35 protein-coding genes and 1 pseudogene (1 of these 36 cut by a window edge) are annotated in these 40,973 nt (G+C 61.0%); 7 read left to right on the forward strand and 29 right to left on the reverse strand.

The genetic code is table 11. The features are described 5' to 3' along the window. The 4 genes in view from lpdA to TU84_RS05295 are tightly spaced (at most 11 nt apart) and all read right to left on the reverse strand, a layout consistent with a single transcriptional unit that may run on beyond the window. Window positions 1–762, reverse strand: the 5' portion of a protein-coding gene (gene lpdA, locus TU84_RS05280; protein ID WP_048367728.1) for a dihydrolipoyl dehydrogenase. Its footprint begins 636 nt before the window's first position; 762 of the gene's 1,398 nt are visible here — the first part of the coding sequence; its start codon is at window positions 760–762; its stop codon lies off the left edge, out of view. Between the two features lie 8 nt (window positions 763–770). Further along, window positions 771–2,282: a 2-oxo acid dehydrogenase subunit E2 gene (locus TU84_RS05285; protein WP_048367730.1), complete on the reverse strand. Its 1,512-nt coding sequence runs from the start codon at window positions 2,280–2,282 to the stop codon at window positions 771–773. Window positions 2,283–2,284: 2 nt separating this feature from the next. Next, the gene (locus TU84_RS05290; RefSeq protein ID WP_048367731.1) at window positions 2,285–3,304 is read right to left on the reverse strand and encodes an alpha-ketoacid dehydrogenase subunit beta; all 1,020 of its coding nucleotides are present in this window, start codon (window positions 3,302–3,304) and stop codon (window positions 2,285–2,287) included. Between the two features lie 11 nt (window positions 3,305–3,315). Further along, on the reverse strand, window positions 3,316–4,278 hold the full coding sequence (locus tag TU84_RS05295) for a thiamine pyrophosphate-dependent dehydrogenase E1 component subunit alpha (protein ID WP_048367732.1): 963 nt from the start codon (window positions 4,276–4,278) through the stop codon (window positions 3,316–3,318). A 201-nt stretch (window positions 4,279–4,479) separates the two neighbouring features. Between TU84_RS05295 and TU84_RS05300 the strand changes: the two genes are divergently transcribed. After that, window positions 4,480–7,188 carry a LuxR C-terminal-related transcriptional regulator gene (locus TU84_RS05300; protein WP_048367734.1) on the forward strand — a complete coding sequence of 903 codons (2,709 nt, stop codon included), beginning with the start codon at window positions 4,480–4,482 and terminating at the stop codon, window positions 7,186–7,188. A 601-nt stretch (window positions 7,189–7,789) separates the two neighbouring features. Here the strand turns inward: TU84_RS05300 and TU84_RS05305 are convergent. The 16 genes and pseudogenes from TU84_RS05305 to tssA form a co-directional block, all read right to left on the reverse strand. Continuing rightward, entirely contained in the window at window positions 7,790–8,635 is an 846-nt protein-coding gene (locus tag TU84_RS05305) for a serine/threonine-protein kinase (protein WP_082148624.1), read from the reverse strand. Then, a complete protein-coding gene (locus TU84_RS05310; protein ID WP_048367735.1) occupies window positions 8,632–9,360 on the reverse strand; it encodes a PP2C family protein-serine/threonine phosphatase in 729 nt (242 codons plus the stop codon). The genes TU84_RS05305 and TU84_RS05310 overlap by 4 nt, the downstream gene beginning before the upstream one ends. After that, window positions 9,360–12,842 carry a type VI secretion system membrane subunit TssM gene (gene tssM, locus TU84_RS05315; protein ID WP_048367737.1) on the reverse strand — a complete coding sequence of 1,161 codons (3,483 nt, stop codon included), beginning with the start codon at window positions 12,840–12,842 and terminating at the stop codon, window positions 9,360–9,362. Before tssM ends, TU84_RS05310 begins: the two co-directional genes overlap by 1 nt. Window positions 12,843–12,855: 13 nt before the next feature. Then, complete coding sequence (gene icmH / locus TU84_RS05320; protein WP_048367738.1) at window positions 12,856–13,725, reverse strand: type IVB secretion system protein IcmH/DotU; 870 nt, start codon at window positions 13,723–13,725, stop codon at window positions 12,856–12,858. Between the two features lie 5 nt (window positions 13,726–13,730). After that, window positions 13,731–15,062: pseudogene (gene tssK / locus TU84_RS05325) on the reverse strand (type VI secretion system baseplate subunit TssK). A 2-nt stretch (window positions 15,063–15,064) separates the two neighbouring features. Next, the gene (tssJ, locus tag TU84_RS05330) at window positions 15,065–15,562 is read right to left on the reverse strand and encodes a type VI secretion system lipoprotein TssJ (RefSeq protein ID WP_048367838.1); all 498 of its coding nucleotides are present in this window, start codon (window positions 15,560–15,562) and stop codon (window positions 15,065–15,067) included. Window positions 15,563–15,567: 5 nt separating this feature from the next. Continuing rightward, the gene (gene tagH / locus TU84_RS05335) at window positions 15,568–16,767 is read right to left on the reverse strand and encodes a type VI secretion system-associated FHA domain protein TagH (protein WP_048367739.1); all 1,200 of its coding nucleotides are present in this window, start codon (window positions 16,765–16,767) and stop codon (window positions 15,568–15,570) included. 17 nt (window positions 16,768–16,784) lie between these two features. After that, a complete protein-coding gene (locus tag TU84_RS05340; RefSeq protein ID WP_048367741.1) occupies window positions 16,785–16,925 on the reverse strand; it encodes a hypothetical protein in 141 nt (46 codons plus the stop codon). 37 nt (window positions 16,926–16,962) lie between these two features. Then, complete coding sequence (locus TU84_RS05345; protein ID WP_048367743.1) at window positions 16,963–18,471, reverse strand: sigma-54-dependent Fis family transcriptional regulator; 1,509 nt, start codon at window positions 18,469–18,471, stop codon at window positions 16,963–16,965. 10 nt (window positions 18,472–18,481) lie between these two features. After that, window positions 18,482–21,088, reverse strand: coding sequence for a type VI secretion system ATPase TssH (tssH, locus tag TU84_RS05350; protein ID WP_162207675.1), 2,607 nt, complete (start codon window positions 21,086–21,088; stop codon window positions 18,482–18,484). 6 nt (window positions 21,089–21,094) lie between these two features. Continuing rightward, window positions 21,095–22,099, reverse strand: coding sequence for a type VI secretion system baseplate subunit TssG (tssG, locus tag TU84_RS05355; protein WP_048367746.1), 1,005 nt, complete (start codon window positions 22,097–22,099; stop codon window positions 21,095–21,097). Then, complete coding sequence (tssF, locus tag TU84_RS05360) at window positions 22,063–23,844, reverse strand: type VI secretion system baseplate subunit TssF (protein WP_048367748.1); 1,782 nt, start codon at window positions 23,842–23,844, stop codon at window positions 22,063–22,065. The genes tssG and tssF overlap by 37 nt, the downstream gene beginning before the upstream one ends. Before the next feature lie 74 nt (window positions 23,845–23,918). Next, a complete protein-coding gene (gene tssE, locus TU84_RS05365) occupies window positions 23,919–24,329 on the reverse strand; it encodes a type VI secretion system baseplate subunit TssE (protein ID WP_048367749.1) in 411 nt (136 codons plus the stop codon). 12 nt (window positions 24,330–24,341) lie between these two features. Beyond that, window positions 24,342–25,817 carry a type VI secretion system contractile sheath large subunit gene (gene tssC, locus TU84_RS05370; RefSeq protein WP_048367750.1) on the reverse strand — a complete coding sequence of 492 codons (1,476 nt, stop codon included), beginning with the start codon at window positions 25,815–25,817 and terminating at the stop codon, window positions 24,342–24,344. A gap of 28 nt (window positions 25,818–25,845) precedes the next feature. Beyond that, the gene (gene tssB / locus TU84_RS05375) at window positions 25,846–26,352 is read right to left on the reverse strand and encodes a type VI secretion system contractile sheath small subunit (protein WP_048367751.1); all 507 of its coding nucleotides are present in this window, start codon (window positions 26,350–26,352) and stop codon (window positions 25,846–25,848) included. 34 nt (window positions 26,353–26,386) lie between these two features. Further along, a complete protein-coding gene (gene tssA / locus TU84_RS05380; RefSeq protein WP_048367752.1) occupies window positions 26,387–27,937 on the reverse strand; it encodes a type VI secretion system protein TssA in 1,551 nt (516 codons plus the stop codon). Window positions 27,938–28,346: 409 nt separating this feature from the next. Here tssA and TU84_RS05385 point away from each other — a divergent pair, with 409 nt between their 5' ends. The 3 genes from TU84_RS05385 (at window position 28,347) to dxs (ending at window position 31,504) form a co-directional block, all read left to right on the forward strand. Next, window positions 28,347–28,589: an exodeoxyribonuclease VII small subunit gene (locus TU84_RS05385; protein ID WP_048367754.1), complete on the forward strand. Its 243-nt coding sequence runs from the start codon at window positions 28,347–28,349 to the stop codon at window positions 28,587–28,589. Then, window positions 28,586–29,473, forward strand: a complete 888-nt coding sequence (gene ispA / locus TU84_RS05390) for a (2E,6E)-farnesyl diphosphate synthase (RefSeq protein ID WP_048367756.1) — start codon at window positions 28,586–28,588, stop codon at window positions 29,471–29,473. The genes TU84_RS05385 and ispA overlap by 4 nt, the downstream gene beginning before the upstream one ends. Before the next feature lie 132 nt (window positions 29,474–29,605). Further along, window positions 29,606–31,504, forward strand: a complete 1,899-nt coding sequence (dxs, locus tag TU84_RS05395) for a 1-deoxy-D-xylulose-5-phosphate synthase (protein ID WP_048367758.1) — start codon at window positions 29,606–29,608, stop codon at window positions 31,502–31,504. Between the two features lie 87 nt (window positions 31,505–31,591). Here the strand turns inward: dxs and TU84_RS05400 are convergent, their stop codons facing one another. The 9 genes from TU84_RS05400 to nrdR form a co-directional block, all read right to left on the reverse strand. Further along, window positions 31,592–32,383 (reverse strand): cobalamin-binding protein, encoded by a 792-nt coding sequence (locus tag TU84_RS05400; RefSeq protein WP_048367760.1) that lies wholly within the window; start codon window positions 32,381–32,383, stop codon window positions 31,592–31,594. Then, window positions 32,383–33,000 (reverse strand): GTP cyclohydrolase II, encoded by a 618-nt coding sequence (ribA, locus tag TU84_RS05405; RefSeq protein ID WP_048367839.1) that lies wholly within the window; start codon window positions 32,998–33,000, stop codon window positions 32,383–32,385. Before ribA ends, TU84_RS05400 begins: the two co-directional genes overlap by 1 nt. A 138-nt stretch (window positions 33,001–33,138) precedes the next feature. Continuing rightward, entirely contained in the window at window positions 33,139–34,098 is a 960-nt protein-coding gene (gene thiL, locus TU84_RS05410; protein ID WP_048367763.1) for a thiamine-phosphate kinase, read from the reverse strand. 15 nt (window positions 34,099–34,113) lie between these two features. Continuing rightward, window positions 34,114–34,614 carry a transcription antitermination factor NusB gene (nusB, locus tag TU84_RS05415; RefSeq protein ID WP_048367764.1) on the reverse strand — a complete coding sequence of 167 codons (501 nt, stop codon included), beginning with the start codon at window positions 34,612–34,614 and terminating at the stop codon, window positions 34,114–34,116. After that, window positions 34,611–35,087 (reverse strand): 6,7-dimethyl-8-ribityllumazine synthase, encoded by a 477-nt coding sequence (gene ribH, locus TU84_RS05420; protein WP_048367766.1) that lies wholly within the window; start codon window positions 35,085–35,087, stop codon window positions 34,611–34,613. Before ribH ends, nusB begins: the two co-directional genes overlap by 4 nt. A 91-nt stretch (window positions 35,088–35,178) precedes the next feature. After that, window positions 35,179–36,270 carry a bifunctional 3,4-dihydroxy-2-butanone-4-phosphate synthase/GTP cyclohydrolase II gene (gene ribBA / locus TU84_RS05425; protein WP_048367768.1) on the reverse strand — a complete coding sequence of 364 codons (1,092 nt, stop codon included), beginning with the start codon at window positions 36,268–36,270 and terminating at the stop codon, window positions 35,179–35,181. A 16-nt stretch (window positions 36,271–36,286) separates the two neighbouring features. Continuing rightward, on the reverse strand, window positions 36,287–36,949 hold the full coding sequence (locus tag TU84_RS05430) for a riboflavin synthase (protein WP_048367769.1): 663 nt from the start codon (window positions 36,947–36,949) through the stop codon (window positions 36,287–36,289). Window positions 36,950–36,996: 47 nt separating this feature from the next. Then, window positions 36,997–38,130 (reverse strand): bifunctional diaminohydroxyphosphoribosylaminopyrimidine deaminase/5-amino-6-(5-phosphoribosylamino)uracil reductase RibD, encoded by a 1,134-nt coding sequence (ribD, locus tag TU84_RS05435; protein ID WP_173430600.1) that lies wholly within the window; start codon window positions 38,128–38,130, stop codon window positions 36,997–36,999. Next, the gene (gene nrdR / locus TU84_RS05440; protein ID WP_048367842.1) at window positions 38,127–38,591 is read right to left on the reverse strand and encodes a transcriptional regulator NrdR; all 465 of its coding nucleotides are present in this window, start codon (window positions 38,589–38,591) and stop codon (window positions 38,127–38,129) included. The genes ribD and nrdR overlap by 4 nt, the downstream gene beginning before the upstream one ends. Window positions 38,592–38,785: 194 nt before the next feature. Between nrdR and TU84_RS05445 the strand changes: the two genes are divergently transcribed. Genes TU84_RS05445 through TU84_RS05455 form a run of 3 tightly spaced genes read left to right on the forward strand, consistent with a single transcriptional unit; the run spans window position 38,786 to window position 40,828 of the window. Further along, window positions 38,786–39,235 carry a YbaY family lipoprotein gene (locus TU84_RS05445; protein ID WP_048367771.1) on the forward strand — a complete coding sequence of 150 codons (450 nt, stop codon included), beginning with the start codon at window positions 38,786–38,788 and terminating at the stop codon, window positions 39,233–39,235. Next, entirely contained in the window at window positions 39,232–39,921 is a 690-nt protein-coding gene (locus TU84_RS05450) for a class I SAM-dependent methyltransferase (RefSeq protein WP_048367773.1), read from the forward strand. The genes TU84_RS05445 and TU84_RS05450 overlap by 4 nt, the downstream gene beginning before the upstream one ends. A 31-nt stretch (window positions 39,922–39,952) precedes the next feature. Beyond that, window positions 39,953–40,828, forward strand: a complete 876-nt coding sequence (locus TU84_RS05455) for a thioredoxin family protein (RefSeq protein WP_048367774.1) — start codon at window positions 39,953–39,955, stop codon at window positions 40,826–40,828. Window positions 40,829–40,973 lie beyond the last annotated feature (145 nt).

The following is a 40,973-nucleotide window of genomic DNA, read 5'->3' on the forward strand; positions in this document are numbered from 1 at the left end:
ATCGCTGAGGGTGAGGCGGCAGTGCAGCGCGCCGACTTCACCTTGTACCGCGCTGACTTTGGTTTGGGTCAGCACGCGAATGCCGCGTTGTTCGAACTCGCGCTGCACCAGGCTGGCAACGTCTTGGTCTTCGACCGGCATGATCTGCTTGGCCACTTCGACCAGCGTCACCTGGCTGCCGAGGTCGCTGTACAGGCTGGCGAACTCGACGCCGATGGCGCCCGAGCCGATCACCAGCAGCGACTCGGGCACGGTCTTGGGCACAAGGGCGTCGAAGTAGCTCCAGACTTTTTGCCCGTCGGCCACCAGCCCCGGCAACGGCCTTGGCCGTGCGCCAGTGGCGAGGATGATGTGCCGCGCCTGATACTGCGCCTCGCCGGTGTCGCTGGTGACGGTGACCACACCCTTGGCGCTGACGCGGCCACGCCCGTCGATGACCTTGACGGCGTTTTTCTTCAGCAGGTAGGCAATGCCCCCGGTCAATTTGCGCGACACCCCACGGCTGTGGGCGACCAGTTGGGCAATGTCGAACTGAATGTTGTCAGCGCTAAAACCAAAGGTATCGAGGTGCTTTAAGGTGTGCCCGACTTCGGCACCTTTGAGCATGGCTTTGGTGGGGATGCAGCCCCAGTTCAGGCAGATGCCGCCCAAGTGCTGCTGCTCGATCAAGGCCGTGCTCAGGCCCAGTTGGGCGGCGCGAATGGCCGCCACGTAACCGCCGGGGCCACCGCCGATGACGAGTACATCGTATTTATCGGTCATGGTGGCTCCTAGAGCATCATCAGGCTGGGGGTCTGCACCAGACGCTTGAGTTCCTTGAGGAACAGGGCCCCCAGCGCACCGTCAATCACCCGGTGATCACACGACAAAGTCACGGTCATTTGCGTGCGCACGGCGGGTTGGCCGTTGTGCGCGACCACCCGCTGCTCGCCTGCGCCAATGGCCAGAATCGCGCCTTGGGGCGGGTTGATGATGGCGTCGAACTGGCTGACTCCGAGCATGCCCAAATTGGAGATGCTGAACGTGCCGCCCTGGAACTCTTCGGGCTTGAGCGTGCCCGCCTTGGCCTTGGTCACCAGGTCGAGCATTTCTTGCGAGATGCTCGACAGGCTTTTGCGATTGGCCTGACGCACGATCGGCGTGATCAAACCACCGGGCAGCGCCACTGCCACCGACACATCGGCGTCTTTGAAGCGCAGCACGGTCTGGCGCGCTTCGTCGAACTGCACGTTAACGTCGGGCACTTTGACCAGCGCCAGGCCAACCGCTTTGATCAACAGGTCGTTGACCGACAGTTTGACCGCCGGGGCCGAGGCATTGATTTCACTGCGCAGCGCCAGCAGCGCTTCAAGGTCCAGATCGGCCTGCAAGCGAAAGTGCGGCGCCGTGCGTTTGGACTCTTGCAGGCGCGCGGCAATGGCTTTGCGCATGCCGTTCATGGGCAGCACTTCGGCTTCCGGGGCCTGCGCGGCCGCTTGTGCGGGTGCCGCCACCACCGGGTTTTGCGCAGCGTGGGCTTCCAGCACGTCGACCTTGCTGACCCGGCCACGGCTGCCCGTCACACGGCAGTCGTTGAGGTTAACCCCCAGCTTGGCCGCTAGACGCCGCGCCAACGGGGTGGCCACGATCTGGCTGTCATCGGCCCGTGAACGCGCCGGGCTGTCTGCCCGCTGCGCCGGTTGCAGCGTGGCGACCTTGCCGCCGTGGTCCTTCACGGCCTGCTCGATGTCGGCCACGCTGATGCGCCCGGTGGGGCCGGTGCCGGTGACACGGCTCAGGTCGATGCCCAGCTCTTTGGCCAAACGGGTGGCGTGCGGGGTGGCGAACACCGACTCGGCGCTGGCACCGAGCAAGGCTTGCGGTACTTGCCAGCCGTTGCTGGCTTTGGCCGCCGGTGCAGGTGCAGGCGCTTTAGCCGCAACGGCGGGGGCAGCAGGCGCGGCAGGCGCTGTGGCGGCCACGGCTGGTTGCTCTGGCGCAGCGGCTGGAGCTACGCTCCGCTGGGCGATAAAGGCGTCAATCTCGGCATCGCTCACCGACGCATCGGCCACCACGCCCAGCAACCCGCCCACCGGCAAGGTTTGACCCGGCTGCGCCACTTTGCGCCGCAGCACACCGTCGAATGGCGCTTCCAGCACGTTGGAGATTTTGCTGGTCTCGATGTCGCACAGTTCCTGATGCTGTTTGAAGCTGTCACCCTCTTCAATCAGCCAGTTGTTCAGGGTGCCCTCTTCCATCGACAGGCCCCATTTAGGCACCTCGATGATTTTGATCTCGCTCATGGTCAGGCCTCCATCACTTTACGTACGGCGGCCTCGATGCGGTCGACACTCGGGATCCACGCCTGTTCCAGCACCGGCGAAAACGGTACGGGCGTGTGGGGCGGCGTGACCATGATGATCGGCGCCTTGAGCTGGTAGAACGCTTTGGTGGCGATCAGGGCGGCCAGGTCGTGGGCAAAGCCCAGGCGCGCCGCCGATTCATCGACAATGACCACGCGGCCAGTGGAGGTCACGGATTCCAGAATCCCGTCTTCATCGAGCGGCGACACGGTGCGCGGGTCGACCACCTCAACCGAGATGCCTTCGGCGGCCAGTTTGTCGGCCACCTGGTTGGCTTTGTGGACCATGGCAGCCAGCGCGATGATGGTCACGTCGGTGCCTTCACGTGTGTAATTGGCCACGCCGAACGGGATGGTGTAGGGCTCTTCGGGCACTTCGCCCTTGATGTCGTAAAGCGCTTTGTGCTCACAGAACACCACCGGGTCGTCGTCGCGGATCGCCTGGATCAACAAGCCTTTGACGTCGTAAGGCGTCGACGGCACCACTACCTTGAGGCCCGGCGTGGTGGCAAAAATATGGTACGGCGACTGCGAGTGTTGCGCCGCTGCCGAGAAGCCCGCACCGATCATGCCGCGCACCACCATCGGCGCTTTGGCCTTGCCGCCGAACATGTAGCGAAACTTGGCCGCCTGGTTGTAGAGCATGTCGTGGCACACGCCGAAAAAGTCCATGAACATCAGCTCGGCCACTGGCCGCAGCCCGGTCATTGCCGCGCCCGCCGCCATGCCGATAATCGCTGACTCGGTAATCGGGGTGTCGATCACCCGCGACGAACCGAACTCGGTCCACAGGCCTTTGGTCACGCCCAGCACGCCGCCGAACGCTTCGCCCTTGCTGCCCACTTCGGCAGTACCGGCCTGACCGCCGCACACGTCTTCGCCGATCAGCACCACACGATCATCGAGCGCCATTTCTTGAGCCAGGGCTTCTTTGACCGCTTCACGATAAGTACGAATTGCCATGGTTCAACTCCTCAGTAAGACACGTAAACGTCGGTCATCAGGTTTTCTACCGCAGGGAACTCAGCTGCGCGGGCCTTGGCCACGGCGTCATCGACCAAGGCCGTGACCTCGTCGTCGATGGCTTGCAGTTCTTCTGGGGAGATTTGACCGGCAACGTGTTGACTGAAGATTTTTAAAGGGTCGCTTTCCAGGCGCAGACGCTCGACTTCGCCGTCTGCGCGATACAGCATCGGGTCACCTTCAAAGTGCCCGTACCAGCGATGAGCAATGGCTTCGATGGCGGTCGGGCCGCCACCGTTGCGCGCCCGCTCGACGGCCTCGCTCACCGCCTCGTACACCGCAAAGAAGTCAGTGCCATCCACCTTGACCGCCGGCATGCCGAAACCTGCTGCGCGCTGGGTAATGTTGCGCCCACCCACCGCATAGTCGTGGCCGGTGGCTTCGCCGAAACCGTTGTTTTCAAACATGAAGATGACCGGCAGTTGCAGCACCACGGCCATGTTCATGGCTTCGAACACCAGGCCCTGGTTAGAACCGCCATCACCGGTGAACGACACGGCCACGCCGCCGTTACCCAAGGTTTTTGCCGTCAGAGCCGCGCCGATGGCCAGGGGTGGCGCGCCACCGACAATGGCGTTGGCGCCGAGCATGCCTTTGCTCAAATCGGCGATGTGCATCGAGCCGCCCTTGCCTCGGCACAGACCAGAATCCTTGCCAAAAATTTCTGCCATCATCCCGTGAATGTCGCAACCTTTTGCAATGCAATGGCCGTGACCACGGTGAGTGGAGCCGATGTAATCGGTGTCTTTGAGGTTCTCGCACACCCCCACCGCAATGGCCTCTTCACCGCAGTAAAGGTGAATAAAACCGGGGATATCACCCGACGTATTCTCTTGATGGAGGCGCTCTTCGAACACGCGAATTTCGCGCATTTTGCGGTAGGCCTTGAGCAGTTCTGACTTGCTAAGCGACATGGGTTCGCCCTCTTGTCTTGGCTTTTTTATTGGGTTTATCGAACACCTTGTAGTGATCGACGATGGCGTTCCCTTACGGTAAGAGTCTAAAGTCGCAGCCATAACTACCCGGATGGGGGGGCGCCACTCACTCCCCCGGGGGGTACTCTTGAGCCCCCCAGGGACGGCGTCATCCAAACGCTAGAGGGATGTATAACAACAATGACCCAGGCCAATTTTTCCAACCCGATCGAGCGCCACACGGCCTTTGGTCTTGACCACGGCTTACCGCTGATCGGCACCAAATTGGTACCGCCGCGCTCGGCGCGTACGGTGCTGGCACGGACACGCCTGTTGGAAAAAGTCAGCCTGATGCAAGAGCGCTGCATGGCGCTGGTGTGCGGGCCCGCCGGGTTTGGTAAAACCACGTTGCTGGGGCAGTGGCGCCAGCATTTGCTGGAGCAGGGCCACAGCGTGGCGTGGCTCAGCCTGGATCAGCAGGACAACACCCCGCAGACCTTTCGCCGCTATGTGCTGGCCGCCCTGAGCCAGGCCAGTGGCGAACCGCTGGAGCCGGTGGCGGCCCTGACCGAGAGCCTCGCGCTGGCCGACAGCCGGTTTATCCGCGAGCTGATCAACCTGATGCAACCCCGGCAAAACGCCTTGTACCTGGTGCTCGATGACCTGCACCTGCTAAACCACCCCGGCATCGTCAGCGACCTTGAGCAGTTGCTGCAGCATGCCCCTGACTGTTTCCACTTGCTGGTGGGCAGCCGCAGTGTTCCGGCGCTGCCACTGAGCCGTTTGCAGGCGCACAACCAGTTGCTTGAAATCGACACCAACGCCCTGCGTTTCAACGTCGAAGAAACCCAAAGCTATCTGGCCAGCGCCAACCCCCAGCGCTTCCCCGCGACCGAATTGCAGCGGGTCCTGAGCCTGACGGAAGGCTGGATCACCGGGATTCAAATGGCCGCATTGGCGCCCAGCGATCCGTTGCGCAACCTCAACCGCATGCACCTGGGCAGCCGGCAGATCGGCCGGTATTTATACGACGTGGTGCTGGCGCCGCTGCCGGTGCGCTTACAAGAATTTTTGTTAAAGACCTCGATACTCGGACGCCTCACGCCGTCGCTGTGCAATGCCGTGACAGAGCATGACGACGCGGATGACATGCTGGCCGAGATTGAACGGCACAATCTGTTTTTGTTTTCGCTGGACAGCCAGGGCCACTGGTTTCGTTACCACGCCCTGTTTGTCGAGACCCTGAGCGAGCGCTTGCAACACAGCGATATTGACGTGGTGCACCTGCATGAGCGCGCCAGTAACTGGCTGGCCAAACACCAGTATTGGGCCGAGGCGATTCGCCATGCGCTCGCCGCTGGCCAACTGGGCAGCCGCAGCGATTGCGCCCATCAAGGCGCGCAGTCGCTGGCCGAAGAAGGCGATGTCGAGACGCTGGTGCGCTGGTTGCAGCAGATGCCCGAGATCGCCAGCCTGCCCTTGGACCAGCAGCGCATCGACCTGCAACTGAACCTCGCGTGGGCGTTGGGCCATCACTTTCATTTCGCTGCTTCCAGGGGTTTGCTCGACAGCTTGCGGCCACTGTTCAGCACGCCGCAGCCTTGCTCGCGGCTGACCATCAAATACCAGGTGATCGGCGCCATTACCGAGGCCTTCGCTGAAAATATCAGCCAAAGCATCGAGCGCGTTGAGCCGTTGCTGGCGCAGGTGCCGTGCGGCGATACCTGGGTTGACGGGCTGATCTGCAACATCCTCAGTTATGGCTACATGACCCAAGGCCATTTCCCTCAGGCACAAGCGGTGCAGCGCCATATGCCGTGCCCGACCACACCCTCGCACAACCTCTTTGTGACGGTTTACCGTGCTTTTGTGCTGGGCCTGAGCCACTTTCGCCAAGCCGATTTACACAGTGCCGAGCAGTATTACCGCTTGGCGCTGACCCCGACTGAAGACCTCACCGGCCCTCAATCGAGTGGCAGCGCGACGCTGGCGGCACTCTTGGGCGAGGTGCTGTACGAGCGCGGTGAGTGGCAAGCGCTGCAAACGCTGGTGACGCCGCGCTTGAGCCAGATCGACGCCAACGCCCCACTGGACGCGCTGTTTGGCGCCTACGCCAGCCTCGCCCGCCGGGCACTGCTGATGGGCGAGCCGACCCAGGCGCGCTACCTGCTGGAGCATGCGCAGCAACTGGCAACCCTGCGCCGCTGGCCCCGCTTACAAGCCTGGCTGCTGGTGGAGGAAATACGCATTCACCTGGCGAGTGAGCAACTGCCGCAGGCGTTGGAGTTACAGGCGCAGTTCGAGGCGCTGGACCCGCAGCGGGCACATGCCGAGATCACCCGTGCCCGCACTGAAGCGCACTGCCATATCGCTGCGGCGCAAAAAAACTGGAGCTTGGCGGCTACCCTGTGGCAAGCCCTGCTGCAAGACGACGAGCGTCAGGGCCAACTGTTGCGCGCCGTCCGCAGCCGCGCTGCGCTGGCGTGTGCGTTATGGCCAAGCGATCAGGCGGGCGCCGTCAACACCTTGCAACCGCTGCTTAACCTGGCGTGTCGGCAATATTTGCGACGCAGTGTGCTGGATGCCGGTGACGCCATGCCGGTGTTGCTTGAAGCCACGATGAAAACGGCGCGGGGTGAGGTTGCGCAATACCTGCGCGGCCTGCAGGAAAACCTCGACCCACGGATTGGCAACGAAGACCTCGACAGCCGCGAGCCGAGTTTGAGTGAGCGCGAGTTGCAGATTTTGCGTTTGATTGCCCAAGGCCAGGCCAACAAAGAAATCGCCCGCAGCCTCGACATCTCGGCAGAGACCGTGAAATGGCACCTGAAAAACCTGTTCAGCAAATTGCACGTCACCAGCCGCATACAAGCGATCACCCGGGCGCAGAAGTTGTGTTTGTTGGGGTAAAAGGGTCGCCGATAATCCCGTAGCAGTTGCCGAGCCTGCGAGGCTACGTCCGATTGCGCAGCGATCGTCAATGCAGAAAACTCCGTTTGCCTGACACACCGCATTAGCTGGTTTTACGACGACTCCGTCGCCGGACGCAGCCTCGCAGGCTCGGCAGCGACTACAAAAGCCGGTTGAGCCCTGTAGTCGCTGCCGAAGCATGAGGCTGCGATGGGGTGCGCAGCGATCGTCAACGCAAAAAACTCCGTCTACCTGACACACCGCATTAGCTGGTTTTACGACGACTTCGTCGCCGGACGCAGCCTCGCAGGCTCGGCAGCGACTACAAAAGCCGGTTGAGCCCTGTAGTCGCTGCCGAAGCATGAGGCTGCGATGGGGTGCGCAGCGATCGTCAATGCAGAAAACTCCGTTTGCCTAACACACCGCGTTAGCTGGTTTTACGACGACTCCGTCGCCGGACGCAGCCTCGCAGGCTCGGCAGCTGCTACAAAAGCCGGTTGAGCCCTGTAGTCGCTGCCGAAGCATGAGGCTGCGATGGGGTGCGCAGCGGCCCCAAGCGGCTGTCCGGGCCCGCATCGCAGCCTTCGTACCTCGGCAGCGACTACAAGAGATTTGCGAAAAAACCGGGTTGGGTTGCCAGGGCTGTTCGCAGTTGGGCGGCGCTGATGGTGCGTTTGGTTGGGTCTAATGCCAGGGCTTTGCGCACGGCGCGCCAGGCGTGGCGGGGCAGGTTTTTTGGGCGTTTGAGACGCGTGCGGCTTGCGGGCTGTCGGTTGAACGGGTGTTTGCCGCTGGCCAGTTCATACAGCAAACACCCCAGCGCATACACGTCGGCAACGCAGGTCAACGCCGCACCATCAAGGATTTCAGGCGCGGCATACCCCGGTGTCCAGGCGTTGACGCGGCTTCGGCTGACCGGCGCCAAGCCGTCCAGCGTTCCGGCCTGCGCCTGGCCAAGGCCAAAGTCGAACAAGCGCACGCCGTCTTCGCTCAGCAATACATTGCTCGGCTTGAGGTCGCCGTGCAGCACGCCGCGCTCATGGGCGTGCGCCACAGCATCGAGCAGCGGCAAGGCGATCTCCTGTAACGCAGACCACCCCAACCCCAACGGGCGCTCGCACAACAAACGGTCCAGGGTCGGGCCGCGCAATAACTCCATCACCATAAACACCCGCTGGTGCGTCGTATCGACGTCAAAGCTGTAGATACGCAGCACGTTGGGATGGTGCAAATGGCGCATCAGCGCGTACTCGTTGAAGAGCAAGGCGCTGGCATCCGGTGACTGTTCATAGGCTTCGCTGAGCACTTTCAGGGCGACGTAAGGCTGCGGGTCACCGAACTGTTCCTGAAGCAGGTCACGCGCCCGATACACCGTGCCCATGCCACCCGCGCCCAACAAGCGCTCGATGCAGTAACGCCCGCCGAGCACGGTTGGCAGTGCGCTCATTGGCGGATCACCACGGCGCTGATGTTGTCGCGCGCATCACCGCGCAGCACGCCGTCAAACAACCGCGCCAGCGCCACCTGCGGCGAGATCAGGCTCAGCGCGTTGCCCATCTCGCTGTGGCTGAGGTTCTGGTACAAGCCATCGCTGCACAGCAAAAACACATCGTCGGGCAGCACTTCAAGCTCGACCACGCTCAAGTTCAAATGCTCGCTGGCACCAATGGCGCGGGTCAGCGCACGGGCGCCGGGTTGGGCGAGCGCCTGCTCGCTGCTCATGGCGTGCTCATCCATCAGTTGTTGCTGCAACGAATGGTCCCGCGACAGTTGGTACAACTGCCGCCCACGCCACAGGTAGCAACGGCTGTCGCCCGCCCAGACACAGGCGCCCCGCTGGCCCTCCAGCAGCAACGCGACCACGGTGCTGCCCATCAGGTTGTCAGCATGTTGATCGCTGACGGTGAGTTCCTGGCCCATGCGCCGGTTGAGCCAATGCAGGCACTGGCGCACGGCGTCCAGGCGCTGATCGAAGGTCTGCGCCTGGGTCAGCTCCCCCAGGCTGGTGACGATCATCTGGCTGGCGATGTCGCCCGCCCGATGGCCGCCCATGCCATCGGCCACGGCCCACAGCCCTTGCTGTGGGCAATCGAGAATGGCGTCTTCATTGCGCTCACGGACCTTGCCCTGATCGGTGCACGCCGCGCTGCGCCATGGCAGTGCTGGCGCCATCACAGTTGCTCGGTCAGACGGAAGCTGCGCAGCACGTCCATATCAAACGGGTTGGGCGTGCGTTGGCTCATCAACAGGTAATTGGCGCGTAACCCGCCCACATCGGCCTTGAGCACCATCACATCGCGCCCGCTCAGGTAGTCGGTTTGCATCAGATCCAGCAAACGGAACAACGACCAGGGCCCGGTGCTTTTTTCGAAGCCGACCGGGCGCCCGACGGTTTTTTCCATGACCAGGCTGGTGCGGCCGTTTTCGGCTTCGGTGGGCCACTGCAAGGTCACCGGAACGATCGGGCCATGCCGGTATTCGATGGACTGGTTGCCAAAGCGGAACTCGGAGCGGCTAACGCTGGAGTCCAGGTTGTAGGGTTCGAGGGTAAACTGCACCTGCGGCTCTGCCGGGTTTTGCGCAAAGAAGCTTTGACGAATGACGTGCACCGCGGCCATTTGATCCAGGTAGGTTCTGGCCATCGGCAAGCCTTGCCCATCCATGCTGCGCAGACGGTAATTACCCGCTTCACCGCTAACAAAAGGCCGCATGTAGGTGTCGAAAAAGCGATCACTGATGCCTTGCCCACGGAAGAACTCGCGGAAATCATTCAGGGCCACGTCGCTGTGGCTATGGGCGTTAAACGGATAACGCTGTTTGATCGCCCGCACGTAAAAGCCGTACAACTCGCGCTGATAGCGCTGGTTGATAAATTGATACGTGTCGCTGAGCACCAGACGCCAGGTGTGCTCAGTCACCCCGTTGAACCACCCGTTGAGCGGGCTCGGCAAGCGTTGCGACGCCTGACGCAGTTGGCTCAGGGCATCACGCTGGCCGGTCATGCGCGACGCGGCCATGTCGAAGGCGGCCTGGTCCGGTGTGCTGGCACGGGCCAGGCCGGCCAGTTGCAGTTGCACGTCGTTGAGCCCCTGCAAGGCAGGAATAAGGTCTGCGGCCGGGCCGTCGTTTTCATCCAGAAAACGGTGCAAAGGCTCGAAGCGGCGCTGCAAAGCTTTTTTGGCGGTATCCGGTACGTTTGCCGCTACAGCATCCAGGGCTTGAGTGGCTTTTTCGGCTGCCTCGGGCAGGGTTTCAAGGGCCTCGGCCACGCTTGGGAAGCGCGTGTTTTCTCGCACTTGGAGCAGCAAATGCAGCACCGCAGAGTTGGCCGAGGTCAGCCCGGCAAACTGCTCGGCGCCTTCACGGGCGGTGTTGAAAGGCTGTAGCGCCAACTGCCCGACCGCTTCGCTCCAGTGCGTGGCGTAATCACGAAAGTACAGTTGCTCAAGTTCAACCATCAGCTTGCGCAGGTCCATGGCGCTGAGGGTGTTGCCCTCACCCAGTACCCAGTTGTCACGCAGGATGTCACTGACCAGCGTCGCGCCCTGCACCGAAAAATACTGCTTGTAGCCTTGTTGGGTGTAGAACCCCGGGATCACATAACCCGCGCCGCTGAACACGCCACCTTGCGGCCCCAGATGCTGATCAAAGCTGTACGGTGCCAAGGTGTGCGCCTGCTCGCGCAACATGCGATACACCACTGAGGCCAGCGACTCACTGCGCAAGGCCTGACGTGCCTGGGCGATCAAAGTGTCGTTGAGCGGGTAGTTGAGCGTGAGGCCGAGCAACCGACCAAAGTGCTGGTTGAGCCCATTCTGCACGGCGCTATTACCGGGGTAGCGCGCTGACCAGTCGGTGGCCACCCACGCTTTGAGCCAGGCATTGTCGCGGCGCTCGGGCATGCCGAGCATCAGGTACGCGCGCACGCTGTTGAGCAGGCGGTCGCGGTTGTTGAGGTTAGCGCGGATCTGGCTTTCAAGTTGCTGAGCCACACGGGGCAGCAACTGCGCCTGAAGCTCGCGCTCGTAGGCCTGGGTCACCACCGGGTGGCTGACGCCGCCCTGATACAAACCCGTGCGTTCATGCAGCGACACGTCAATCAGCGACGGGAACACCCGTGTCGCGGCGTACTGCGTGTCGAGCGTGCCAATAATGGCCCGGGCATCATCACGCGGGCTCAACAGTGAGCGCTGCCGGTTTGATTGCTGGGCCAGTTCGCGCAGTGTGTCCAGCCGCTCATGGTTGGCCGAAAAGCTTGCTGTCCACAGCAGACCTACGCCACCGAGTACCGCCAGCGCGCCCACGTACATGCCGCGCTGACCCCAGTGCAGGCGCCGACGCTCGCGTTTATCCAGCCCCGCCAGTTCTGCCTCGGGGAAAATAACCCGGCTTAACAGGTGATGAACAAAGTGCGAGCGGCCACTGTGCAAGGTCGGCAGCACCTGGGCTTTCATGTCCAGCCGTGCACCGACATCGGCAGTGGTCGGGTTCAGTTTTTGTTTAACGTGAGGCGAGCTGGTCAGGTAAAAGCCGCGCAGCGGGCTGGCACGCTGGTAACGATTGCCGGTGAATGCCATGTCGACAAACAGGCACAACCGCTCGCCAATGCTGCCCAGTTGATGCGGAAAATCGAGAATGCGCCCGCGTCGCAGACTGTCGCGCTCTTGGTGCATGCGCGTGATGACCTGGCTGTTGAGTCGCCCCAACAACGCTTCGAACTCGGCGCGCAGCAAGGCCACATCGGCACCGCTCTGCCCTTCACCAAAGCTGGCACCAAACACCTGGTCGCTCTCTTCGCGGCTCAGTTGTTCAAAGAACTCGGTGAAGCCCATCAGTTTGTCGGCCTGGCTCAGCACCAGATACACCGGCACCTCGATGTGCAAGGTTTGATGCAGTTCTTGCAGACGCAGGCGAACCTGTTCGGCCAGGTCAGACAAACGGGTTTCATCGGTGGAAAACAGCGCATCAACCGGCAAGGTCACCAGCACACCATTGAGCGGGCGCTCGCGTCGGCGCTTGCGCAACAGGTCGAGCAAGGTGCGCCAGCCGTTGGCATCGGCGTGGGTGGCGTCTTGGGTGAGGAAGCGCCCGGCGGTGTCGATCAACACGCCGTTTTCAGCAAAATACCAATCGCAATCACGGGTGCCGCTGGTGTCACGGGTGAGCTTGCGATCAATTTTGTTGAGCGGAAAATCCAGCCCCGAAAAATCCAGCAAGCTGGTTTTGCCGCTGCCCTTGGGGCCGATCAGCACGTACCAAGGCAGTTCATCGCGCCAGCGCTCGCTGCGACCTCGGTACACGCTGGAGGTTTTGAGTGTACGCAACGCGTCTTTGAAGCGTGCGCGCAGTTCTTTATGGCTGGCATTGATCAGCGCTTCACGGCGCTCGCGCTCTTGGCCGACGTCGTTGTCTTCGGCCTCTTTTTTACGCACCCCGGCCCGCCAACTGACAAAGACCATGGTCAGGCCCCAGATCAGGCACAGCGCACTGATGGTCAACAGCCGCGCCGTGGCGTCCGCCCAGAATTTATGCTCATTGACCGCCAACAGCGGCCCCACCCACCACACCAGCAGGGCAATCGACAGCAGCAGTAACAGCGTCCACACCCAGGTCTGGCACACAAAGGCACCGACCTTTTTAAACACGTTTTTCATGACCTATCCCTAATTACAACTGCGCTCGTACAACCGGAGTGTCGAGCTGTTGATACGGCTGCAAAACGACGTCGCGCTGCTCGCCCAAAACCCAGGCAAAGCCCGAAAACATGACCACCAGGCATCCCGCCGTGAAGGTCGCGAGCAACCACCCCGGCACGATGCGGGTCAGGCGGTGGCGGTGTGACTTGAGCCCTTGCCAGTGCGGTGAAAGCTCACGCGGGACGTCCCCGCGCAAGTGCCGGATCTGCCGGTACAGCGCATCACGAATGCCGTCGAGTTCATGAATGCCGCGCTCAATGACGCGAAACTTGCCTTCAAAGCCCAAGGCCAGGCACAGGTAAATCAGCTCCAGCAGCGAGAGGTTGTACACCGGGTCTTTGCACAGCTGGTCGAGCACCTGAAAGACCTTCTCACCGCCAAAGGTTTCGTTGTGGAAACTGCTCAGCAGGCTCTGCTGCGACCACTCGCTTTCCTTGCCCCAGCGGGTGGTCACCACGGCCTCGTCGACCACCGTGCACAGCACGTAACGGGCTTTCATCATGTGCTGGCTGTCAACGCCCCGGCACAGGGCATTGGCCTCAAACGCCTTGATGGCAGCGGTGAGCTGTCCGTGCAGGCCCACCAGCGTGTCTGGCGAGGTGCTGTGTTTGATGTGCACCACAAACGACAGCACTTCACTGGCCGCAGCCACCAGCGGGTTAACACTGACGCTGAACGCGTCGGCAGGTTTTACCCGCGCCGAATAGATCATGCGTTCGGCAAGTTGCTCGATTTTTGGCGGGGCCTGCACGTCGGTCAGGGCTGCCGTCGCAGGCGTGTGGCCATCGCGAAAAACCATCACCGTGCTGTCATCTGTTGGGTGTTGTGAATCCGTACGCATGGCGGTCAGTTCCTGATGGCCCAAAATTGCAGTTCAAGCGCTGAAAACTCGCCCGAGACATGAAAGGCAAAGCCACCGGAACGCTCCAGTTGCGCGAGCTCTTCGCTGCCCAGTTCGAGGATGAAATAGGTCTTGTTAGAGTGAAACGGGATCTGCCGGGGCGCCACCGGCAAGGGTTTGACCTTGAAGCCCGGCAGGTGCAGGTTGACCAGTTGGCGGATGTTTTCGACGGCCCCGACCTTGAGGTGCGCGGGTAAGCGATGGCGCAGTTCCTCGCTGTCGCAATGAGCCTGAGCGGCCAGCACAAACGAGGTGGTGGCGAGCAATGCGTGGTCAGTCAATGGCGACACCAGCACGCCGTACTGACGGCTTTCCAGCACCAGCTCCATAGCGTGTTGCTCCAGCACCATAGACAGCACCTGGCGAATCGAGTCCATCAAGCTGCGAAAACTTTCGCCCTGATTGCTGTGCTGGTAGGCGCTGCGCACCTGCGGGCGTTTGCTCTCGCTGCCAAAGGTCGCGAGGTCGCCGAGCATCGCCAGCAACGCGCAATACAGCTCTTCGGGGTGCAGGTGCTCAAGGCTCAAATAGTGGCGCAACACCAGTTCGGTGCGGTTGATCAGCTGGAGCATCATAAAGTCACCGACCTCTGCCCCGCCGACCTTGCCGTTGGAGCTGATGCGCTACGCCAGCGCTTCGCCGCGATTGGCGATCATGCTGATGACTTCTTTGAGGCACGACAGCACATAGCCCGACGCGTGGGCGTGGATAAAAGTCGGCACAAATTGCTCATCCAGCCGGATCACGCCGTCTGAGGTGGTGTCGAGGATCTGGCACACCTGCAACTTGATGCAGGCTTGTTCGTTCTGTTGCTCACCCAGTACCAGACGAAAATCCGGGCGGGCGCAACTGACCTGGCTGCTGGCGTCGTCACCGGCGTTTGAGTCGGACACGTCAATGTCGAACGCGGTGTAGCGCGCCAGCACATCGGCCTGGTCCACACGGCGGGTTTCAATGTGATTGCCGGTGACCAGAGGCAAGGCCAGGTAAACCGCCGTGTTGGCGGTGTGGCGCGGCACATCGAGGACCAATGCCTGGGTGCTGCCGCTCAGCTCAAACAGGCTACCGTCCGGCAAGACGCCCGCCGCCTGGCTGATCACCAGTTTGCCCATATTGAGAAACTGCATGTCGATGTCCAGCCCCAGAAAGCCCCAGGTGTAGCGGCCCAGTAACTGGGTGCGGGCTTTCATTTGGTGGTGGTAATAACGGTCGCTTTGCTGGAAGTGTTGCGGGCGCAGCAACATGCCTTCGCGCCAGATAACTTTGTGTGCATTCATGCTCAATCATCCGCCTGTGCAGAGGCCCGGGCGGCGTTATGAATGCCCGCCTGATCGAGTACCAAGTGGGCCGTAGTCAAATCACCGGCAGCCAGTGGCACCACATAGCGCCACTGCGTTTGCGGCAGGTCGCGATACGCGGCCAGCACCGCGACATAGCGGCTGCCGGGCTCAACGCTTAGCTTGAGGTCGACGGTCTCTCCGGGGCGCACCTCCAGCTCTTCACTGGTGACCAGATCCGGTGAAAGCGAGGCTTTGGGCCGCTCGTACAGGCTGAAGAAATCGGCGTTCTCAAAGGCAACCGGGTGTTTGAGTTCCAGCAACCGAACCACCAGCGGCGACGGGCGGCCGTTGAGGTCGAGATTGACCTGATCACTGGCGCTTAACGTCAGGTCGAGCTTGGTCAGGCTGGAGTACGGCGACAACGCCGAACATCCGCCCAGCAACCACACCGTCAGTGCCAGCAGAACGTTGCGATAAAGGGGGGTACTACGCGACATGCGCATCATCCTTGAGGGTCATTGTGGAGGGTGGAAATCATGCGCACTTGCACGTCATAGGCCTGAGCGAAATCACGCGCCAGCACGCGCTCACACCAGTCATCGTCCTGTTGCAGGGCCTGGTGATAGCGACAGAAGGCCCGCCAGCGGCTGGCCGATGTCTTGAGCCACGGCTGATAGCCATCACGCTCAAAGCGCAAGACCAATTGCTGCGGGGAGAAGTGCTCAAGACTGCTGCGGATTGCGGCACGGCTGGCGCTCAACAGCGCGACCTGATGCGCCTGTACATCCCGAAAGGCACGCCCGACCACCTGCTCGGCCGAGGGCTGGTGGGGCTTTTTCGGGGCCAGCAACAGGCCTAATGCTTCGGTGGCATCCTGGCTGGAGGTGAGCGGGTTTTGCCGGGTGTCCGAGGCGGCGGTACGGGCCAGTCGCAGCTGGTTTTTAAGCTCGCTGCGGGTCCACAGGCTTTGTTGTAAACCGCCGATACTTTGCTTGAGCAAATGCGCGGCCTTGAGCGCCAGCGCTTCGCGGTTTTCACGTGATTGCTGCGCAAGGTCAACGCCCAGCACCACGCCAAACGCCAGCCAAAAGGCCTCATCACTGGGTGGTCCCATGGCCGCAATCGGCTCGGGCAGTGGCGCCTTCGGGGCTTCGATCAGATGCGGGACCCGCAGGTTTTCGTAGTCGATCCGGGCGAAGTCGACACGCTGCTCCCAGTCCGTTGGCTGGCCGGGGCGTGGCTCTGGATCCTCGAGCACGGCAAAGACAGCGGCGGGTAGTTTGATCGGGTCAAGCGGGTCCATGGCCAAAAAAGCATCGTCGGGGATGATGCTGCCCGCCGGTTGAGGGCGCCCAACCTGCTCCAGCATCGCTTGCAGCTCGTGCTCCAGTTGCGCACGCAACTGGAAGTCACCGATGTAAAACACATCGCCATGTTCAATGCGCTGCGCCTGGCCCTTGTTCAGCCAGGCTTCGGAGCGGTTGCAACGACTGCCGTTGGTGCTGGTGTCAGTGAAGAAAAACGTCCCGTCCCGATAGCTGATGTGCGCGTGGTAATTGGAGACGCTGCGTGTGCTGTCCACGAGCGCCCACTCGCAGGCCGCATTGCGCCCGATGGTGCCGCCTTGCTCGGTGAAGGTTTTGCGCATCACCTGCGCAGCGTCCCGCGACCGTGTGTCGAGCAGGTCGAATACCAGTTCCATAGTGTGGCTCCTTACGGTCACTTACCGCGATTGACCGCTTGCGGATCACCCAATGGGCGATAGCTGTTGTCGTTGAATTTGTAATTGGCGCTGCACCCACTGGCGCCGCAGAGCACGGCGACAGTCAGCAACACGGCGCACCAGAGACGAGCAGTCATCAGGAGAGTCTCCACAGGCACAAAGAATGAAAGGGGCTCACGAGGCCTTCCTTTTTAGATCGTCCAAACGGATATTCAGGCGCTCCAGGCGGTACAGCAGCGTGCGCCGGGCGACGCCCAGTTCATGGGCGGCGCGGGTCTGGTTACCGGCGTTTTTGCGCAGGCAGTCGAGCAGCAACCCCCGCTCAACCTGCTCCAGACGCTCGCGCAAGTTGAGGGTGTCGGCATCGGGGGAGGCATCACGTAACGGGGAGAAATGTTCCGGGCGCAACTCAGTGCCTTCGCACAGCAAGACCGCGCGCTCGACCAGACCTTTGAGTTCGCGCACGTTGCCGGGGAAGGCGTAGCTCGCCAGTTGCTCCAGCACCGGCTCGGACCAGAGCAGCGGCGGGCGCTGTAAAAAAGCGCAGGTCTGCGCAGCAAAATGTCGGGCCAGATCGAGGATGTCGCCCTCGCGCTGACGCAAGGCCGGCAAGGTGATGGGGAATTGTGCGAGGCGGTAATACAGGTCTTCGCGAAACAGCCCCTGGCTGACCAACTGCGCCAGGTCGCGATGGGTGGCGGCGATGATTCGCACATCAATTTTATGCGTGTGATTTGAGCCCAAGGGGCGGATCTCGCCCTCCTGCAACACGCGCAATAACTTGGCTTGCAACGACAGCGGCATGTCACCGATTTCGTCCAGCAGCAAAGTGCCGCCGTTGGCACTGTCAAACAGCCCGGCGCGATCACGGTTGGCACCGGTAAAGGCGCCTTTGCGGTAACCGAACAGCTCGCTTTCCAGCAAGGCCTCCGGGAAGGCCGCGCAGTTCTGCACGATAAAGGGCCGGTCACGGCGTGAGCTGCCGTCATGAATCGCCCGGGCGACGACTTCTTTGCCGGTGCCGGTTTCGCCCATCAGCAACACGGTGTAGGGGCTGTTCAGCACTTTGTTGATCAGGTGGTACGTCTGGCGCATGGCCCGGCTTTTGCCGATCAGCCCGCTCGTGCTGCCGGTCAGGTCTGAGGGCATTACTGAGGTGGCGTCCTGCTGATGCAAACGCAACTGCGCCCCGACAAAAGTCCCGAAGACTCCAACAGAAGGCGCATAAGCCAACAGCTCAAGCGCTTGACGACTGGCGACCAGCAACACGCCGGCAACCGACTGCTGCGCATTGAGCAGCGGCACGCACAGCAACGCCCGCCATGGCAGGCCCTGGCTGGGCAAAAAGCCGATGTCATACAGCCCGTCGCTGAGGTCATCGACACTGACGACCCGGTTCTGGCACACGGCAAACTGCAACAGGTGCTGACCTGCGTAATCTGTTGGCAACCCCTGTTCGCGGGGCGGTTGCACAAGCCCGTCGAGCCATTCTGCAGTCAGTTCCAGGCGTTTGTGCGTGGCATCGAGTACGTACAGCTGGCTCAATTCACAGCCACTGAGTTGGGCCACGGCACGCACGCACTGGCCGACCACACCGGCGCTGTCAGTGCAGCGCGCCACGCTGGCAAAGTGCTGGAGCAACGACTCGGCATACGCCAGAGGGTCCGCTACGCGAACAAACATCGGCTCCACCTTAAGCAAACTCACACAGCACATGGGCCTGCGGGTCGAGGGTGACGTGCACGCTCTTGAGGGTTTGCGCATTGGCCATGGCGTCCAGCAAGCGGTCGGCTATCAGCGGCAGGACGTGGGTGTCGAGCAAGTAGTCGATGAGTCGCGCACCGCTGTCGCTTTGGGTGCAGCGCTCGGCCAGATGGTCGACCAGACGTTGGCAGTGGCTGAACGAAAGTTGCCGCCGTTGCAGACGCTCACCCAGGCGTTGAAGTTTGATTTCAATGAGTTCGCGCAGCACCGGCCCGCTGACCGGGTAGTACGGCACCACGCGCATGCGCGCCAGCAAGGCGGGTTTAAAGTGGTTACTGAGCACCGGACGAATGCTCTGCTCAAGGTCTTCGGCACTCGGCCGCGCACCGTTGGCGCACAAGGCGTTGATGCGGTCGCTGGCGAGGTTGGAGGTCATCAGGATCAGAGTGTTGCGAAAGTCGATCTCGCGCCCTTCGCCATCGTTGGCCACACCTTTGTCGAAGATTTGATAGAACAGGTTGAGTACATCCGGGTCGGCCTTTTCGACCTCGTCCAGCAGCACCACGGAATACGGTTTTTGCCGTACGGCCTCGGTCAACATGCCGCCTTCGCCATAACCGACGTAACCCGGTGGTGCGCCGATCAACCGCGAAACGGTGTGTTTTTCCTGGAACTCGGACATGTTGATGGTGGTGATAAAGCGCTCGCCGCCGTACAGCAGGTCAGCCAGAACCAGGGCTGTTTCGGTTTTGCCGACGCCGCTCGGGCCCACCAGCAGGAACACCCCCACCGGCGCATCCGGCTTGTTGAGGCCCGCGGCCGTGGCACGCATGGAGCGATCCAGCGCATGAATGGCCTGGTCTTGCCCACGAATACGCGCGCTTAAATCGGCGCCGAAACTGCTGACCTTGGCGCTGTGCTCGCGGGCCAATTGCGACACGGGCACGCCGGTCCAGGCGCTGATGACTTCTGCGACCAGACGCGGGCACACTTCAAAACTGACCAGCCGCTCAAGGCCGTGGGCTTCGCTCAGGGCAGCGTGGGTGAGGTTGAGCTGCGCCTCCAGTGAGGGCACGCTTTGCTCGTTGTCAGGGTCAAGGTTCGGTTCGCTAGCCTCTCGGGCCTGAGCCAGTTGTTGGCGCAGCGCCAGCAAGCGTTCGGCCAAGGTGCGTTGCTTAACCCAGCGTGCTTCAAGGGCAAGCTGCTCGCTCTCGGCTTCGATCAAGCGCGCTTCCAGCGTCAGCAGCTGCGCGTGATCAATCAACAAACCGGCTTCGGCGTCACGGCGCATGGCCTGACGTTGGCGCCCGCCTTCAGCCAGTTCACCGCGCAGTTGCTCAAGCTTTTGCGGCGCAGCGGCCAAGCTGATGCGCACGCGGGCGCAGGCGGTGTCGAGCACATCGACGGCTTTGTCCGGGAGCTGGCGCCCGGCCAGATAACGGGCTGACAATTGCGCGGCGGCCACCACCGCGTCGTCACGCAAATAAATACCGTGGCTCTTTTCATACACGTGGGCCAGGCCACGCAGAATGGTCACCGCCTCAGTGACGGTAGGCTCATGCAGTTGCACCGGCTGAAAACGTCGGGCGAGCGCCGGGTCTTTTTCGAAGTATTTTTTGTACTCACCCCACGTGGTGGCTGCAATGGTACGCAACTCGCCACGGGCCAATGCGGGCTTGAGCAGGTTGGCCGCATCGGCCCCTCCGGCGTTGCCACCGGCGCCGATCAAGGTGTGGGCTTCGTCGATAAACAGAATGATCGGCTTGGGCGAGGCTTTGACTTCGTCGATGACGCCTTTAAGACGGCGTTCGAATTCACCTTTAACGCTGGCCCCGGCTTGCAGCAGGCCCATGTCCAGCGACAGCAGTTCAACCCCAAGCAGCACCGGCGGTACTTCACCGGCGGCGATGCGCGAGGCCAGGCCTTCAACAATGGCGGTTTTACCCACACCGGCTTCGCCCACCACAATCGGGTTGTTTTTGCGCCTGCGGGCGAGGATGTCGATCATCTGGCGGATCGCGTCATCGCGGCACAACACCGGGTCAAGTTTCCCGGCCCGCGCCTGCTCCGTCAGGTTGTGGGTAAAGCGCGGCAATAACGCCTCGCCCGACGCAGGAGCGCGGTCGCTGGCGGGTTGTGCTTGTTGCGACAGGGCAAAGCCTTTGAGGCGTTCGATATCGAGCTGGGCCAGCAGGGTTTGATAGCCGCTCCCGGCATAACGCAGCGGGTTGCGCAACAAGGCGAGAATCAAGGCGGCCTGATCAATCTGGGTCTGCCCCAGTTCAAGGCTGGCGACCAGCAGCGCATCTTGCAGCCATTGCACCAGTTCCGGCGCAAACACCGGGTTGCGTGAGGCGCTGTTTTCACTGCGCGGCTGCAAGGCAGCGCTCAAGTGGCCCGCATCGATGGCGGCGTCTTGCAGCGCACGTGCGAGCAAGCCTTGCGGTCGCTCCAGCAGTTGCAGCAGCAGGTCTTCTACCAATACCTGGCTCGCGCCACGTGCTACACAGCGTTCGGCACTGCCCTCAAGGTCGCGCCGGGTGTCGGCGTCGAGTGCCTGTATCAGTTGTTGCAGGTCTACGTTGATCATGGCCATTGCTCCTTAATGTGCTTTACCCAGGGTGACGACGCCGTCCGCGTATTCGCGGCCCAGCCAACTGGTCCATCCGAGTCGGCAGGGGTTGTGCTCGGCAATGCGCAGCTCACGGATTTCTTCGTGGCGCAGCACCAGCCGGATGTCGTACTCCAGCGGATCACGCAGGGTGAAGCGCACCAGCGCACACAGCGGCTGATACCCCGTGCCGATCGGCAGAAGTTCATGAAAACGGTCCCAACTCAGTTGGCGGATGTGGATGCGAAACTTGCCGCTGCAATCGCGAACGCGCTCGCCCAGCACCAGGCTTTCACTCAGTTGATGATTGCCGCGCCCAAGGGCGTTGCGCTGTTCTTGGAGAATCTCGACGCGGCGCTCGATGCACTGCTCAATCGTCAGCTCGGCGTGCTTGAAGTAGTAACGCAGCACGGACTCGATCAGGGCGGCCGAATGCGCGCGCAAACTCAACAAGCCGAGGTAGGGCAGCAGGCGCTTCCAGTTCAGCTCTTGAGCGTCGCGGATGGTCTGGCCACCCAGCCCGATGAGGGCAAACAAGTGGCTGGAAAACGGATCGTTGGCACCACTTTCGAATCGGGCGCGATAGCGGTACTTGCGCCAGATGGGCAGCAGCAGCCGTTGCAAGCGGTGGTTGAACAGGTCCAGAAACTGCCGTGTGGTGTTCTGCGCGTCGCCGTCGCCCAGCGCTTGCTCGCCATAAAACGCCGGCAATGGCGAAGCGGAGCCCACCAGGCCCATCAAGTTGAAACGCAGCCGCGCACGGCGTTGCCCGTGCTCGACAAAGAACTCCACCGCATCAACGTCGCAGCCCGGAAACCCCAGGCTCGGGTTGGCCACAAACTCCACCCGGTCGTAGAGCTCGTCTTCGCTGATGTCGGTGTTGCCGTCACGCAGGCGATCAATAACCAGCAGCACGGCCTGAAACAGCGAGTACTCCCGGACAGTGCGCGCCAACACGCTCAGAGCAGGGGCTGCAGGCCCATGCGGGGTGTCCATTGGTAGGTCTCTCCCTGTGTGCTGTGGACCCGCAGTTCGTGGTACGAATTGAGGCTGGCGTAAAGCGCGAAAAACTCGTTGAGCACCGAGGCAAATACAAACAGGTCGCCATCGCCGACATAGCCCTGGGTATCAACGGTCAGTTCGGTGCGCAGGCCACGCAGCGGCAAGCCGCGGTGCAGGCGGTCAACGTGCTCATGACGGATCGACTTGAGGCCGTTGAGCAGGTTTTTACTGACCCGCTCGGCGTGCTCGTCGTAGTAGCGCGGCAAGTCGTAGGTTTCGAGGATCACCTTCAGGGCATCCACATTGGCCAGCGACAGGTAGTTGAGTGACATGTTGCTGATCAGCTTCCAGAGGAAGTCGCGGTTGAGCGGCGGTGCGTAGCTGGGCGTCACCGGCCCGATGTTGCGAAACACCAGGAACTCGGGCGTTCCTTCGCAGGGCAGGCAGATGTCGCCCTGGCCAAGGCGCCGGGGCAGGTTCTGATTGGTGCACGTCAGCTCAATGGACAGGGTTTCGCCCGCCTCGGGCTGGCGGGTGCCAAAACTGAGGTAGGTGTCGAGTCCTTCATGCAGCAACGCTGTGCGCTGGCGAACGCTGTAATGCGTTTGCTCGACCGCCACATCAAAACTGGGGTCGTGTTCGAATGATTCGAACGGCACATACCGCTGGGAGCCCGTGCCGTCGACGCGCCAGCCGGTCACGCTGTCTACCGAGAACACCGCGCAGTGTTCGAGCGCCAGCCGTGAGGGCATCAGCAGGTATTCGTCCTGTTTACCGTCCAGGCGCACGGGCATGGCGTCGTGCTGGAACAGGTTGACGATGGGCGTGCAATAGAGCTTCACGTTGTCCAGCGTCGGGCGCAGGCGCTGGGCGTTGCTCTGGCGAATATCAAAGCGCAATTCCAGACCGCGCACCTGCTTGAGGGTGTCTTCAGGCAGCGTGCCCAGGCGCTCCAGACCGCTGAGGTCAACGAACAGAAACTTGTCCTGAAAGGCAAAGTATTCCTGCAAGTAGCGGTAGCCGCGAAAGGTGTTCAGCGGGTAAGGGATCAAGGCTTCTTCTTCGGCAAACCCCACCGGCTGTATGCAAGTGGGCGCCAGGGTGAACGCCGGGTTTTCGTCGGCCTCCAGGGCTTTTCCGTTGCCATCGAGCGGCACCACAGTGACGCCGTGCAGATGGCGCAACAAGCCGAGGTAAAGCATTTGGCTGACGTAGCGCTCACCCGCCAGGTGCAATCGCAAACGGCTCAGCGCCAGCTCGCCCAAATGACCGTCACAGGTCATGTTCAAACGCAGGCTGAGCAGCGTGCCTTGGGCGTTGACCGAGTGTTTGAGCTCAACCAGGGCCAATGGCAGCACGTCTGTCGGGTAGCAGGTTCTGAACTGGCAACTCACGCCGTCAATCGGCTTGCTCGCCACCCGTGTTTCGCGCTCGACCCGCAGCGCCGGGCCCGGACGGTCCAGCGGGTCGAACTGCAACAGGCTGAATGCCGGCAGTGGCCGCATGTAATTGGGCCATAGCAGGTGCATCAGCGAATGGCTCAGTTCGGGGAGCTCATCGTCCAGTTTCTGGCGCAGGCGCCCGGTTAAAAAAGCAAACCCTTCAAGCAACCGCTCGACGTCAGGATCACGCCCGGCCTGGCCCAAAAATGGCGCCAACGCAGGACTACGCTCAGCGAAGCGGCTGCCCAACTGGCGCAATGCAGTGAGTTCGCTTTGGTAGTAATGGTTAAAGGACACGGCGCTACCTGTTAGTTGTCGACGGCACGAAATACGGGAAACACATAGGGGTTGAACGTTACGCGTGCCGGGCTTTAAGTCCCGATCCTGACCTGGCCACTGCCATCCAGGTGCGCGGTGAAACTGACCTGACGCTTGGTGCCCGCCACGTCCAGCCAGCCGTCGAGACTGAAGGCGAGCCGCAGCGGGTCGCCGTCTCGGGGCAAGGCGCTGACGCGGACCTGGCTCAGACGCGGTTCATAACGTTCAATAAAGATTTCGATGGCCTCGCGCGCCTGGGTCAGCGCGTCATGCAGGCTCAAACGCATGTTGTTCAAATCGGGCAGGCCGTAGTCGGGCAGCGTTTGCACGCTGCCCGCCCGGGTGCTGAGCATTTTTGCCAAGTGGGCAGCCACGGACGCCTGGGCGCAGGCAACGGGGCTCAAGCCCCGGCGTTTATCCACATCGCCCGCCAGGCGTTCAAAAAGGCTGCCATATGCGCTCATGCCCGCCTCCCGTTACTCTTTTTCCATCTTGCCGACCAGCGACAAGGTGAAGTCAGCCCCCATGTACTTGAAGTGCGGGCGCACGTTCAGGCTGACGCGGTACCAGCCAGGCTCGCCTTCAACGTCGCTGACGGTGATATGGGCGGCACGCAAAGGGCGACGGCCACGGACTTCGGCGGCAGGGTTTTCCTGGTCAGCAACGTACTGGCGGATCCACTTGTTGAGCTCAAGCTCCAGGTCAGTACGCTCTTTCCACGAACCCAACTGCTCGCGCTGCAATACCTTGAGGTAATGCGCCAGGCGGTTGACGATCATCATGTAGGGCAGTTGCGTGCCGAGTTTGTAGTTCAGCTCGGCGTTCTTGCCTTCAGCGCTGATACCGAAGAACTTGGGTTTTTGTACCGAGTTGGCCGAGAAGAACGCGGCGTTGTCGCTGCCTTTGCGCATGGTCAGGGAGATGAAACCTTCCTCGGCCAGTTCGTATTCGCGGCGGTCAGAGACCAAGACTTCGGTGGGGATCTTGGTTTCAATTTCGCCCATGCTTTCGAAGTGGTGCAGGGGCAGGTCTTCAACCGCGCCGCCGCTTTGCGGGCCGATGATGTTCGGGCACCAGCGGAACTTGGCAAAACTGTCGGTGAGCCTGGAAGCGAAGGTGTAGGCGGTGTTGCCCCACAGGTAGTGCTCGTGGCTGTTGGCAACGGTTTCTTTGTAGACGAATGACTTGACCGGGTTTTCTTCTGGGTCATACGGGTTGCGCAGCAAGAAGCGCGGCACGGTCAGCGCCATGTAGCGCGAATCTTCGGACTCGCGAAAGCTCTGCCATTTGGCAAATTGCGGGCCGCAGAAGTGGTCTTTCAGGTCTTTAAGGTTTGGCATGCCAGTAAAGCTTTCGAGGCCGAAAAACTTTGGCCCGGCGGCGGCAATGAACGGCGCGTGGGACATGCACGAAACGCTGGACACGTACTGCATCAGCTTGACGTCCGGCGAGCTTGGGGTCATGAAGTAGTTGGCGATGATGGCGCCCACCGGCTCACCACCGAACTGCCCGTATTCAGCGGTGTACACATGTTTATAGAGGCCCGATTGCATGACCTCGGGCGAGTCTTCGAAGTCGTCCAGCAGGTCTTCTTTCGAGACGTTGAGGATTTCGATCTTGATGTTTTCGCGAAAGTTGGTGCGATCGACCAACAACTGCAAGCCACGCCACGCGGACTCCAGCGACTGGAAGGACGGGTGGTGGAGGATTTCGTCCATCTGGTTGCTGAGCTTGGCGTCGATCTCGGCAATCATGCGATCAACCAGGGCTTTTTTGACCGGCTCGCCCTGGTTTTGCGGTTTCAGCAGTTCTTCGATAAACGCCGCTACGCCGCGCTTGGCGATGCCATAAGCGTCGTCTTCGGGCGTGAGTCGGGTTTGCGCGATGATGTCGTCCAGAACGCTGTAAGAAGTGCTTTTATCGTCTTTTAGTTGTGCGGCGCTGCTGCTCATTGTGTGGCTTCCTTGACTGATGGGGGGCTCAAACGTCCGCTGCCGGAGCGACAAGCAGATCCAGTTCGCTCAGTATCCGTGCGCGTGAGACGTCGTCGGCCAGTACGCCTTCAATCGCCTTGCGAAAGCTCGGCGCGTTGCCCAATGGGCCTTTAAGTGCGACCAGGGCATCACGCAGCTCCATCAGTTTTTTCAGTTCAGGGATTTGCTCAACCAGGCTCGCCGGGTTGAAGTCCTTCATCGCGCTGACGCGCAGCGCAATCGCCAATTCATCGGTGCTGTCTTCGCCGTTCAAGCGGTTGGGCACATTCAGGGCCAGCTCCAGCCCTTGCTTGGAAAGCACTTCATCGAAGGTCATTTTGTCGATGGCAATAGGCTTGCGGTCTTCAAGCTTTCGCCCGTCAAAGCGCTGGATATAGTCACCCACCACCAACAGCTTCAAAGGCAGTTCGATCTCTTCTTGAGCCCCGCCAGTCGCTGGTTTGAACGTGATGTTGATCCGCTCCTTGGGGGCTACCGAGCTTTCTTTGGCCATGATGTTTTTCCTTGCGTGTGTGTGGCCCTGAGGCCTATTCGAGTACCACTTCAAGATCGAGGTGGCACAACCTGCGATACATCTCGTCCTTGCGTTCTCGCACTTCGTGGTTCTGCGGCAAGAGCTCGCAGCAGCGATGTAAAAGACGCAAAACTTCAAGCACCAGATCCGGCTCCCAGGCCTGTAAACCTGAGCGGTGAAGGACCTCATCGAGCATTTCGAGCTGGGTTTTGGCGAGTTCGTATTTCTTGGCGTGGAAGCACAGCCGGGCGAGGGTCAACTGCCAAAAAAACCGCACCCGCTCGCCGTGGGCGCTGCTCGATCCGCGCTTGAGCCACTGCACAGCGGGTTTGAAACCGCTGACTCGCAGCAGCTCTTGCGCTTCATCGAGGGCCAAGTCCCAGGCCGGGCGTACAGTCGCGACCGGCGCTTCGGGCTCGCTTCGGCTCAGATGGGGAAGCACCTGTGCGTCGATCCAGGCGCGGGTTTGCGGGTCGGCAAACGCGGTGCCGTCACTGAAACGCAATTCGACCAGGCCCGGAAGCCGTTGCAGCAGCAAGGCGAAGTGAACCTCCACCTCGCGCATGGCCGACTCGGCTTTAAGGGCGTTCAGGCATTCCCAGACCAGGCGCTGGCCGTCGAACCAAAACGGTGATTTGGCAACGCTGGCTTCAAGCTCCACCAGCAAATCGGCAAACTGCCCCTGGGTGAAACGGTCGGCGTAGCTGTTGAGCTTGTCGGCCGGGATGCCGCGCAGCGGGGTGATCAGCTCGCCATTGCGCTCGGGCAGGAGTTCTACGGCCAGCCACGTCAGCACTCGGTTCAGGCGTAGCGCTCGCAGGTCGGTGGCTTTCTGTTTTAGCCACCAGCCGCACAAGGCCCGGGCGCTGTCCTGTTGCTGACGCAAGGCCTTGTGAGCGTCTTTTTCGTTGTCGATGAGCGTATTGGGCTCGATCAACTGGGTGGCCACGTGCCTGACCTGCGCCACCGCCGTGGCAATAACGCCCTTCTCGGGCTGACTGTCGACGGCCCGCTGGACCATTCGGGCCAGTCGACGGCAAATCGGCAGCAACAACGGCACGTCATCGCCTAAATGCTTGGCCAGCGCGCTTTCCAGCGTCAGCAACAGCTCAACCATGTGCTGGAACAGCGGCAGTTGTTCTTTAATCGGGACGTTTTCGTTGAGGGCCCGATCAAGGCGCCCTACCAGCCAACTGATGGCGGCGGCACGGGTGCGCAACTTGATCGGGTAGACCAGCGCCCAGCGCTCCGTACACAGGTGGTGCAATAACCCCAGGCCCGCCAGCAATCCCGGGAACGATTCGCGCTGATAAAGCGCCCAGGTCAGCCAGACGGCGGCACGCAGGTCCTTGGACTGATCACGCAGCATCGCCTCGCTTTGCTCATGCACCACGTACCAGTCGATCTGGTTGTTTTCAGACATCGACTGCGACTTGCCGATTTCTCGCTCAAGGGCTTCGAACTGGTTTGAAAAGCGCGCGTCATTGCCCGCAAAGCTATCCTTGAACACCGGTGTTTTGCCCAGCTCGATGAGGCGGGCAAATAATTGGCTGGAATACGTCATGACAGCACGCCGCCCACTGCAGTGGGCACCACGTACGTCATAGAGGTATCAAGGGGGAGGATCACAGCGCATTACCGATTCCATTCAAGTGGCGAAACCTTATGTGAATGGAAAAGGGAAAAATGTCAGACGTTTCCTCAATTGGCCGAGAAATGTCTTCGCTTAAAAAAAGGTAAAGAAATCGCCTCACACACGCGTTACGAAACCTGACATACCAAGGATTTGGACTACACCCAAACAGTCAGCTCTGACACGAACGGCTGAAAAAATCGCCTTATACATGTCGACTAAAGTCATGCAGTTAACAGATCCACCTTTCATGGCAGTGGCTTAAACTGCCGCCTTATTTGCCCCAAAACCTGCTGTCTGCTAGTGTCAGCCGGTTTTAACGCCTACCGAGAATGCCGCCATGGCCCGCAAAAAAGCTTCCCTGGATTTCGAGCAGTCCCTCGCTGACCTGCAAACATTGGTCGAGCGCCTGGAAAACGGCGAACTGTCACTGGAAGACTCATTGACCGCCTTTGAACAAGGCATTCGTCTGACCCGTGATTGCCAGGGCGCACTGGCGCAAGCGGAGCAGAAAGTCCAAATTTTGCTTGAGCGTGATGGTGAGCTCGCTCAAGAGCCTTTTGATGCGGAACAGCCAGAATGATTGATGCCTACCAGACCAGCAGCCAGGCACGCGTCAACGCGGCACTTGAGCGCTTGTTTGTCGCTCCTGCCCCGGAGTTGGCCCGTCTGTACGAGGCCATGCGTTACAGCGTGATGAATGGTGGCAAACGGGTTCGACCGCTATTGGCCTATGCCGCTTGCGAAGCGCTGGGCGCGGCCCCCGAACAAGCCAATGGCGCGGCGTGCGCGGTGGAGCTGATCCACGCCTATTCGCTGGTGCATGATGATTTGCCGGCCATGGACGATGATGATTTGCGCCGCGGTCAGCCGACCACCCACAAGGCGTTTGATGAAGCCTGCGCCATTCTGGCCGGTGACGGCCTGCAAAGCCTGGCGTTCAGCGCCCTGCTCGACCCGACGCTGACCACTCTGGATGCCGAAACACGTTTGCGCATGGTCAATGGCCTGGCATTCGCGGCGGGCCCTGCCGGCATGGTTGGCGGGCAAGCCATCGACTTGGGCTCGGTGGGGCTAAAACTGGATCAGGCTGCGCTGGAATACATGCACCGCCACAAGACCGGCGCCCTGATTGAAGCCAGCGTACAGCTGGGTGCACTGGCCAGCGGCCAGGCAACGGATGACAATTTGCAGGCGTTGAGCGTTTATGCCCGGGCCATTGGCTTGGCGTTTCAGGTCCAGGACGACATTCTGGATGTTGAAAGTGACACCGCGACCCTGGGCAAACGCCAAGGCGCCGACATTGCACGGGACAAACCGACCTACCCGGCACTGATGGGTCTGGAGCGGGCCAAAAGCTATGCGCTGGAGCTGCGTGATCAGGCGCTCAATGCCCTGCGACCTTTTGATGCAGCAGCAGAACCTTTGCGAGAACTGGCGCGTTATATCGTGGATCGCCGCCACTAATACGGTGACAAATAGATATTTCGCACGGCGTGTAATGCCAAGGTCTGACTAACGAATGTCACACTGCGTGGGCAGCTTACGTTCCATAAGGTAAACTGCCGCCTCTTTTATATACCTATAACGATTCGCCTGATGCCAACGACGTTTCAAGATTTTCCCCGCAAGCGCCCGACTACGCCCCTGCTCGACCGAGCGGGCACGCCTGTTGGCCTGCGCAGATTAGCCGAAGCCGAGCTGGAAACCCTGGCCGATGAGTTGCGCCTGGAATTGCTCTATACCGTTGGCCAGACAGGCGGGCACTTTGGTGCCGGGCTTGGGGTCATTGAGCTGACCATCGCGCTGCACTACGTCTTCGACACCCCGGATGACCGGCTGGTGTGGGACGTGGGTCATCAGGCGTATCCGCACAAAATACTCACCGGCCGTCGCGATGAAATGGCGACGTTGCGCCAAAAGGACGGCATTGCGGCCTTCCCGCGCCGTTCCGAAAGTGAGTACGACACCTTTGGCGTCGGCCATTCCAGCACCTCGATCAGCGCTGCGCTGGGCATGGCCATTGCCGCCCGCCTGCAAAACAGCGAGCGCAAGGCCATTGCGGTGATTGGCGACGGCGCACTGACGGCGGGCATGGCCTTTGAGGCGCTGAACCACGCGCCCGAAGTGAATGCCAACATGTTGGTGATCCTCAACGACAACGACATGTCGATTTCGCGCAATGTCGGCGGGTTGTCCAACTACCTGGCCAAAATCCTGTCGAGCCGTACCTACGCCAGCATGCGCGAAGGCAGCAAAAAAGTGCTGTCACGCCTGCCGGGCGCCTGGGAAATTGCCCGCCGCACCGAAGAGTACGCCAAGGGCATGCTGGTCCCCGGCACCCTGTTCGAAGAGTTGGGCTGGAACTACATCGGGCCGATTGATGGCCACGACCTGCCGACCTTGATCGCCACGCTGCGTAACATGCGTGACCTCAAAGGCCCGCAGTTCCTGCACATCGTCACCAAGAAAGGCAAAGGTTTCGCCCCGGCTGAAGCCGACCCGATTGGTTACCACGCGATCACCAAGCTTGAGCCGCTGGACGCACCGAAAGTCGCGCCCAAGGTTGCCAGCGGACCGAAGTACTCGGCCGTGTTTGGCGAGTGGCTGTGTGACATGGCAGCGGCCGATGAGCGTCTGGTCGGCATTACTCCGGCCATGAAAGAAGGCTCGGACCTGATCAAGTTCAGCGAGCAGTACCCGTCGCGCTACTTCGATGTGGCGATTGCCGAGCAGCACGCGGTCACGTTTGCCGCCGGTATGGCCTGTGAAGGCGCCAAACCCGTGGTGGCGATTTATTCGACGTTCTTGCAGCGTGGTTACGACCAATTGGTGCATGACGTCGCAGTGCAGAACCTGGACGTACTGTTTGCCATCGACCGTGCCGGTCTGGTGGGCGAAGACGGCCCGACCCACGCCGGCAGCTACGACCTGTCTTACCTGCGTTGCATCCCGGGCATGGTCATCATGACCCCGAGCGATGAGAACGAACTGCGCAAAATGCTCACCACCGGCCACCTGTACAACGGCCCGGCGGCAGTGCGTTACCCGCGCGGCACCGGCCCTGATGCGCCAATCGAGAAGACTCTTGAGCCGCTGGAAATCGGCAAAGGCATCGTGCGCCGTCAAGGCAGCAAGGTGGCGATTCTGGTATTTGGCGTGCAATTGGCCGAAGCCCTGCGAGTGGCTGAAAAGATCGACGCGACCGTGGTCGACATGCGTTTTGTGAAACCGATGGACGAAGCCTTGGTACGCGAAATGGCTGACAGCCATGAACTGCTGGTGACCATTGAAGAAAACGCCATCATGGGCGGTGCAGGCGCGGCGGTAAGTGAGTTCCTGGCCCGTGAAAACGTGCTGAAGTCGGTGCTGCACCTGGGCTTGCCGGACATTTATGTCGAGCACGCCAAACCGAGCCAGATGTTGGCTGAATGCGGCCTGGATGAAGCCGGCATCGAAGCCTCGGTTCGCCAGCGGATGCAGTTGCTGGGCCTCTAAGCCCACCCGGATCGACTGTAGGAGCGAGCTTGCCTCGCGATCTTTTAAAGATCTAAAGATCGCGAGGCAAGCTCGCTCCTACAGGGATCAGGGGGCGATCTGCTCGCACAACCTGCCGGTTGCTTGCACCATTTGCCCGCTCGGGCGCTCAAGACCTTTATCACTCAACAGCACTAAACGCCCGTGTTTGACCGCATCCAGTTGCGGCCAGGCTTTCCAGGCGTCGAGTTGCGCCTGGGTGCTCGCAATGATCATTTGTGGATTGCGCTGCAATACCGACTCGACGCTGACTTGCGGGGCCGGGAGTTTGAGGTCGGCAAACACGTTACTCGCCCCGCACACGGCCAACGCATCGCTGATGATTTGCCCACCGCCCAAGGTGTAGAGCGGTTGATCCCAGACTTGGTAAAAGACCCGCAGCGGCTTGTCACGGTGGTAGCGGGTACGTAACTCAGCCAGACGCGTGCGCAGTTGATCAGCCAGTTCCTGACCGCGTTCCGGGCGCCCCAAGGCGACGGCAAGGGTCTGGATCTGCTCAATCAGTTGATCAAGGGTTTGAGGGTCGGCGGTGTAGGTCGGGATGTTGAAGCGGTGCAGTTGCTCGCGCTGGGCTACGCCCACGCTACCCGGCCAGAGCAGGACCAAGTCGGGTTGCAGGCTGAGTAAACGCTCGATGTTTAATTGGCCATAGCGACCCACAGAGGGCACAGCGACCAGTTCGGGAAGTGACTCGCCAGCGTCGAGGCGCCCGACCAGCAGGTCGGTGGCCCCCAGTTCAACGACGATTTCAGACAGCGATGGCGCCAGACTGATCACTCGGCTGGCGCCCATGCAGGGTAAACCCACGGCCAGCAACAGGATTGCCAGCCAGTAGTGCATCACGCCGGATCTGTCTCGCCTTGGTGCTGGTTGCCCATCATGTGCCCAAGCTTATTGGCTTTGGTTGCCAGGTACAGTTTGTTGTGCGGGTTGTGCCCGGTGTGCAGCGGCACACGCTCCGCCACGGTGATGCCCATGTCGGTCAAGGCTTTGACCTTGCGCGGGTTGTTGGTCATCAGGCGCAGCGAATTGACACCCAAGTGCTCAAGCATCGGCAGGCAGATGGCGTAATCGCGCTGATCCGCAGCAAAGCCCAGACGCTCGTTGGCTTCAACGGTGTCGGCACCGCCATCTTGCAGTGCGTAAGCGCGCACTTTGTTTAACAGACCAATGCCACGGCCTTCCTGACGCAGGTACAGCAACACGCCACGACCTTCGCGGGCGATGGCCTGCAAAGCGGCTTCCAGTTGTGAGCCGCAATCACAGCGCTGGCTGAACAAGGCATCGCCGGTCAGGCATTCGGAGTGCACCCGGCCTAATACCGGAGCACCGTCTGCCACGTCGCCCAAACTGAGCACAACGTGTTCACGACCCGTGGCTTGCTCTAAAAAGCCATGCATGGTGAATTCGGCAAAGGGGGTTGGGAGCTTGCAAGCAGCAACGAAAACGACGGGCACCATGTGCTCCTGATCAGTTTGAGGACTGGAAATTCGCAGAGTCGACATTGTAACAGGACGTTCCTACAGACGCTTAGGCTGAATTATCGGAGATAAATATCAAAAAGTTTGATAGCTCAGGCCCCGCGAACCTTCACATCACGCGTGAAAGTGCTGGTAACCACGGATTGCCGGGGTGATGTCCTGGCCGTGCTCGTCGACAAGGCTGACGCCCTGCCCTTCAGTGACGCGGCCGATGACGTGGATCGGCCAGCCGTCAGCGAGCAAGGTCGGCAGTTCAACGGCTGGCAAGGTAAAGGCCAGCACGTAATCGTCACCGCCGCTCAAGGCCGCTTTTTGCGCGCCCGCATCCCCCAAAAACTCTTGCAGGGCCAGCGACATCGGCACGCGGTCATTTTCGATCTGCAGGCCCACACGCGAAGCCAGTGCAATATGCCCGCAGTCCGCCAAAAGACCGTCTGAAATATCCAGGGCAGAGGTCGCTTTGCCGCGCAGGGCCTGGCCCAGGGCAAATTGCGGTTGCGGTGACCAGTAATGCGCCAGCAAAGGCTCGGCAATTGCCGGGGCAGCGCTGCATTGGCCCAGGACCAGCGGCAATGCGCCCGCTGCATTGCCCAGCTCACCGCCCACGCATAGCAAGTCGCCGGGGCGCGCGCCGCTGCGGCTCAAGGCTTGGCCCGTGGGCACCCGCCCAAATACCGTCAAGGTGAGGCACAGCGGACCGCGCGTGGTGTCGCCGCCGATCAGCCGCAGGTCGCACGCCTGGGCCATGACGTTCAAGCCACGGGCAAACGCGTCCAGCCAGGCGGCTTCAACCGTCGGCAACGTCAGGGCAAGGGTAAACGCAACAGGGGTAGCGCCCATGGCCGCCAAATCACTGGCCGCCACTGCCAGCGCACGCTGACCGAGCAAGAAAGGGTCGCAAGGATCTGCGAAGTGCACCCCGGCTACCAAGGTGTCGGTGGAGATCGCCAGCTGTTCCCCGAAGGGAACATCCAGCAGGGCGCAGTCGTCGCCAATGCCCAAAGCAACGCCCACGCCGCCTTGCGCACAAGGCGCGGCAGCGAAGAAGTTGCGGATCAGCTCAAACTCGCCCATGGCCAACAGCGCGGGTTAGCGCTTGAACGCCTTGACTTCAGCTTCACGCAGGCGAGGTGCAAGTTTGTCCAGAACACCGTTGACGAACTTGTGGCCGTCAGTGGAGCCGTAGACTTTTGCCAGCTCGATACCTTCGTTGATCACAACGCGGTAAGGCACGTCGACACGCTTGAGCAGTTCCCAGGTGGACAGGCGCAGAACCGCCAGTTCAACCGGGTCCAGCTCATCGATGGTGATGTCCAGGCATGGCGCCAGAGCCTGATCGATCTCGCCTTTGTGCGCAGGTACGCCGTGCAGGATTTCGCGGAAGTAAGCACCGTCAACGTCAGTGAAGTCGTTGTCCACGCGAAACTGGGCTTCGATCTCGTTCAGCGAGTGCTTGGCCATGTGCCACTGATACAGCGCTTGGGTCGCGAGCTGACGCGCTTCGCGACGCTTGGCGCTCTTGGAGGGCTTGCCAGCATCCGCAGGTTTAGGATCGCGCGGGTTGAAACGATCGCTTTCGTCGGAAATCACTTGGCCTCCAACGCTGCCAGCAGGCTGACCATTTCGAGAGCGGACAGTGCAGCTTCAGCGCCTTTGTTGCCAGCTTTGGTGCCGGAACGTTCGATAGCTTGCTCGATCGAGTCAACGGTCAGCACACCGAATGCAACCGGTACGCCAAACTCCATGGACACCTGAGCCAAGCCTTTGGTGCACTCGCCAGCCACGTATTCGAAGTGCGGAGTACCGCCACGGATAACAGCGCCCAGGGCGATGATGGCGGCGAATTCGTTGCGCTGGGCAACTTTTTGCGCAACCAGCGGAATTTCGAACGCACCCGGTGCACGGATGATGGTGATGTCGCTTTCGCTTACACCGTGGCGAACCAGGGCATCAACAGCACCACTCACCAGGCTTTCGACGACGAAGCTGTTGAAACGGCCGACGACGAGTGCGTAGCGACCTTTGGGGGCGATGAAGGTACCTTCGATGGTCTTCAGGGTCATTCGGTATGTCTCGTATTAAAGAGCCAGAACGCACTTTCGTGCGTTCTTTAAGGATATTGGGCCACGAATCGGGACTGGAAATGTCCGGTCATTATTCGGCGGGCACGTATTCTACAACTTCCAGATCAAAACCGGATATGGCATTGAACTTCATTGGTGAACTCATGAGGCGCATTTTGCGTACTCCGAGGTCACGCAAGATCTGTGAGCCTGCTCCAACGATGCTGTAGGTGGTCGGCTTTTTCACCGGTGCGGCATCGGCGGTTTCGCGAATGTGCGCCAGCAATACATCGCCATCCAACGGGTGGCCCAGCAACAGCACCACACCGCTGCCCGCCTCTGCCACGGCGCTCATGGCGGCGCGCAGGCTCCAGCGGCCGGGCTGCTTGACCAGCAACAGGTCGCGCAGCGGGTCCATGTTGTGCACCCGTACCAGCGTCGGTTCTTCGGCGCAGATCTTGCCCAGGGTCAGTGCCATGTGCACGTCGCCTTCGACAGAATCACGATAGGTCACCAGGTTGAATTGGCCCAGTTCGCTGTCCAGTGGCTGCTCGGCAATCCGCTGAACGGTACGTTCGTGGATCATCCGGTAGTGGATCAGGTCGGCAATGGTGCCGATTTTGATGCCGTGTTCAGCGGCAAATGCTTCCAGCTCAGGGCGACGGGCCATGGTGCCGTCGTCGTTCATCACTTCGCAGATCACGCCGCTTGGCTCGAAACCGGCCATGCGCGCCAGGTCGCAGGCGGCTTCTGTGTGGCCAGCACGGGCCAGGGTGCCGCCCGCTTGTGCCATCAGCGGGAAGATGTGGCCCGGGCTGACGATGTCATCGGCCTTGGCGTCTTTGGCAGCGGCGGCTTGTACGGTACGGGCACGGTCGGCGGCCGAAATGCCGGTGGTCACGCCGGTGGCGGCTTCGATGGACACGGTGAACTTGGTGCCAAAGCCGGAGCCATTGCGCGGCGCCATCAATGGCAACTTGAGCGTTTCGCAGCGCTCGCGGCTCATCGGCATGCAGATCAGGCCACGGGCGAAACGCGCCATGAAGTTGATGTGCTCAGCCTGGCAGCACTCGGCGGCCATGATCAGGTCGCCTTCGTTTTCGCGGTCTTCGTCATCCATCAGGATGACCATCTTGCCTTGGCGGATGTCTTCAACCAGTTCTTCGATGCTGTTGAGCGCCACGCGGCACCCCCTTATTTCAGGATTTTAGGTAGCCGTTGGCGGCCAGAAAACTTTCGCTGATGCCACCCGAGGTCGGCTCGGCGGCTTTTTCGCCCAGCAGCAGGCGTTCGAGGTAGCGCGCCAGCAAGTCGACTTCAAGGTTGACCCGGCGACCTGGACGATAGTCGTCCATGATGGTTTCGCTCAGGGTGTGCGGAATGATGGTCAAGGAGAACTCGGCGCCATTGACCGAGTTGACCGTCAGGCTGGTGCCGTCGACGGTGATCGAGCCTTTATGGGCGATGTACTTGGCCAGTTCCTTGGGTGCACGGATGCGGAACTCGATGGCACGGGCGTTTTCCTCGCGGGAAATCACTTCGCCTACGCCGTCAACGTGGCCGCTGACCAGGTGGCCGCCCAGACGCGTGGTCGGGGTCAGGGCCTTTTCCAGGTTGACCCGGCTGCCGCTTTTAAGGTCGTTGAACGCAGTGCAGTCAAGGGTTTCGCGGCTGACGTCAGCCATAAAACCGTTGCCCGGCAGCTCAACTGCGGTCAGGCACACGCCGTTGATCGCGATGCTGTCACCGAGTTTGACGTCGCTCAGGTCGAGCTTGCCGGTCTCTACATAAACCCGCACATCGCCACCCTTTGGGGTCAGTGCGCGGATGTTGCCGATGGATTCGATAATGCCGGTAAACATGGGCGTTCCCCTTGAGAACAAAACCTGCGCTAAACGAAGGCTGATAATTATACGCTTGCGGGCGACACAGGTATGGCTGTGACTCGCCAGTCATCCCCTACCGCGCGCATTTCAGTGATTTTGAGCAACGGCGCTTCGCTCATGTGGGTCAGCGGCAGCTCAAGCAACGGCCTCGCGGTCGACCCCAAAAACTTGGCGGCGATGAATATCTGGTATTCATCGACCAGGCCTTGCTCGGCAAAGGCGCCAGCCAGACGCGGACCTGCTTCAACCAGCACCTCATTGACGCCACGGGCGGCCAGCGCCACCAGCAGTTTGCGCAAATCGACCTGGCCGTTGGCACCGTGGATCACCAGGCACTCGGGGCCGGTGCGGTATTGCTCGGCGGGCGGCACGCAGGTGGCGACCAAGGCCGGGCCGGCCTTGAAAAACGGTGCGTCCAGCGGCACACGCAAGCGCCCGTCAATCAAAACCCGCAGCGGCGGACGGCTGAGCGCCAGCGCGGTCAGCTCGGGGCTCAAGCCCAGCTCAGGCCCGCGCACGGTCAGGCGCGCACCATCGGCCAGCACGGTATCAGCGCCGGTCAGCACCACACTGGCTTCGGCGCGCAGGCGCTGCACGGCCGAGCGCGCAGCCGGGCCGGTGATCCACTGGCTTTCACCGTTGGCCATGGCGGTGCGGCCATCCAGGCTCATGGCCATTTTGACCCGCACAAACGGCAGGCCGTGTTCCATGCGTTTAAGGAAGCCGGGGTTGAGCGCCCGCGCTTCTTGCTCAAGCACGCCGCTGCGCACGTCAACGCCCGCATCGGCCAGCCGCTTGAGCCCGCGCCCGGCGACTTCCGGGTTGGGGTCTTGCATGGCTGCAACCACTCGGGCGATGCCCGCATGCAGCAAGCCATCGGCACACGGCGGCGTATGCCCGTGGTGGCTGCACGGCTCGAGGGTGACGTAGGCGGTAGCGCCACGGGCCAACGCCCCTGCAGCACGCAGGGCGTGGACTTCTGCGTGGGGCTCGCCCGTGCGCTCGTGCCAGCCTTCGCCCACCACCTGCCCGTCGCGCACGATCACGCAACCGACCCGTGGATTAGGGTGAGTGGTGTACAGCCCTTTGCGCGCCAGTTCGATGGCTCGCGCCATGTAATGGGCGTCTAAAACAGCTTGTTCGGCGGTCAGGGTCATTCTTTGGAAGGCTCACGGGCGAGTCGATCGATCTCTTCGCGGAACTCGTTGAGGTCCTGGAAGCGTCGGTAGACAGAGGCGAATCGGATGTAGGCCACTTCGTCGAGCTTTTGCAGCTCGGTCATGACCAGCTCACCGACGACCAGCGATTTGACTTCGCGTTCGCCAGTGGCGCGCAGCTTGCTTTTGATATGGGCCAGCGCAGCTTCAAGGCGCTCGACACTGACCGGGCGCTTTTCCAGTGCTCGCTGCATGCCGGCGCGCAGTTTTTCTTCGTCAAAGGGCTGACGACTGCCGTCTTGCTTGATTAGTCGCGGTAACACCAACTCGGCTGTTTCAAAGGTGGTGAAACGCTCACCACAGGCCAGGCATTCACGCCGGCGGCGCACCTGATCGCCCTCGGCGACCAGACGCGAGTCGATGACTTTAGTGTCGTTGGCACCGCAGAATGGACAGTGCATGGTGGCGGCAACAAAAAATGGGAGGGCCATGGTAGGGTCTGTCCCCGTGTCAATGCAACCGCGACGCAATGAAGCGGGGACAGACCCTGGCGCATCCCGGTGGCAAGACAAGCCATAGGCTTTACGGTATACAGTCCGCCGACTACCTTTTTACACAATTTTTGACGTCGACTGACCTGCCGCTGGAGCTTCTCATGTCACTACGAACGTGTGTTTTGCTGTGTTTCGTCGGTTTGCTGGCCGCTTGCAGCAGCGAGCCAGCCAAACCGCCACAAACTCAAGTGCTGGCCCAGCCAGAAACCGACGCACCGGCCGATCTGGGGCCACTGCCGGCGTATCAGCGTGAACTAAGCGGCGTGCTGACCGGGGCACCGAAAGGCGCCGAGGTGGAGTTGGCGATCCTGATTGTTGACGAGCGCGGCCGCCCGCAGGGGCTGATGGCCAGCAGCAAGATCATCGGCAATAACCAGCCGTTGCCCTTCAAACTGCGCTTTAACCCCGAAGCCTTCCCTGCCGGGGCACGGGTTGAGTTGCGCGGGCGGGCCAGCCAGTCCGGCCAATTGATCCTGCACCTGCCCTCGCGCATCATCAGCCAGCCGTCGACGCAGAATGTGGGCACCCTGGCCTTTGTCAGCGCGCCATGAACACACCGCTCGACCTGCAACAGTCTTTACGCGCATTGCTCGGCGATGCGCGCCTGGTCATCACCGAGCTGCCAGGCACGGCACTCAAGCTCTGGCTGATTGATGCGCAGAACATGGACCGTGAGTTCACCCCCGATGAGACCCGGCGTATTCTCTATGAGCCCCCGTATTGGGCCTTTTGCTGGGCCAGCGGCCTGGCGCTGGCGCGCTACCTGGACGAGCAACCGCAGTGGGTACAAGGCAAGCGCGTGCTGGACTTTGGTGCCGGTTCGGGGATTGCTGCGATAGCCGCGGCAAAGGCGGGTGCGCTGGAAGTGGTGGCCTGCGACCTGGACCCTCTGGCGCTGGCGGCCTGCAGGGCGAATGCCGAACTCAATGGCGTACAGCTGCATTATTCCAGTGACTTTTTTGCCGAAGCTGACCGCTTCGATCTGGTCTTGGTGGCGGATGTACTGTACGACCGCGAGAACTTGCCGTTGCTGGATCAGTTTTTGACTCGCGGCCAGCAAACGCTGGTCGCTGATTCCCGGGTGCGCGATTTCCAGCATCCGCTGTACCAACAACTGGGCAGCCTCAAGGCGCTGACCTTGCCGGACCTGGCCGAACCCCATGAGTTTCGCAACGTCAGCCTGTATCACGCGCAACGCACGCACGCGGCTTTAAGCCTGCCTGTGCAGCCTTTATAGTTGCCTTCATTTACCTGTTTCGAGACTCTTGATGAATCAGCCTACACCTTCTTACAGCTTCGACGTGACCGCAGCCGATTTTCAGAAGCTGGTGGTCGACGCTTCTCACGAGCAACCGGTTCTGGTGGATTTCTGGGCCGAGTGGTGCGCACCGTGCAAGGTGATCCTGCCGATCCTTGAAAAAATCACCGAGAGTTATCAGGGCGAGTTGCTGCTGGCCAAGGTGAACTGCGACGTTGAACACGCACTGGTTCAACACTTCGGTATTCAGAGCCTGCCCATCGTAGTGCTATTTAAAGAGGGCAAGCCGGTCGAGCACTTCCAGGAAGCCTTGCCTGAGTCCGCCGTGCGCGCCTTGCTGGAGAAACACGTTGAAATGCCTGAGCCTGAAGAAGCAGATCCTCTGGAGCAAGCGCAGGCGCTGTTTGCCGAGAGCCGTTTTGCCGATGCTGAAGCGTTGCTCAAAGGCATCCTGACTGAAGACAACACCAACGCCAAAGCGCTGATTTTGTATGGCCGCTGCCTGGCTGAGCGCAATGAACTGGCCGAAGCCCAAGCAGTGCTGGACGCGGTTAAGAGCGATGAGCATAAAGCCGAACTGGCCGGTGCCAAGGCGCAATTGACGTTTCTGCGCCAGGCGGCAGAGCTGCCAGACGCGGCTGATCTGAAAACCCGCGTGGCGCAAAACCCGCAAGATGATGAGGCGGCGTATCAGTTGGCGATTCAGCAATTGGCCCGCCAGCAATATGAGGGTGCTCTGGAAGGCCTGCTGAAGTTGTTCATCCGCAACCGCAGCTACAACGAAGGCATCACCCACAAAACCTTGTTGCAAGTGTTTGAGTTGCTGGGCAATGACCACCCGCTGGTGACGACCTATCGCCGCAAGCTGTTTGCGGCGTTGTACTAAGGTCAAAAGATCGCGAGGCAAGCTCGCTCCTATGTATGGACTCGCCCCCCACTGTCAACCCGCTTTTGCCCACTGACACCCGGCTGCATCTATGTATAAGGCCTATTCTAGGAAGCCATAATCGGCTTCTGGCCAACATTTTATG

The sequence above is a fragment of the Pseudomonas helleri genome, from assembly GCF_001043025.1.
Classification (GTDB): Bacteria; Pseudomonadota; Gammaproteobacteria; order Pseudomonadales; family Pseudomonadaceae; genus Aquipseudomonas; species Aquipseudomonas helleri.

Coding starts and splice junctions, on each gene's coding strand:
- TU84_RS05285 (WP_048367730.1), bottom strand. CDS start 2,282: ATGAGCGAGATCAAAATCATCGAGGTGCCTAAATGGGGCCTGTCGATG.
- TU84_RS05290 (WP_048367731.1), bottom strand. CDS start 3,304: ATGGCAATTCGTACTTATCGTGAAGCGGTCAAAGAAGCCCTGGCTCAA.
- TU84_RS05295 (WP_048367732.1), bottom strand. CDS start 4,278: ATGTCGCTTAGCAAGTCAGAACTGCTCAAGGCCTACCGCAAAATGCGC.
- TU84_RS05300 (WP_048367734.1), top strand. CDS start 4,480: ATGACCCAGGCCAATTTTTCCAACCCGATCGAGCGCCACACGGCCTTT.
- TU84_RS05305 (WP_082148624.1), bottom strand. CDS start 8,635: ATGAGCGCACTGCCAACCGTGCTCGGCGGGCGTTACTGCATCGAGCGC.
- TU84_RS05310 (WP_048367735.1), bottom strand. CDS start 9,360: ATGGCGCCAGCACTGCCATGGCGCAGCGCGGCGTGCACCGATCAGGGC.
- tssM (WP_048367737.1), bottom strand. CDS start 12,842: ATGAAAAACGTGTTTAAAAAGGTCGGTGCCTTTGTGTGCCAGACCTGG.
- icmH (WP_048367738.1), bottom strand. CDS start 13,725: ATGCGTACGGATTCACAACACCCAACAGATGACAGCACGGTGATGGTT.
- tssJ (WP_048367838.1), bottom strand. CDS start 15,562: ATGTCGCGTAGTACCCCCCTTTATCGCAACGTTCTGCTGGCACTGACG.
- tagH (WP_048367739.1), bottom strand. CDS start 16,767: ATGGAACTGGTATTCGACCTGCTCGACACACGGTCGCGGGACGCTGCG.
- TU84_RS05340 (WP_048367741.1), bottom strand. CDS start 16,925: ATGACTGCTCGTCTCTGGTGCGCCGTGTTGCTGACTGTCGCCGTGCTC.
- TU84_RS05345 (WP_048367743.1), bottom strand. CDS start 18,471: ATGTTTGTTCGCGTAGCGGACCCTCTGGCGTATGCCGAGTCGTTGCTC.
- tssH (WP_162207675.1), bottom strand. CDS start 21,088: ATGGCCATGATCAACGTAGACCTGCAACAACTGATACAGGCACTCGAC.
- tssG (WP_048367746.1), bottom strand. CDS start 22,099: ATGGACACCCCGCATGGGCCTGCAGCCCCTGCTCTGAGCGTGTTGGCG.
- tssE (WP_048367749.1), bottom strand. CDS start 24,329: ATGAGCGCATATGGCAGCCTTTTTGAACGCCTGGCGGGCGATGTGGAT.
- tssC (WP_048367750.1), bottom strand. CDS start 25,817: ATGAGCAGCAGCGCCGCACAACTAAAAGACGATAAAAGCACTTCTTAC.
- tssB (WP_048367751.1), bottom strand. CDS start 26,352: ATGGCCAAAGAAAGCTCGGTAGCCCCCAAGGAGCGGATCAACATCACG.
- tssA (WP_048367752.1), bottom strand. CDS start 27,937: ATGACGTATTCCAGCCAATTATTTGCCCGCCTCATCGAGCTGGGCAAA.
- TU84_RS05385 (WP_048367754.1), top strand. CDS start 28,347: ATGGCCCGCAAAAAAGCTTCCCTGGATTTCGAGCAGTCCCTCGCTGAC.
- ispA (WP_048367756.1), top strand. CDS start 28,586: ATGATTGATGCCTACCAGACCAGCAGCCAGGCACGCGTCAACGCGGCA.
- dxs (WP_048367758.1), top strand. CDS start 29,606: ATGCCAACGACGTTTCAAGATTTTCCCCGCAAGCGCCCGACTACGCCC.
- TU84_RS05400 (WP_048367760.1), bottom strand. CDS start 32,383: ATGCACTACTGGCTGGCAATCCTGTTGCTGGCCGTGGGTTTACCCTGC.
- thiL (WP_048367763.1), bottom strand. CDS start 34,098: ATGGGCGAGTTTGAGCTGATCCGCAACTTCTTCGCTGCCGCGCCTTGT.
- ribH (WP_048367766.1), bottom strand. CDS start 35,087: ATGACCCTGAAGACCATCGAAGGTACCTTCATCGCCCCCAAAGGTCGC.
- TU84_RS05430 (WP_048367769.1), bottom strand. CDS start 36,949: ATGTTTACCGGCATTATCGAATCCATCGGCAACATCCGCGCACTGACC.
- ribD (WP_173430600.1), bottom strand. CDS start 38,130: ATGACCCTGACCGCCGAACAAGCTGTTTTAGACGCCCATTACATGGCG.
- nrdR (WP_048367842.1), bottom strand. CDS start 38,591: ATGCACTGTCCATTCTGCGGTGCCAACGACACTAAAGTCATCGACTCG.
- TU84_RS05445 (WP_048367771.1), top strand. CDS start 38,786: ATGTCACTACGAACGTGTGTTTTGCTGTGTTTCGTCGGTTTGCTGGCC.
- TU84_RS05450 (WP_048367773.1), top strand. CDS start 39,232: ATGAACACACCGCTCGACCTGCAACAGTCTTTACGCGCATTGCTCGGC.
- TU84_RS05455 (WP_048367774.1), top strand. CDS start 39,953: ATGAATCAGCCTACACCTTCTTACAGCTTCGACGTGACCGCAGCCGAT.